We start from the raw sequence: 57671 nt of genomic DNA on the forward strand, positions 1-57671 counted from the left end.
CATGTCAATTACCCCAACCCTTTCCGCTAAAGATAATGCGTTGGTGCGTCAATGCTCCGTTGGCGTGGGTCGGCCTCCGCACGGTCCTCGATACATCCGCCACAGGCGGACACTCGGACTGACCCGCGCACGGACAGCGCACGGACAGCGCAGAACCGGTAGAGACGCGATGCATCGCGTCTTTATTGGTAACGGTATAGGCATTGGGCTTGGGGGGTGGTTGTTTGTTTTTCACGGAATGAACTGTTCGTCAATTCGCGTGATTGTTCCGTTTGATACATGAAGAAACAAAAGGGTTTCTGCATGGATATAACTTTCAATTCGGTTCACGTCAAGCGGCTTTGATTCAGGTAATCTTTGTGTGCCATTGTCGTCTATTATGTACTCAACGGATAAGTTTGACCCTAATATGAACGTCCTGAGTTTTGGATTCACATTTGATATGTAGTAACCATCAGTAATATTCGTTATCGTGTCATTGCCGTCTATAAAATAGGCTTGGTCTCGCCTTTCAGCCTCCATAGCTTCTTGACCAGATAAATAGTCAACATAATCGGCTTGGATATAAATATCCGAACCTACCAGTTCAAAGCTTTTTATATACGCGTATCTATTTTCGGTAATCGTGTCGATTGGCAATGGTTCATTCTGCTGTTTTAAAACTTCATCTTCACTATCGAGTTTTCCGGAATTGGATTCCGATTCTCGGCAAGCCATCAAGAAAACAATGGTAACCGTCATGTAATAAATTGCCAGTAAATGTCTCATTTCAATTACCCCAACCCTTTCCGCTAAAGATAATGCGTTTGAAGCTGCCGACCGTTACAAACTCTCCCCGTCACTTCTCCCTTCGCTCGAAGCGCCACCCCTCTCTTCGCGAAGAGAGGGGAAAGACTCCGATCAGGAGTCAGGGGTGAGTTGCAAGCACCGACAGCATAGAACCTGTAGAGACGCGATTCATCGCGACTTTATGGTGGATGGTGGGCGGGTAGCCATGCATGGTGGCTGCAGAAACCGCTTGAGCATCGGGGCAAGGACGAAGTGCTTGCCGCCCAGTTCCGTTCTTCAATTTCTCTATCGCCTCCTTCTCATAGGTGGTGTAATTGAATCTGTCTTTCTCTATTTCTTCCATTTTTCTGTGTCTATCTGGTTATCAAGTCTATCTATCTGAGAACTGACACAGTTTATTGAACAGACTCTGGTTCCGAACCTTCCTCAAATAAAGCAGGGTGCTGTCAGGAAACCGATTCCCGAATGGTCTTCAGTTCGGTGGCGGTGGAGGCCAAGGTGAGGATGCCCCCCACCACAAGGGTAAGGATGGCGGCCACTTGCCACGACTGCGAACGCAGGAAGTAGGCGCTGACGGCCACCAACAGGGAGGCGCCCGCCAGCATGGCAAAGCTGCCCGTCAGTTTCATGCGGAAGGTGCGGATGCCCACGGCCAACTGCAATAGGAATCCGATGGTCTGGGTGGTAAGGCAGGTGATGGCCGCCCCGTAAGCCCCATATTTCGGAATGAAGATGAGGTTGAACACCACACTTACAACCACCGTTACCAACGCAATGGTGTTGAGGTGTCTGAGGCTGCCATTGGCCGTAAGGAGCGTGCCCACCACATATACCCCCGCCATGGGAATGAGCGAGAACATGAGCGTGGCCAGCACGGTGGCAGCCTCCTCGGCATGTTCGTGGTACATCAGCCCCATCAGTTCGCGCCCATGGAACAGGCAGATGATGCCCAAGGTGAACGCGGGAATGAGGATGAGTTTCATGGAAACGCGTACCAGCGGCACCACGTCCTCTTTCAGCTTGATCATGCGCGAGAACATGGGCAGCAGCAGCCCCGCAAACAGGTAGGCCATCATGTTGCTGGCATCCAGCAGGCGGAAGGCCTGCGCGTAGATTCCCGACTGCGTTTTGCCATCGGGCAACAGGCGTTCTATCAGCACCGAATCGATGCGACCGTAAATGCTCATCAGCAGAATGAGCAATGCGAACGGCAGACTCTGCTTGAGGATGACCCGCAGGATGGAAAGGTTCCACCCGAAGGAAAAACCGTTTCCGTATTTGAGAATGACACCAAGCGCAGCCAGCGCGGTAATGGCGTACGAGGCGGTTTGCAGGTACACGAACCACTCTATCTGAAAGGGCTGCGTGCGGTTGCCGGCCCACAGTATCCATCCGCAGGAGACGATCATCAGCAGGCGGTCGAGGATGGAGATGGTGCTATCGATCTTGAACAGGTGCAAGCCCGAAATATTGGACCGCAGGAACAGGATGAACGAGAGCAGGAACTGGTTGAAGCAGAGCAGCCCCAGCATTTGCAGTTGCGCTTCGGAGTAGTGGAGAAACCAGGCAGCCAGCAGGCAGATGATGAAGTATGCGATGGCCAACAGCAGTCGCAGCGCCACAATGCGTGGGAAGTATTTGCCCAGCAAATGCTGATGCTGCGAAATGTTGCGGTTGTTGAAGTTGCTGATGCCCAGATCGAGCAGAATATTGAGGATGAGGGCGAAATTGAACAGCGCGAAGTACGAACCGTAGGCTTCGGCACCCACTTCGTTCTGCACCACACGGTCAATGCCGAAGATCCAGAACGGTTTCACCAGCAGGTTGAGAAACAGTAGGAACGCGAGGTTGGATAGGAATTTCCGCTGCATGGCCGTTGGCAAATGTAATACACCAAGACGGTGAAAGCCGATGTCTATTGTTTCCTGCCGGATGTAATCATCTGGAAAGCCGAGACGCTTCGTTCCTCAGCGAAACAGATAGAGGTTGCGACATTTTCCGCTTGTTTCCCTGACGAAGGAAGAGCCTTTTTGTCCTGCCCTGTTCGGTCAAGGTTTCTTGGGAGTGCACACATATTGCCAAGCAGGGGGTGAGTTGAAAGTGACAGACCACGGCAGTAGAGCTTTTATTACATTGCTGCCGTGCGAATTGCGGTCAATACACGGCTATTGCTGAAGGGAAAACTGGAGGGTCTGGGACGGTTTACGGCCGAAACCCTCCGCCACATGACCGCAGCGCATCCCGAGCACGAGTTCTTCTTCATATTCGATAGGGCGTATGACGAGGAGTTCGTATTCTCCAAGAACGTGACACCCGTGGTGGTGGCGCCACCCGCGCGCCATCCCGTTCTCTGGCACGTGTGGTTCGAGCTCTCCCTGCCCAAGGTGCTCAAAAGATTAAAACCCGACCTGTTCCTTTCGCCCGATGGGTTTCTCTCCCTGCGGTCGGATGTGGTGAGCCTGCCCGTCATCCACGACCTCAATTTCGTGCACAACCCGCAGGACCTTGCCCGATCGCATGCGTGGTTCTACAACCGTTATTTCTGGCAGTATGCGCAGAAGGCCAAGCGCATCGCCACGGTTTCGGAGTTCTCCAAGCACGATATTGCCAAGCAGTACAATATTCCGTTGGAGAAGATAGATGTGGTTTACAACGGGGTTTCGGAACGGTTCAGTCCCATCAACGAGGAACAGAAACGTGCCGTGAGGAACACGTGGACAGCAGGAACGCCTTATTTCATCTACGTGGGTTCCATCCACCAGCGCAAGAACATCGAGCGCATGTTGGCCGCCTACGACCAATTCAGAAAGGAGCAGGAAACACCGTTCAAGTTCGTATTGGTGGGCAACCGCAAGTGGTGGACCGATTCCATGCAGCATGCGCTGGACGCGATGGAGCATAAGGACGAGGTGATATTCGCGGGCCGCGTGTCCGATGAAGACCTCAACGGATTGCTGTCGGCAGCCGTGGCCAATGTGTATGTGAGCACCTTCGAAGGGTTCGGCATTCCGATCATCGAGGCGTTTCAGGCCGAAGTACCCGTGATCACTGCCAACACCACCAGCATGCCCGAGATAGCGGGCGATGCCGCCTTGGTGGTCGATCCGTATGATGTGGCGGCCATCACCAATGCCATGCTGGAAGTTTCCAATTCAGAAGCGTTGCGAAAACAGCTGATAGCAAGCGGGAAGGAACGCGCCAAGCTCTTCACGTGGCAGCGCACGGCCAATTTGCTTTGGGAAAGTATTGAGGCGACCGTGGCCAGCTGATCTGTCATGCTGTCCGCTTGAGGTGGATCAGCATTTGAACCCAAATAGACCCTGAAACAAGTTCAGGGTGACGGTGATAAAGACGCGAGCATCAGAACAGGCCGAGCCCACCCATCATACCTCCGGCCATGCCGCGCATCTCGCTTTCGAAAACACCTTCGGCATTCGCCAGCGCCTGATTGGTGGCCATCAGTACAAGTTCCGCAATTTCCTCGTTGTCGGCATTCTCGTAGATCTCCTTCGGAATGATCACTTCCTTGATCTTGCGGTTACCGCTCGAGATCACGGTCACGCCTTGGCATTCGCCTTTCACCGAAATGTTGTCCATGCGCTCTTTGGCAGCATCCATCTGCTCCTTCATCTGCTGGAGCTGTTTCATTTTATCAAACATGGGAAACTATTCCTTGTCGGGGTCGGATTTGACCTTCGAGTTCTTGGTTAAGAGTTTGATCCTGTGGTCAATGAGGCGGCTCATATCATCTTCCTGATCGGCAATGGAAGGGTAGATGCTGGTAGAGATGATCTCTGGACAGAGTTCCTTGATGGAACGGTTGAGGTCTTCAACCTCTTCCATGATCTCTTTGAGAAGGCTTTCCTTTTCCACGGACCCAAAAGTATCTGTGCCACAGGTGGATGCCAAGGAAAAACGGGAAAAGATCTCAACGATCGATCAACCGATTCTTCACTCATCTGCCCATGGCATGCCACGCATAAAGCGGTCTTTCCATGGGTAGAGTGGTTGGCCGTTGTCATCGGTCAGGTCGCGCACGTCCGCTATCCATTTGGCTGGGCTGCCGAACAATTGCGAGGAGTCGTCAAAACTCTCCAGCACCAGCGAATGCGCCCCGATGAGGCAGTTCTCACCGATGGTCACATTTCCCACAATGGATGATTGAATACCCACTTGCGTGTAGCTGTGGATGGTCGGTCCTTTCACCATTTCGGTTGGTGGATGGGTGTCGTTGGCAAGCACCACGTTCGGGTAGATGAACACGAAATCGCGCAGCGTGGAATACTGGCACAGATGAACATTGCTGTGCAGGTGGCAATGGTTGCCCATTTCCAAGAAGCCCTGAAGGTCAGAACCCGTTCCAATACGGCAATGGTTGCCGATCACCGATGCTTCGCGAATGGTGACGCGATGGCCCGTTTCGAAATCTGAGCCGATGCTCACACCTGCGTAAATGATGCTGTGGCTGCGGATCAACGAATCGGGGCCGATCTCGGTGGTCGGGTTCTCGTATTCCTCCGTTCGGTAGTAGTCCGATGTCGGTTCTCCTATTACGCAGTTGTTGGCAATGGTGGTGTTGTCGCCTATCACCACATGGTCGTAAATGACGGTATCATCTCCGATGCGGACATTCTTGCCCAATTTCGCCAGCGGACTTATCCGCACGTTGATGCCGTTGAACTTCAATGGATGCGTTTATAGGTCTTCTTCAGTCTCGTCCTTAAAGGCACTCGACCTCTTTCTGTCCTTGATCTCAAACGCCTGTCCTTCCCAATAGCAGGTGTAGCAGCGGTACCGCTTCACAGGCAGAATACCGAATGTGAGGGTTTTCAACAGGCGGTCGCCAGCTGTGCGCTGCGCCCGTTTCAGTTCACCCGAACAGTTCGGGCATTTCTTGATCTTGTAATAGTTGGAAAATCGCAGAAGGAAAATGAAGATGATGTAGATGACGAAAATGATGGCAAACCAACGCAGCAGAAGCAGGGCAAAGGCCACATAATCTATCTCATCGGGTCTCATAATGGCTGGCTAAGTTAGAATCTCTGAGGGTTTCAACTTCATCCGATTCCAATGCTTCCTGTAAATCCTCATATTTGACGTGAAATCTACCGCAATGAAGAAGCTATCCTATCTCATTCTTAGCGCAGCACTTGTTGCTGGATGCAAGCAAGCGCCAAAGCAGGAACAACCGCAGGAAGAGAAACCCACCACTCCAGACTATTCGAACGTGTACACCGAATTCACACTTACCACCGATGTTTCGCAGCTTACCGAAGATGAGAAGGCGGTGATCCCGATCCTGATCGAGGCTGCCAAGATCATGGACGGCCTTTTCTGGCAGGAAGCCTACGGAGACAAGGATGCACTGCTTTCGAGTATTGCCGATGCGCAACTTCGTAGCTATGCCGAGATCAACTACGGTCCGTGGGACCGATTGGATGGCGACAAACCTTTCATTGACGGGGTGGGCGAGAAGCCGCTCGGTTCGGGATTCTACCCGACCGATATGACCAAAGAGGAGTTTGAGTCGTGGGACAACGCTGACAAGACCTCGCTTTACACCTTCGTGAAGCGCGATGCGGAAGGAAAACTCCAGACCGAATGGTACCATGAGCGTTTTGCCGAGCAGGTGAACCGCGCAGCCGATCTGCTCGATAGCGCAGCCACCATCACCAAAGAGAAAGAATTCAGGAAATATCTGACCGAGCGTGCCAAGGCGTTGCGTTCGGATGAATACTACACCAGCGACATTGCATGGATGGATATGACGCAGAACGGATTGGATTGCATCATCGGACCCATTGAAAATTACGAGGACAAGCTTTACAACTACAAGGCTGCGCACGAGGCGTATGTGCTTGTAAAGGACAAGGAATGGACGAAGCGATTGGCGAAATACGCTGCATTGCTGCCCAAATTGCAGGAAGGGCTTCCCGTGCCATTGGAATACAAGACCGAGAAACCAGGCCGCGATTCGCAGCTGGGTGCGTATGACGTGGTCTATTATGCGGGCGATTGCAACGCAGGGAGTAAGACCATAGCCGTGAATCTTCCGAACGATGAGAACGTGCAATTGGAGAAGGGAACGCGCAGGTTGCAACTGAAGAATGCCATGCGCGCCAAGTACGATAAGATCCTGGTGGACATTGCCAAGGAGTTGATCGTGGAAGACCAGTTGAAGCACATCACGTTCGAAGCGTTCTTCGGAAATACCATGTTCCACGAAGTGGCGCACGGACTGGGCATCAAGAACACGCTCAGCGGTAAGGGAACGGTTCGGGAAGCACTACAGGAAGAGTTCTCAGCCTTGGAAGAAGGCAAGGCCGATATTCTGGGGCTCTACATGGTAACGGAGCTTTACGAGATGGGCGAGATCACCGAAGGAACCGTGATGGACAATTACGTGACCTTCCTCGCAGGCATTTTCCGAAGCGTGCGTTTCGGGGCCAGCAGCGCGCATGGACGGGCAAATATGGTCCGGTTCAACTACTTTAAGGAGCATGGTGCGTTTACGAAGGAACACGGTAAGTACCGCGTCAATTTCGAACGCATGCAGGAGGCCATGAACTCGCTGAGCGAACTCATCCTGAAGCTTCAGGGAGATGGCGACAAGGAAGGTGTCATCAATCTGATGGATGTGATGGGCAACGTTCCGCAAGACCTGCAGGCCGACCTCGACCGACTGAAGGAAGCGAACATCCCGGTAGATGTGGTGTTCAATCAGGGAACACAGGTCCTCGGACTTTAGTCCATCATTTCTAATTCATAATTCATCATTACTAATTGAATGATCACCGTTATATCACCCGCCAAAAAACTCGACTACGCATCTGAAACCTGTACCGAAGAATTCACCATTCCCGAAGGATTGGACCGCTCGGCACAGCTTATCAATAAGCTCCAAAAGACATCGAAGAAGCAGATAGGGGAGTTGATGGACCTGAGTACCAATCTGGTGAATCTGAACGCGGAACGCTATGCCAATTGGACGCCCGATTTCACGGAAGGGGAGACGCGTCAGGCCATCCTTGCTTTCAAAGGCGATGTGTATCAGGGAATGAAGAATGAAGAACTCACGCCTACCGATCTGAAATACGCGCAGGACCATCTGCGTATTCTCAGCGGGCTACACGGGCTGCTGCGCCCGTTGGATCTGATAAAACCTTACCGTTTGGAGATGGGAACGAAGCTTTCCGTTCGTGGCAAGAAAGACCTCTATGGGTTTTGGGGAGATGAGATCACAAACCGCTTGAACGCGGCCTTGGAAGCCTCAGGGAACGACACGCTTTGCAACCTCGCCAGTGGCGAATATTTCAAGGCAGTGAATACCAAGAAGCTGAAAGGCAAGGTCATTACACCTGTGTTCAAAGACCTGAAGAACGGGCAATTGAAGGTGATCTTCCTCTACGCCAAGCAGGCGCGCGGCATGATGACGGGCTACATTCTCCGCAACCGCATCAACAAGGCTGAAGACCTGAAGAACTTCTCAGATGGTGGTTACTGTTTTGACGAGAACCTTTCGGACGGAGAGACGTGGGTGTTTACGAGGTAATTAGGGGCGAAGTAAGTTCATTGGTAATTTTCAGTTAAAAAAAGACCGTCAAACCAAAGTTTGACGGTCTTCAAATTCGAAACAAGGGTTACTTCGAGTGGGCACTTAGGAATTGGTCCACGGCTTCGCTCCACCTGTTCAGGTATTTCGCACGTTTTTCATTTAATGCCTGATTGTCCTCATTGTACGACTTTATGGCTGCATTGAACTCTTCCGCAGCTTTGTTGTACTTATCAATATCGGCTTTTGTACGTTCCGACTCACGCATCCCTTCAATAGCGGCTCGCAGCTTATCAAACTCATCACGTTTCAAATGAAAGTCTGCCACTTTTGGAAAGTCTTTCTCAGCCTCGGTCTGATAAAAATCCAGAATATGTTTGACGGCCACCTTTAAAGACGCATCGCCCTTGTAGATGTCCAGTCCATCAATTTTCGCCAGACCTTCTTCCGCATCTACCTTTAAACCATTGACGGTTTGTTGAAAACTACCCATGTCTTCCCGCTGCTGCGCATCCAGCACATAGGCCTCTTGCTTGTAGGGTTTGAAAAAGATGAGATAAACTGCATTGTAGTATTTCAATGCTTCGCTTGCGCTTTTTATCTTTTTGGTCAGTTCATCATCTTCAGATTCCAAAAGGGTGATGTTGTGGGCTCCGGCAAAAACGTTTTGCGCAGCGTTCAACTTGTCCGAGGCTTCATCTAACTTGTCGTTAGCAAGTTCTTTGGCCATCATGTAAGCTTCCATTGCGTCATATGATTGTTCTGCAATGGCTTCCATGTCAACAATTTTGGCGTAATCTTCTTTCAGGACAGTTGTGGTCAGCTGCATATAGTCGCTTGCGGCATCTTTGAGTGATGCATCTCCCTCAAAGGCAGATATCTTTTTTAGGTCTTTGCTCACAGTTTCAAGTTGTTCTATCAGCTTTTTACGGGTCTTTTCAACTTTCCGTGCGCTTTTTCCTTGGGTTACAGATTTCAAGTATTGCCACAATTCCTTCTTGAAAGAGCCGAATGGTGTGGTTATTTGGGTCATATGTTCTACGGCTGAGCCTGAAGATTGGGCAACCGCAACCTCGGTTGAAACCAAGGATAAGACAAGCATGATGCTCAGTAGTCGAGATGTTTTCATTTACAATTATTTAGTTGATGATAGATTAATGATGTCTGTAATGATGTTGTAAGCTTCGGATATGTAAATATCTTCTGATATCCACTGACGAATCTCTTCGTCCATCTTTTGGGAAAGGCTTTCGGTTTCCAGTTTTAGGTCTCGATATGATGGAATGACCACATCGTACCTATCACTCGCTTTGAATTCTGTGTCTGCAGTTGCCTGACCACGCTTCTTCAATTTTTCAAAATAGTATCGAAAACCATCTACATCCAAAGGAATTGTGTTGAGGGAATCTTTCTTCTGTTCCGAATTCACGATGGCGATGAACGCTGAATCGGTTGATACACGTTCGTCACTGAGTTTTTGGAGTTCTACAACGGAAGCGGAGGTTTTCCATGGTGTGTAATACGTTTTTTTGTCTACTGTACCTGCTGGAAGACATGAAGGGTAGAAGCGTTCTCCTATCTCTTTGTCGCTGTATGCGCTCGGTAGGGCTATATCGGGAATAACCCCAACTTGCTGAATACTTTCGCCTGTTATGCGATAAAACTGCCCAATGGTGAGTTTTACGAATTCCCCTCCTTTTTCGGTCGCCTTAAGTGGAACCACCTGCTGAATGGTCGATTTGCCAAATGTTTTGGACCCAACTATTACCCCACGCTTATGATCCTGAATACAGGCAGAGAAAAGTTCAGAGGCAGATGCGCTAAATTCATTTACCAGTACCAGGAGCGGACCGGTATAGGCCATTCCCCTGCTCATATCCTTCATGGTCTCTGGCTCCAAATTCTTGTATTTGGCAACGGACAGGGCACCGAAATCAATGAAAATTCCAGCTAAGCGCAGAGCTTCAAGCATTGACCCGCCTCCATTGTCTCGCAGATCCAAGATGAGGCCATCGATTTTCTCCTTTTCCAATCGTATGAGTTCCTTTCCGATATCGTTGGCACAGCCGTTTGGCAGCCAACCTGCGCCATCTTTGCCTTCGTAGAACGTAGGTAGGTACATATACCCGATTCTTCGTTTCCCGCTGAGAATATGACTTTGAATGGAATTCTTGAAAAGGGTTACCAATTCCTTTTTAAGTGTAACGGTCCGGTATTCTCCCCCTACTTTTTTAATTCTGAAAGTTGCGCTTGTCAGATCTGCTTGGAGCAAGTAGCCGGTAGCTTCCTCTAAGCTGATGCAATTGAGGTCCAGTGGTTTTCTTCCATTACCTTGAACGCTAAGAATGATGTCTCCTTCATTCAGTTCGTTCGAATTCCATGCAGGGCCACCCGGCAAAATCGTTATGATCTCTATCTCACCATCCTTATTTTTTTCAGCCTCAAATCCGAAAGAAGGAGCTTCTTTGGAAATGAGTGTTTGGAACTTGGCCTCATCGTTGGAATTGAAATAATTGGTGTGCGGGTCAAAGGCACTTGAAATGGATTGCAAATAAGAGTCAAATACGTAATCCTCCATGCTGGCACCAGCCTCATGAATTGTTTTAAAATGACATTGCTCCCGTTGAATAATCTGTTGTGCTACATGCTCCAATGAGTCTGTTGATAACGCATCAAGACCTCTTTCTGCCCCGTTCATGTAAGCAACTTCCCACAGTATTTGCAGTTTTATCCATTGTATCCATTTTCGTTTGCGTTCATTTTCTGTAACGGGTCTGTGTTTATCGGATAGTTGTAAGGAGTCTTTCTCAATCAAATTGATGGGAGTTGACTCAAGACCTGCAATCAAGGTCTCCGTTTCATTGAGTTTATTAACATAAAGCGCTTGAAGCTGCTCAATGAAAACGGTTGAATGTCCATCGAGGTCATCATCGATCTTATTTCGGAAGGCTTGAAGTTTCTCCACATCCTCTTTACTGAATATGAGCGACTGTGGGTCAAGAGTTTCCATCAGGTCATCGAAAACAAGTGCTGAAAATGCATCATTGACCGGCCGAGGCGAGAAATGGAATTCAGAAATGGTGTTGAGCAATCGGTCAGTACGTTCAACCTGAGACTGGCCCTTGCTTTTTGAAATGGTGGTTACAACTATGAGAAGCAGAGCTGGAGGGAAAAACAGTAAACGGTTGCTACAGTGCCGTCTACAAAACCCAAAAGATACCATACAGCTCCAAAAGCGAGTGGAAGATTCTCTCAAAACAGCTTTTAAATAAAGGCGATTGAATGATCGCCCGAAAGGTACTGTTATATTTTGTACCTCAAATCAAACATTGCGCTCAATGTATCGGATAATGCTACCAGCGATGTTCTTTCCGGTGGCGTTCTCTATGCCTTCGAGGCCAGGTGAAGAGTTCACTTCCATGATCATCGGTCCTGATTTCGATTGAAGCATGTCCACGCCTGCCACGCCAAGCCCCATCACGCGGGCGGCTTTCAGCGCAGTATTCTCCTCATCATCTGTCAGTTCGTAGACGGAGGCGGTTCCACCACGGTGCAGGTTCGAACGGAATTCGCCTTCCTTGCCCTGTCGTTTCATGGCACCTACGACCACACCATCAACCACGAATGCACGGATATCAGCGCCTCCGGCCTCCTTCACAAACTGTTGCACGATAACGCGCGCCTGCAGTCCATTGAATGCTTCCAGGACCGATTCGGCCGCACTCTGCGTTTCGGCCAATACCACACCAACGCCTTGCGTGCCTTCCAGCAATTTGATGACGCAGGGCGCACCACCTACTTGGTTGATCACCTCAGAAACGTTCTTGGAGTAATTGGTAAAGGCTGTTTTGGGAAGACCCAATCCGGCACGCGAAAGGATCTGTAGACTGCGCAACTTATCGCGCGAGCGAACCAAAGCCTGCGATTCAACAGCTGAGAACACCTTCATCATCTCAAACTGTCGCACCACGGCTGTTCCGTAAAATGTGATGGACGCACCGATACGAGGAATGACAGCGTCAATTCCGGTCAATTCTTCGCCCTGATATATGATGTGCGGGCGTTTCTTCTCGATGATGATGTCGCACTTGGCGTGATCCACCACCAGCATTTCATGTCCGCGTTTTCCACCTGCTTCCACCAATCGTTTGGTAGAGTAGAGCTTTGGGTTTCGCGACAGGACAGCAATTTTCATCTAAATGGATTTCAAGGGGGCAACGTTAATTAAAATATGTTTCGATTCGATATTTCATAACTTGTTGATTCACAATAATTAAGCGAAAGATAACATTCTTGGTACAGAGTGTGTGGTCACGTAGCAGACCAACGGACCAAGTGGTATGTCAACGGATGGTCATCACACTACTGATCGATCATTACATTTGATCATCCAACTGTAACCCCATTCATTGCAATGAAAAAGAACATTTACCTTCTCTTCATCCTTTTTACCGGATTCCAGTCGCTGGCACAGAATCTGGTGGTGAACCCGAGTTTTGAGAACACTTCAAGCAACTGTGCAAACACAGGAGGAGAAGGATTCTTCACAGATCTGGTAGGAACGTGGGACAATGCGAGCAACAACCCCCAAGGCGATAGTTGCTCCTCTCCGGACCTTTTTTCTGCGTGCAATGTTCTTTTTGGCAACCCAACTGTTACCAATATGCCGCATTCCATGCTCGGATATCAGTATTCGCATACGGGCACTCACCACGCTGGTATCATTACTCACGAATCGCTGGATGAATACCGCGAGTACATTCAGGGACACACCTCTTCGCCACTTGTGGCCGGGCAGAGTTACTGCGTGAGCATGTACGTGAGTTTGGCAAACAGCGTCATGTATGCCTCTGATAACTTGGGGATCTATTTCGGAAATACGCCCTACATGCGGAATCCTTGTCCGGGACAAAGCAATTCGGCCATTTATGTTACTCCGCAATTGAATTACGACTGTGGCGCTATCACAGATACGGCAAATTGGGTGCGTTTGCAGTGGAACTACGTAGCCACCGGTGGTGAACAATACTTCATGATCGGGAACTTCTTCAATAATGCCAATACCACGATTGTCAACAATCCGGGTGGTACGTTCATCAATCCGTATGCCTACTACTACATAGACGATGTAAGCATTGAGGCTACCAGCAGCTGCTGCCATGCAGATATCAGTCCTGTAGAAGTGTTGTGTGCAGCAGATGCACCTATTACATTGGAAGCAGTTGGAGGGGTAGGTTCCAGTTGTTCCAGCGCCACAACAGGTACATGGTCTGGTACCGGAATTACGGATGCCAACGCAGGAACCTTTGATCCGTCTGTAGCAGGAGCCGGAACGCATACTGTCACATACACTCTAAGCTGTGGCTATAGTGCAACGGTAGATGTGGATGTGAATGCTTGCGCCACACTTTCTGTCTGTGCAGAGGCAAATGGAGATTTCACCGTATCAGGCGGAACGGGACCATATACATGGAGTGAACAGGATTCCGTACAGGATTGCAGCGCTTGTCAGGATATTTTTCCGATCCCTCCATGTTCTTTCCCGCCAGGATGTTCGGTGATGGTACTTGGGTGGACTGATTTTGCAACAGGCACAACAGTGACTCCTTCAGGTAACTGGCCTATTCGAGTGGTGGACAGTGAAGGAGGTGTGATTGAAATTGCAAGTGCCAATGATGTGCAACTCTGTTCACAGGCCACATGTCAATTGGAATTGAGTCTTGTCACAATGCAGGGAGATTGTGCAGGCGTTTCGGGTGGTTCCATCACCGTGGCTGCAACAGGCAACATAGGCACCGTTTCTTACGAATGGGATACGAATCCTGTTCAGACAGGAGCGACAGTAAGTGGACTTACTCCCGGAAGCTACACGGTAACGGCTACCGATCAGCAGAATTGCCAGGCCACATTGACGCAGGTGATAGAGAACGGCTCAGCTGCCGCAGATGCAGGTCCGGATCAGGATGTCTGTAAGGGAAATCAAGTGACACTCAGCGCAACAGGAGGTACTTCTTATGTTTGGGACAACGGTTTAGGATCTACTGCTACCGGACAGACCATCACATTCACCGCAGGTTCCACTACTACTTACACAGTTACAGTTACAGACGCGAGTGGCTGCACAGGTACAGATGATGTTACCGTAACCGTACACGAATCACCAGTTGCAGTTCTCACCTCACCCGTAACTCAATTATGCGATGATGACAGTCCGATTCAATTGACCGGAAATCCATCTGGAGGAACCTTCAGCGGTCCGGGTATGAACGGTGATATGTTCGACCCCGCTGCGGCAGGGGTTGGAGCCCAGACGATCACGTACACGTATTATGATGTGCCTGAATGTCCGGGTACGGATGAGGTGACAATTACCGTAGAATCGTGCACCACCAGCACAGGAATTGTTGATGCCAAGGCATTGGAAGGGCTTCTGGTACACCCGAACCCTACCAGCGGTACAATTGTACTTGAGAATGTGGGGCCATTGAGTGGTAAGGCAACAGTTTCCGTAGCAGATCTTTTAGGACGCACCGTTGTGGAACCAATGCAGGTAAACCTGAAAGGAATGCGTCTGCCTATCGAACTTTCTTCAGTTGCTTCTGGTCAGTACCTGATTCAGTTACTACAGGGAAAAGACCGGATCGCGACCATCCGCATCACCAAGAAGTGATTTGAAAGTAGCTTTTTAAAGAGGGCGATACGCTGTGTATCGCCCTTTTCTTTTGTCCGCATGTAGATGACTGCGTGAATTAATGCTATTCAATTAGATTTGGACTCCATTTCAAATTTCAGAAGATGACCGAATTCATAGAAAGACCGATGTTCAATGAGGAACACAATATGTTCCGCCAATCCGTGCGTGATTTTGTAGCCCAGGAGATCGTACCGTACAATGCCGAATGGGAAAAGAAGAAAATGGTAACCCGCGAAAGCTGGGAGAAACTGGGTGCCAACGGATTTCTGTGCATGCAGGTGCCAGAGCAATATGGCGGCCTTGGAATTGAAGACTTCCGCTACAACATGATCTTTGCCGAGGAACTTAGCCGCGCAGGTGTTGCCGGTCCTGCGGTGGGGTATCCGTTGCACAGCGATATCGTGCTGCCATATATCCTCGATTTCGGTTCGGAGGAAATGAAAAAGAAGTGGGCTCCGAAGATGATCAGCGGAGAGGCCATCGGTGCCATTGCCATGACCGAACCAGCCGCAGGAAGCGACCTTCAGGGCATGAAGTGCACCGCAGAGGACAAGGGCGATCACTACCTGGTGAACGGTTCCAAGACCTTCATTACCAACGGATACTTGTGTGATATTGCCGTAACTGCCGTGAAAACCGACCCTGCGTTGGGTGCCAAAGGAATCAGTATGCTATTGATGGAGGCAGATATGGAAGGCTTTACCAAAGGTGAACCGTTCCACAAGATAGGATTGCATGCACAGGACACCTGCGAACTCTTCTTCGATAACGTGAAAGTACCGAAGGAAAATCTGATCGGTAAGGAAGGCGAGGGGTTCAAGTATTTGATGACCGAGCTTGCGCAGGAACGTTTGGTTGTAGGAATCGGTGCCATCGCTGCTGCCGAAGGAATTTTCTGGAAGACCGTACAGTACGTGAATGAGCGTAATGCGTTCGGTCAGGCGGTATCCCGTTTTCAGAACACGCGTTTCAAAATGGCAGAAATGGCCACGGAGATCACCAAGGCACGCGCCTTCCTTGATCAATGTGTGGTGCTGCATAACGAAGGAAAACTCGATGCAGCCATGGCCAGCATGGTGAAGTTGACCTGCACCGAAGTTCAATGCCAAGTGGCAGATGAGTGTCTGCAATTGCATGGCGGCTACGGCTACATTTGGGAATATGATGTGGCACGTGCTTGGGCCGATGCCCGTGTGCAGCGCATCTATGCAGGTACCAACGAGATCATGAAAGAACTCATTGCCCGTAAAGTGCTGGGCAAGTAAACCCACGGAAAACATGTAAGCAGAATCTCCGCAGGAACGACCGTTCCTGCGGAGATTCTGTTATTCTCATTGGCACGAGGCTATAACTTCGGTTCCAGCTTTGCAATGGTGTATTTGTCATCGGTCAGAAAGCAACTCAGTAGCTGTCCTGACCTCAAGCTATAGGTGGTTGCCACATCCAGCGGATTGTCTCCCAACTGCTTACTGGTCATCAGTTGCTGTCGTTTCCCGTTTTTAAACGAGGTGGCATCCTTGTACATGGGAACCAGACTTATAGGGTTCGGTGCCGTAAAGAACGGGTGTACCTCTTCGCGCGGATCGAACTTGCTGCTAAGATTCCGTCTATTGTCATTGAATACATAATAGATGGCATCATGGGTTGCGAGCGATTCGATGCCCAGATACGCGTAGTTGTTGAGATGTTCTCCCTGCGCATAGGCAAATCCACCCAGATAGGAGAGGTTCTCATCTTCGCTGAGATAGTAGGAGAGAAGGGCGGGATATCCTCCTCCTGAAAAGGCCCCTGCGGAAAAGTTGTAACGGCCGTGGATGGCCTGATAGACATTGATGTACACCTCATCGGTACCCGGAACATGTCGGATGCCACAATCGAACGGTTGTACCATGATGCTTTTGCCTTCGCGTTCCTTGGCCTTTATCTTATTGTACTGCGATCTGCTGGCGGCCACCACCACCTCATCAATGGAGAACAGGTGCTCATAGAAGTTCTCTGGCCGATACTGTTCTGACCATTGGGCATAGTGAAAGCCATCTGCCGCATCTTGGGTGGAGGCCACCATGAAGGCAAAGCCGCCACGGCCCTCATCGGCAAAGTACTCTACCAATGTGGCTTTCCGGTTGCTGATGTGCATTACAGGGTCGAAACTTCGGGTGGCCTGGGTACCGCTTCCACGATCCATGTGTATGTGGTCGGTGGTTGTGCCGTTCACCTTGCTCCAAAAGGTCTGAAAACGGTGATATTTCCCTTGGTCACGTCCAAAATCGACACGGCTCCAGAAGAATACGTTTCCGAAATTGTCCAGCCCAATGGCGGTATGGTTGGCTCCCTGACCACTCACCACGGCCACGCCATAGTGTGCATCAGCCATGAACCAGTCGGCATCTCCGATACGGAGAATACCTTCCTCGATCTTAGTGGGCACATCCTTGCGCCAAAGCTGGTTCAATTGGTCATCATACACGGAGAAACGGAAAAGTTTGCCACCTTCTTCAGGCTCTGGTAGTTTGTAGTAGACCAGCAGCTTCCGTCCATCGGGCGATACTTTGGTAGCTGCAAAGCTGTTGTCGAAATTCTGGTAGAAATCCTTGCCTTCCAGGCAGTCAACGGCCAATGGGTCGTTTATTGGCTGCATGGTCTGCACGTCCAGTTCCTGTATGTAGAGGCAGTTGGTCTTGTCTTCCTTTGATGAGACGAAATACGGAAGCAGTAGGCGGTCGCCTACCATTATGAAATGATGTTGGTCTTTACTCTGCTTCATTTCCAAGGTGCCCAACTTCTTGGCCGTCATGCTGGCAAGGTCCAGTTCGAAGGAGCGATAGAGGTCCTTGCCCTTATGGAAGATGGCAATGCAGCGTTGATCGGGTGTTTCTATGAACTGTGAGAATTTGTAACCATCTCCCACTTTTATGGCCTGACTGTAACTCACGTTGAGGTCTGTAGGAGGGGCGTTGCGCTGCGCCATACCTACGGATGGGCCAAAGCAAAGAACACTTACAAACAGGGAATACAGGTATCTTATCATAAGAACGGTAAATGAATGCGATTACAATAATACATCTACTTTGTGAGTATAAACCAAAAGAGACGCTGAATGTGTTCATGTGCTACCATGTTGGAATTTCTCTATCAGGTGTGGTATAGCACAAACCACAATATTGTTAACTTGAACACTTGAACACTTGAACACTTGAACACTTGAACACTTGAACACATCAGCTGATGATCTCTGATAACGACCTGCGAATTGATTTCTCTTTCGATTGCAAGGAAGGGAAGCGGTCATTCATCCATATTGGGAAGGATGATTACTGTAAGCGTTGTGCCTGTATGGTGCGGGATGTGCGCAATATGTCGCGGCAAGAGATTCAACAACTGTTGGATGCCAACCACGGAGAGCTCTGCGCACAGTTCTATCTCGATCAAGTGGACACCACCTCAGGCCACCGTCCAACAGTAAGCCTCTCCATGGTGGCGGCAGGGCTTACCACGCTGCTCACCTTGGCATCCTCGCAACAGGCCATGGCGCAGGCCGCCCCGCCCGGTATGGAGCGACATTATGAGGCAGAAAAGCCCCGAACCAACCCAACTGAGAGGCCACAGACAGCGGAACAGTCCCAGAAGCCATCGGAACCTAAAAGAGAGTCGAAAAAGCCAAAAACATGTACCGCAGCGGTGGAGACCAAAGAGGAGAAGGAGGTGTATAGAAGTCGGAGGCTGTTCAAACTGGGTCGTCTGCATGTGTTCAGTACCGAGAAATTTCCATTCATCAGACCTCGTATCCGTAGTAGAAGAAGAGGAAAGGTGCTTTATGTCAGATAGTTACGATGCTGATGTGGTTTGCTTTATGGTGGGTGAGAACGTGAGGTTAAAATTCAAAAAGCCTGAATCGAGGTAGATGGAATGAATGTCCTGTTTTTCATATCCAAACTGATGGTCAATGCTTACTTGTTGGCAAGCATTCTCAATGCGGTGCTGACCAAGAGGTTCCTGAACTATGAACGCCTACAGAATTCGATCGGTATTATTTTCGTCCTTGGGAATGTGCTGTTTTCGGCCACAATTCTATTCACCCTGTTCAAAACGTGGTATTCTGGCGTTGCAAATGAGGAATTCGTATATGAGGGGATCTCTCCCGGACAGGCTCTTTCCAGACGCGGTCTGCTGGCGGTCTGGTGGGTCATTGCCACCGCACTCAATGCATTCAGATCTCTGAGAACAAAGCGGTTGACAGTGTTTCTCACTTTTCTCTGTTTCTTGCCCTATTTCATTGAGTTTTTCGTGGTTTACACTGTGTCTGACGTAACGCTGAAGACAATCAATCGAGTATATCTCGTACCATTGGCGGAAATGTTCGTGGCCGGTCCAATTCTATATGGTTCTCTCGTTTGTTGGGAAACAGGAATTTTGTTTCGAAAGAGTAAAGACCGGTGAGTATAAAGGCTATGGCCAGCATGGTGAAGTTGACCTGCACCGAAGTGCAATGCCAAGTGGCAGATGAGTGTCTGCAACTGCATGGTGGCTACGGCTACATTTGGGAATATGATGTGGCACGTGCTTGGGCCGATGCCCGTGTGCAGCGCATCTATGCTGGTACCAACGAGATCATGAAAGAACTCATTGCCCGTAAGGTGCTGGGCAAATAATTCTGAATTATTGAGAAACGGTGCGGAAGGTCTCTATGCGATTTTCCGCTCCGATAACCTGTATCAGGTAAACAGATCGGCTGGTAAGATCTGGAATCTGAGTTCGGGTTGCGTTCACCTTTTCGGAAGAAATCAGTCTGCCATCAATCGCATACACATTCACCAAAGCGGGTAGAAGTGTGGCATCTATTTGCAGTTGATTCCCAAATAGTTTGACCAGTTTTTCTTGCACCGTTTCTACAGGAACATCTGTGATGACCTCTTCGCAGGTTACGGGTTCGTTATTGTTGAAACGGGTTTCTGCCGGAATCAATTTCTGATTGATTGCCAACGGGTAACCGACCATCGGAAGCGTTTCTGAACTCAGGAAATCGGGCAGGCCGTTCTCATCCAAATACAACGAATTGAATGTCATGTTGGATGTATTGGATGGTGTGACGGTTTCATTGACGTTGTTCCCAAACTGATAGTGGCCGTTGCCGTTCACCAGAAACAGCCCGAACGGAAACCCAGAATTGGTGATCTCGTTGCCAACCACATTCATTGAATCGGTCGGGGTGTTTCCATCCGAGAAGAAGCCGTACAGTTCAGCCCTGTTTCTGAAAAAGGTGTTGAACGGCCCATTGCTTTCATGCGAAGCATCTACAACGATGTTCTGTATCGTGTTTCCTTCAAACAGGTTCAGGTAGGTGTAATTCCCGTGCAGCACCGCATCGCCAGCAGAGTTGGAAGGCAATGTGGATTCTTCCCAGAAAGGGTCGTGCGAATAGTTGTAGCCGAAAACATTGCCATTGGCACCTGCCTGCAAAAGCATGGAGTGACGCAAATGGTTGAAAACATTGTTCTGCGCTTTGCAGAAACTGCTGGCAAACTGGAAATTGACGCCATAACCCTGCCCACCGCCACCGTAGGCGAACGCATGATGGAAATAGCAACCCTCCACTTGAATGTGAGCCGAACCATTGGTCTCAAGATGGGCGAAGTTGCAGTTCTCGCTTTCCACGTTTCGGATCACGCAATTAAAAGCATTGTTGACGTAGATGTTGCTCGTTTGTCCGCTTGAAGCATCTATTCTTTCAATTTTCAGGCATTCAATTCCAACTGCTCTGCGTGGTGTCAATTGCTTGATGTAAGGAGTGCGGGAAAGTGGATAGTGATGATTCAGCGGATCGGCCAACGCAAGCGTATTTCCATTGATGGCTTCAATTTCCACAACCTGACCTAACGCACCATACGCCCATGACGAGAACATGTAATCCTCATCGAACTGATAGAGTCGGATGATGTCGCCAACGTTCAACGAACTCGCATCAGACAGTTCGATCTCATAAGAACCTTTTACACCATCGGAAGAAAGTGAAAGCTGAGTTGAACTGATACTGCCATTGATGACAATGGCGTTTCCCGTTCCACCAAGGTCGAATTTCAAGGTTGTTCCGCTTGATTCTCCTTTCAGGAAAACGCTGTCAGGCAATGAAATGCCCGAAGTGAACAAATAATCCCCTTGCGGGAAATAGACGGTTCCGGCCGCTCCGCTCAGGCTTGCCAGCGCTGCGCTGAAAGCGGAGTTGCAACTGTTGCTTCCAGTATTGTCCGCTCCAAAATCCAAAACCGAAACTTGGTTGCTGGGAGCTTGTATTGTCGTGGTGTTGCCTGCGTTTTCCCACGTGGTGACGCGTTCCGGTTCAAAAACCTGCGCGACCGAATCTGCAAAAGAGAACAAGACCAGACCGAGTGCAAGAAAAATTCTAAAGTTGGCGAGTATGCCTTTTTTCATGTTAAAACCATTGGCTGAACAAACCTGTCATCGCATCTCCTGCGCGGATGGAGAACATGACCAGTACGGCAATGCAGTAAATAAGTTTTATGGAAGTTCCCACAATGAACCCGATAAGCGAGCCGAGTCCGCTGTTGAGCGCTTTGGTGAAGGTGCCACCAGCGATCAGGTCGCCAACAATGGTTCCGACCAATGGGCCGAGAATGATGCCGATGGGAGGGAAGAAGAACAATCCGACCACAATGCCGATCATGCCTCCCCAAACGCCTTCTTTGGACGAACCGAATTTTTTGGCACCCATCACAGGAACGATGTAATCCAATGCTGTGACCAAAGCCATTACCAAACCCGAAACGAGTAGCGTGGTAGTGGAAAATTCTTTTTCAGGTAGAAGGAAGAACAAAAGCAGCGATAGCCAACTGATGAATGGCCCTGGCAATGCAGGGACAACGCAACCGAGAATACCCAACCCATTCAGCAACAGCCCAATGACGAGTATCGCAAATTCGGTCATTTCAGTATGCTTTCGGCATCACCAAAGCCAAGATCAGATAGAGCAGAACACCTCCGCCCATAAAGAATACCATTAGCACAAACGCCAATCGAATAACGGTAGGATCCAGATCCATGTAATCTCCTATTCCGGCACATACGCCAAGGAGTTTACCAGGCTTCCGTTCAAGTTTTTTTGGGTTCATAACGCTTTATCAAAATGGAAGATCGTCCTCGCCAATATCATCAATACTCGTGGCCGGAGCAGTAGCGGAGGCCGAGGGCATTTCTGCCATTGGGTCGAGTGGCGGAGGGATTGGTGCACCGGCATTCTGGTCGGCCTCTACGCGCCAAGCTTGCAGGTTTACATAGTATTTACCATTGTATTCGTTGCCCCGAACATTGAAACTGACCTTCAACGTATCGCCTTCCTTGTAGCTGTCTATAACCGAAGTTTTTTCCTTGATGAGTTCGAACTTGATATCCTGAGGATATTGCTCATCGGTGGTCACTACAAATTCTCTCTTCGTAAAACCGCTGCTGAACGTTTGCGTTTCCATCACGGTTTTCAATTTTCCTGTCAGTTCAAATGATGCCATCTTTTAATTGTTTGGAACAAAAATAACCCCGCTGTTGCGGGGTCAAAAATTCTAAGGGATAAGTTGTTCACTATTTCTCCACCGTAGCGTGGATGGTCTGCGTTGGGAAAGCAAAGTCAAGTCCCGCTGCGTTGAAACGTTCCAGAATTTCCAAGTTGATGGAAGAGTTGGTCTGGAAAACGTCCTCGCCCTTTTTGATGTAATAGACGAATTTCACATTGAGCGAGAAATCTCCGAACGAATCGAACAGCTCGAGGTGTTTTTCTTCCAATTGAGAAGCAAATTTGGTGTGAATATCGCCCAATATCTTCAACGCTTCTTTAATGCGGTTGTGATCGGTATCGTAGGTCAACCCCAGCATCAGAATAACTCTTCGGCTTGGTTCCACCGAAACATTCTCAATGGCCGATTCTGCAAAAACCTTGTTCGGAATGGTGATCAGTCGGCCAGGAAACGTGCGGATGCGCGTACTGCGAATGCCCACTTCCTCCACAATTCCTTCGTGGCCGTTGATGATGATCCAATCGTTGACCGTAAAAGGTTTATCCACAAAAATGGTGATGCCACCAAAGAAGTTGGCCACCGTATCCTGTGCAGCCAACGCAAATGCCAATCCACCGATGCCGAGACCAGCGATCAGCGCGCCTACATCGTAACCCGCATTGTTCAAACCGACAATGGTGGCCATGATCCAAACGGCTGCATGCAATCCCTTTCTTAGTATAGGCAACAATTGGTCATCCAGGTCGCTTTCCGATTTTTCAATGATCGGAACGAGATATTCCTGAATAATGGCATCAAGCACGCGGTTTATCAGCCACGCGACATTGAAAATGATGAGCAGATAGTAGATGCGGTTGATCCACACATGCGCCACATCGGGAAGATGCAGCATGTCCAGTCCGTACCAGATGCCGAGAATGGCCGCAGCGAACGAGATCGGCTCCTCCACCATATCGATGATGATGTCATCGAGGTTGGTCTCGGTCTTTGCGGTGAGTTTCTTTACAACATTGGAGAAGACCCAGAACAACAGACGGCCAAAGGCAACGCTGGCAATAATGATCGCCAACGATAGAAACCATTCACCAACCGTGTTCCAATAGAATTCTTTGTGAAGAAACTCGCTGATCGTGTCCATATCAGTTCAGTTTGGAAAGGGCTTCCAAAGCTCTGTCGTATTCAGGTTCGTACGTAATATCTTCTACGAGTTCGATGTACTTGATGCGATTTTCCTTGTCAAGCACAAAAACGGCACGCGCCAACAGCATTTTCAGCGGGCTGTTCACCATTTCCAGATTGTATTCATTTCCAAAATCACCGTAGCGGAAATCCGAAACAGCCTTCACGTTCTCGATTCCTTCGGCACCGCAGAAACGCTTCAAGGCAAATGGAAGGTCTTTCGTAACGGCCAAGCAGACCACATTGTCCAATTTGGAAATGGCCTCATTGAATTTCTTGGTTTCCATGGCGCAGATGCCTGTATCTATGCTCGGCATAGACAGAATGACCTTGTTCAGTCCCTCAAAATCGTACAGACTTTTTTCGTTCATATCCGACATCACAAAAGTGAAATCGGGCGCGATCTCTCCCACTTCAGGTATGTAGCCTTTCAACAATACAGGACTTCCTTTCAGCTTTACGTTTTCTTTTCCTTCTGACATGATATTGATTTGGTGAGGCGCGAATTTAGAAAATTGGGTTGAAGCCATTCAAAATTCCCTTTTGGAGATTTACTTGACGCTTTCATTGATCCTCAACAGACCGTTAGCCGTATATTCGTGCAACCAACCAGGAAACCATGAAATTTTTTAAAAGTCTTTTGATCGTCCTTTTGCTGATGGTCTGCGGCCTCGTGCTTATCGGGGTGTTTGTGCCCGAAGTGGACGATCAATTCGAAACGCATATCGACAAACCCATCGTTCAGGTGTTTGCGGGTTTTCTTGATGTTCAATCCTCACCGAAATGGGTAGGTGGTTTGGACCACGTGGAACGCAAAAGTGGTTTTCTGGCCATGCCCGGTAGCGAATTCACGCTGCATTACTCAGGAACGGAGACAGATGTTGTCTACACACTTGAGGTTGTGGAGGTCGTTCCGATGGAGTCTGTCCGATTCAATCTGTATAATGATAAGATCGAATTTGATGTGAACGTCAAGTTCAAAGCAGATGGACTTTCAACGGATGTCGACACGTACGTTCAGATAAAGGGACGCGATTTCCTTTCGAGGGCATTCATTCCGTTGATGAAAAGTTCCATTATGGATGTGGGTAAAGACAATCTGAATTCGTTCAAACAATACGAGGAAGAGTAAGTGAACGTTCTCTACATCGGTTCAGGTGCGGTCAATCTCAGTTTGGCAGGATGGATGCATTCGGGGACAACGCAAACCTCCTTTTTGGTTCGGACCTCAGACAATGAATTGATCCGCACGCAGGCGTTTCAATGCCGTTTGCCAGGCGATAAGAACATGCGCGTGTACAAGTGCAAGGCATTCTCATCTTTGGATGGTGTGGAACGGCCCGATCTTGTCGTGTTCGGGGTGAAAAGTTATTCGCTTGATGAAGCGGTAGATAAAGTTCTGGATGCTTTCGGAGCCGATGTTCCTGTAATGTCGGTGCTTAATGGAGTACGGCACGTGGAGGTGCTTCAGTCCAAGTTCAAGACGACCATGTTCGCAACCATTGCATTCAATGCACACAGAACATCTCAGATAGCTGCGGTGGCAGAAGGCGGGACTGTTGCACTTTCTTCAACTGACCTCAAGAATCCCACGGTCCAATCGGTGCATTACATACTTAAGCGCAAAATAAGTGTAACGCTTGTGGATAGGCCATTGGACGCAGCCCGCTGCAAGCTCGTCATCAACCTCGGAAACGCGCTTCTGACAATTGTGGCGCATCATAAGAACCGTGGCCGCCAATTGGATGTGCTTCAGGAAATTTCCTCCCATTTGTTGTGGGAAGGCGTTCAGACCATTAAAAAAGCAGGAACCAAAGAGGTGAGAATTCCAGGCATGCCGCCATGGATGCTTCTTCGCTTGAGTTTGATGCTGCCCAAGTTCGTCATTCTACCCATTTTTGAGAAGAAGATCAGATCCACCAACATTAACAGCATGGCGCAGGATATGGAAGCTGGAAACGATTCTACCGAACTGGAAGACATCAATGGGTATCTTATAGATCTTGCTGAGAAAGTGGGCGTGCAGGTTCCATACAATCGCGCACTTTATCACATCTTCAAAGAGTGGGCTGCAGCTGGCGGTCAGCCAATTACGCCTTCGGAACTGCTTTCGCGCATCAACTCATTCTCCAAGCGGTAGCGCAGGTGGTCGGTCAGCACGGCCAATCCTTTGGTGTATGAAATATTATTGGTGATGATGATGTGCGAATCATCACGGTACGGTTTGAGAAATTTCTTGAAAGAAGGCATCACATGGTTTTCCCACTGGTAACGGACAACCGCTTCTGGATAGCCGCGCTCGTCCCGGTCGCGTTTTATTCTTCGCTGCAGTTTGATCTCTTCACGCACATCCAAATAAACACGCAGGTCGAGGAGCTCACTGATCTCTGTGTAATGGAATACGAAAAGTCCTTCAACTACCAGGATCAGAGCAGGTTCTATCACATGTGTTTCAGGTTCGCGTCCCAGATTGTTGAACGTGTATTCTTTGAACTGGACCGGCTTCCCGTCAAGCAGTACATTAATGTCGCGGAAGAAGGCATGCCTGTCAATGGATGAAGGCAGGTCGTAGTTCACCTCACCATTCTCATCGCGCTGCTGTTCTTCTTTCGGTCGGTAGTAATTGTCCTGCGAAATGATACTGACGGTACCTTCTGGAAGACTTTCTTTCAACTGCCGCAAGAAGGACGTTTTGCCAGAGGCGCTGCCGCCTGCAATTCCAACAACATAATGGTTTGCCATGTCGCAAATATATTCTTTGGCTACCGTGGTTACACAGCATTGGGTTCCTCACCGTATCTTGCCAAACCACTAACTCGTTATGGCAAGTTATTTCAAGGCCGATTTTCTGTTGGAAGTGAACGATATTTCCGGACTCGGAACCTATCTTTCTGAGCGCGGTCGCTTGGCAGAAGGCGAGAAGCTCACACACATTGGTCTGGCCGGAGAAGGGAACATGAATGTCGTGTTGCGGGTCTTTACGGATCAACGGTCATTCATTCTAAAGCAATCGCGGCCTTGGGTCAATAAATATCCGTCCGTGGCTGCGCCTTCCGATCGTATTCTTACCGAGTATCATTTCTACGAGGTTGTGCGCAAAAATGAGGTGATCCGTGAATACACACCCGAAATATTTTGGTTCGATGAGAAGAATTTCATTCTCTGTATGGAGGATTTCGGACCGTCCAACGATTTCACTTCCATTTACAGAAAAGACACGGATCTTCAGAAAAGTGAGATGGCAGACATTGCCCGTGTGGTTTCCGAGCTTCATTTCAATTTTAAGGACCTTCAGGAAAGCGAGCGCATCACCAATCGGAAGTTACGGGTACTCAATCATCAGCACATTTTTGAACTTCCGTTGCAGGCAAAAAATGGATTTGACCTTGATGGTGTTGTGCTGGGGCTGCAGTCGGCCACCGCCAAATTCAGGAATGACGAGAAATTGAAGAAATATGCTGCTGAGCTTGGTGGTATTTATTTGGCAGATGACGGAACACGACTGCTGCATGGTGACTATTATCCTGGCAGTTGGTTAAAAACGGACAATGGATTCAGAATGATCGATCCGGAGTTCTGTTTTACAGGTCCTGCCGAGTTTGAATTGGGCGTATGCGTGGCACATCTCAAAATGGCGCAGCAGTCAGATAGCCTCATCAAAGACCTATTTGTCTATTACCATTTCGATAGTCGTTTTGATGGTTCGCTTTTCTCGAAATTCAGCGGCATGGAGATCATGCGCAGGTTGATCGGGTTGGCGCAGTTGCCACTCGAACTGAATCTGAAAGAACGACTTTCGTTGCTGGACGAAGCCTACGAACTGGTAGTGAACGGATGAGAGGGCTGAGCATTTTTCTTTTCATGCTTCTTCCTTTTTCGCTCGTTGCCCAGCAGCGGGTTTGGATCGATACCGACATCATGATCGGAAAGTTCAAACATGACGTGGATGATGGTCTGGCGCTGATCATGATGCTGGGCGATACAACTCTCCAAATAGAGGGGATCAGCTTTGTGCATGGCGTGGATTATGCCGATAAAGTGACTTCCAAATTGCTGGGCTGGTACGCGGCAGACCGACAGATTCCCACCTACAAAGGTTCGGATGATAGCACGGGTTTCGGGAAGCAGACGGATGCAGTGAATGCAATGATCGCAGCGTTGGAAAAAGGACCGATGGCGATCATGGCGCTCGGACCAATGACAAATGTCGGAACGGTGCTGAAACTCCGTCCAGATCTGCATCGAAACATCACCGCAATAACCTATTGCGCAGGCAGGCGACCAGGCATGCTTTTCAACCCAGGTTCGGGAAAAGTAAAGTTTGCAGATTATAATTTCGATCTCGACCCGAGATCATCTTCCGTTCTGCTGGAAACCGAAATTCCTGTGCTGCTCTCTGGCTACGATTGCTCTGACAGTCTTTTTCTGAGCTTGGACGACTTCAAACATCTTAAAAAGAGCGCGAACAAGGGCGACCACTGGTTGTACAGGCAACTGAAAAGTTGGCATAGCCTGTGGCGTACATTCATCGGTTCCAAAAAAGGCTTCATCCCATTCGACTGTTCCACGGTAGGTGCGCTACTTTATCCGCAGGAATTCGAGATCATCCCCAAAATTCCGTCTTACATCGAGATTGGCCCAAATGACACCAAGAACACGGTTTCATCGGCCGAAAAGCCGTATTTGCTCGTAGATGAAAATGGAAAAGGAACCGTTGTTTCGTATTGCGAGTACACGAAGGCTGTGTTCAAAAATCGGCTACTTCGAACATTGAATCATCCAGATTTTCAATAGTCAAGATTATCTTTAGCGGACTTGAACCTATCCAAATTCATATTCGCTCTTGTCGTTTGCTGGATCTCGGCATTCAGTGCCGTGGCTGGTTCTGTGGATGGAAAAGTGGTGGATGAGGACGGCAATCCCGTTCCGTTCGTTTCGGTTTACATAGAAGGAACAACTAACGGAACAACCACCAATTCTGAGGGTAATTATCACCTCGAATTGAAAGACGGTTACTACACGGTGGTTTTCCGCTATGTGGGTTACAAAACGGAGGTTCGACCCGTAACGGTTTCGGGCAAAACCCAAGTGGATGTGGTTATTAAACACGTGGTTTTTCAGTTGGGGGAGGCAACTGTTGACGGCAACGAGGATCCTGCATATCGAATTATGCGCTTGGCGCGATCGCGGAGAAAATTCTATCAGGATCAGGTGCGCGAATATTCATGCAAGGTGTATGTGAAGGGACTGAACTACGTGGAAAATCTTCCCAAACGCATCTTGGGACAATCGTTGGATGTGAGTGGATTGGACGAGAACCGCAGCGGCATCATTTATCTGTCAGAAAGTCTGAGCGAGTTCCATTTCAAAGCGCCAGATAAGACCAAGGAACGTGTCATTGCGTCCAAGGTCAGTGGTAATTCGCAGGGCTTTACATGGAACAACGCAACCAGTCTCAACTTCAATTTCTATGACCGAACCTACAATTTGGAAGGGTTGAGCGACCGCGATCTGGTTTCGCCACTTTCACCTTCGGCAAACCTTTATTATAGATACATCTATCGCGGTTTTTACATTGAAGATTCGATCATTGTCAATCGCATTGAGCTGATTCCGCGCGTAACAGGCGTGCCGCTTTTTCAAGGGCATATTTTCATTCAGGAGAACACGTGGCGCATCCATGGGGCGGATCTGTTCATGACCTCCGAAGCAGGCATCGATTTCGTAGATACGGTCCGTATGAAAGTGGATTTCATTCCGCTCACACCCGACCTGTGGATGAAGAGCAACCTCAGCTTCGATTTTGCTTTCAACGTCAAACTCTTCAAGGTAAAAGGTTGGGGAACTTTCTCGTCCGTATTCAGCGATTACAGCGTACGTCAGTATGTACGAGACACCACACTCATAGATCGTTACGCAGAAGTGGAAGAACCGACCGATGAAGAAGAAAGCGACAAGAAAGTGGAAAAGGTGGATGACGCACTGGTTTCGAGTGTGGGAGATACATCCACCGTGTTCGATTTTAAGAGTTGGGACAAAGGCCCTGTGCTGAAAGTGGAGTCGGAGGCCAACGAGAAAGGAGAGGAGTTCTGGCAGCAGATACGCACGGTGCCGCTCACCGAAATGGAACGCAAGGATTATCAGCGCAAAGACAGCATTGAGGTGGTGAAGGAATCGAAGGTTTACAAGGATTCCATTGACAGGAAGAACAACAAGTTTGCGCTGCGAAACCTGCTTTACGGGTACAAATACCAGAACAGCACCAAGGAATATTCGCTGGATTTTCAGTCACCGCTCACGGCCGTGCAGTACAATACGGTCGAAGGTTATCTCATCGATTACAAATTGGAATTCGCCAAGCGAAACACAGATAAAGGTTCTTACTGGAATCTGTCGTGGAACAACCGCTACGGATTCTATTCGAACAAGTATTACAGCAAGGCGCGGTTCTTCTATCGGTTCAATCGTAAAAACCGCATGTCGCTGCGCTTGGAAGGCGGGCATTACGTTTCGCAGTTCAATGAGAATGCCATCGGTCAGGTCTTGAATTCGCTTTACAGCATTCTGCTGGAAGAGAACTACATGAAATTGCAGCAGCATTCGTATGGCGAAGCGGGTTGGGGCGCAGAGCTTTTCAACGGTTTCCGACTCAACACATCCGTCTATTTCGGTCAGCGCAAAACGTTGCAGAATGCGAACAACCTTGCTGGCACATACGTGGATTACAAGACCAAGTATTTCTCGTTGAACGAGCCTGGGAATGAGTCGCTGAGATACAACGCACCTGAATATGGAAACGTGTTGGCGTTGGTATGGAAGCTCGGAATCAACTTCCGGCCGGGATTGAAGTACATGGAACGCCCGAACGGTAAGATCAACCTTGGCAGCAAGTGGCCCACTTTCAATTTCACGTATACAAAAGGCATTGGAGGTTTCGGGCAGCTGAACTCCGATTTCGACCAGTTGGAACTACAGGTTTCAGACGATCATTCCTTCGGGTTGGTGGGAAGGTTCGAATGGGTGACGAGCGCTGGTTGGTTTCCGAACAACAACTTTGTTCCATTCATGGATTGGAAGAATTTCAACACTTCGCGTGTTCATGTGATGTCGAGCAGTTCCAACAGTTTTATGGCGTTGCCATATTACGCGGCAAGTTCAAATAGTTACTATGTGCAAGCGCACGTTGAGCACCATTTCAATGGATTCATTCTGAACAAGATCCCGCTCATCAAAAAACTGAAATGGCAGGTAGTGGGAGGAATGCATTACCTCTACGAACCGACCTATGGCAATTATTGGGAAGTAACAGCTGGCATCGAGAATATCTTCAAGATCATCCGTGTCGATTTCGTTGCTCCGTTCCGAGAAAGGAACGTTCAGAACTTCACATTCCGTTTCCAACTCGGATTTTAGCATCTGAAAGACAACGCGCAAGGTTTGGTCAGGTCATGTTTGACCTGAGAATTGATTAAAACCTATCTTAGCAAGCTGCATTGAAAACAACGATATGAAGAGATTATTAGGATTGGTTCTGGCCATTTTGGCTTTTGGAGGATTGAAAACGGGATATGCTCAATTGGTAGTTGACAATACCATGACACCGCAGCAGTTGGTGCAGGATGTATTGCTCGGACAGGGAGTTGTTGTGTCGAACATTACCTACACAGGAGCGGCCGTACAGAGCGGATATTTCGATGGTTCCAATTCAAATGTAGGTATTTCCGAAGGGGTCATTCTTTCCAGCGGAGACGTTGCTGATGCCATTGGCCCAAACAACAGCGGAAGTTCTGGAACCGGTGTCGGCAATAATTCGGATGCTGACCTTGAAACGCTTAGTGGTGTGCAATCGTTTGATGCGGTTGTACTCGAATTCGACTTTGTTCCAACGGGTGATTCGATCAAATTCAATTATGTTTTCGGGAGCGAGGAGTACAACGAGTATGTGTGTGCTGGTGTAAATGACGTGTTCGGGTTCTTTTTAAGTGGCCCAGGGTTCAATGGTCCGTTTACAAACAACGCGGTAAACATTGCATTGATACCAGGTACAAGCACGCCAGTATCCATCAATACGGTGAACAACGGAACATCAGGCATAAACGGAACTGCCGCCAACTGTGCTGCCTTGGACCCCAACTGGGCGAGCTATAACATTTACTATACTGATAATGCCGGTGGTGCTTCTGTTCAATACGATGGTCTGACCGTTCCGTTGCGCGCTGAGGCTCAAGTTCAGTGCGGTGAGACCTATCATATCAAAATGGCGCTTTCAGATGGTGGCGATGGCGTATTCGATTCAGGTGTTTTCATCGAGGCCCGCAGTTTTCAATCCAATGCTATCAATGTGAACATTCAAACGGCTTCAGGCTCCGTAGAAGATGGCGGTGGTTGGATCGTGGAGGGATGCACACCTGCCGACATCACGTTTGAGCGACCCATTGCAGATGTTGACTCGTTCCTTTCTGTACCTGTGTATGTTTCTGGCTCAGCCATCAATGGTGTTGATTATACAGGCGTTCCAGATACTGTTCATTTCGTTCCTGGAGATACGTCATTGACATTCACCATTGAAGCAATTGATGACCTACTGACCGAACCGAATGACAGTATCGTTATTACGGTGTATTCGCTCAATCTGTGCGGAGATACGACCGTATCTACAGGAACCATTCACATCTACGACATCGGCTTTTACAATTATGTGGCCGGGGCAAGTGCTCCATCCAACGTTCAATGTGCTGGCGATTCGGTGCTCGTAACCGCTACCGCAAGCATGGGCAATCCGGAATACACCTTCAGTTGGAGCAATGGTTTGGTGGGCGACAGCATTTGGATTCACCCAACGGGCGACACGCTCATTTATGTGAACACCACCGATGCCTGCGGCACACAGGCCAACCAAGATTCTGTCTTCATTGAATATCTGGTGAACCCCGATCCGATGGTACACATCACAGGGCCCGCCACATTCAATTGTGTGCCTCAACCGGCAACACTCAACGCTTCCGGTAGTTTGGGAAATTCACCGTACGTCTATCTATGGAGTACCGGAGCAGGCGGAAGTTCCATTAATGTTTCGCTAATTTCTGACACGCTTTTCTATGTGACCGCATTCGATCAATGTGGTGTGGCCTCAGAGCCAGATACGCTTGTCATTACGCAGAACCCGGTTGCCATACCGAACCTTCAGACAAGTGCAGATGTGGTGCTTGACTGTCCGGGCGAAACCGCCACGCTCACAGCCATTGCTTCTGGAGGAGTTCAACCTTACACATACACTTGGAGCAGTAACCAGAGTACAAGTACCATAACGGTTCAACCTACGCAGACCACCGATTACATCATTACAATAACGGATGATTGTTACGTTGGCGAAGTAAAAGATACGATAACGGTAACTGTAGAACCTTACACCGAACCAACGGTTTCCATTTCTGACACTACGGTTCAATGCCCCGGTGATCTGGTTGTGTATTTGGCCAATGTTCAGGGTGGCAACGATCCGTTCCAGTATTCTTGGTCAACGGGTTCAACAGATGATAATACGAGCCTTAATCCGACTGAGACGGTTGATGTTACCGTGACAGTGGTTGATGATTGCCAGATGAGTACTTCAAGCACGGCTACCGTAACAGTTCCTGTTTTTGATACCTTGAAGGTGAGTATCCTGAATGCCGATCTGTTGAATGGCGATACGGTTGTGGTTTGCGAACTGTGGTCCGATACGCTCGCATCAAGCGTTTCCGGAGGTTTGGCTCCTTACGCATATTCTTGGAATGGTACGCTTATTGAAGGAGCGTGGATCACTAACGATTCAGCCAAGGTGACCGTCCCATTCGAACTTCCTCCAGATTCTTCCGTAGTCGGCCTCTACAGTCTAACAGTTACAGATGAGTGCATGGATCAGGCAACGGCCGAAGTGGTGGTTGCTGCCATAAGCTGTGATGTTGTTGCCCCGAACGTCATCAACCCGAATTCGCAGTTCATGGGCGGTACCGACATCTGTGGGCATACGCCACAGAATAACGTTTTCAACCTCCCATGTTTGGAATTGTATCCTGGAAATACCTTGACCATTTGGGACCGTTGGGGAAGAAAGGTCTATAAGACCGATGATTATCAGTTGCATCCTTGGGATGGAGGCAATCATTCTACCGGAACTTTCTATTACGTTTGCGAACTGCCCAATGGCAAAGACCCGGTAAAGGGATATTTTCAAGTGGTCAGATAATTTGAATGAAGATGAAAAAGGCGTTTGTTCCATTTGCATTGATCCTCTCGCTCGTTGGGCTCAGTACATTGCCATCATGCGATACAGTTTCGGGTATCGTAGACAGCCTTCTTTCTGATGGAGATGCCACCGAAGCACTGAAAGAGGCGTTGCGTGTAGGTTCTGACACAGCTGTTTCTAATGGAAGTGCGGTGGATGGTTACTTCGGCAATGAGGCCATTAAGATTCTGTTGCCGCCAGAGGCCAATGTTATTGTGGACAATATCTCTTCCATCCCTGGAGTTGGACAGCCACTTGTCGATCAGGTGGTGCTGAAATTGAACCGAGCAGCGGAAAATGCGGCTCCGCAGGCCAAGGATATTCTGATCAATGCGATATTGAACATGACCATTACAGATGCCATCAATATTGTAAACGGTGCAGACGATGCAGCCACGCAGTATTTGCGTACGAACACGCAGGACAGCATCAAGGTGCTTTTTCTGCCGCATATCGAAAATTCATTGCAGACAGTCGGTGCGCAGACAGCTTGGGGAACCTTGACATCAAACTACAATACCGTTGCACCATTCTTGGGACAACCTACCGTAAATACCGACCTGGCAGATTACACAACAAACAAAGCTTTGGATGGACTGTTTCATCTGGTAGCAGAAGAGGAGGGCAAGATTCGCCAAGATCCTGTTCACCAAGTAAGCGAAATCCTCCAGCAGGTATTCGGAGGTAATTAATCAGTAATAAATCAAGCAAAAACAATAATGAAAAACCTAATTGCAGTTTGTATGGCCGTGGCCATTGCGCTACCAACATTTGCGCAGAAAAAATTTGAAGGAACCGTAGTTTACGGTCTTGAATATCAGGATCTTCCACCCGAAATGGCAGCAATGTCGGCCATGCTTCCAGATGAAATGACCACCATGATCAAAGGAGAGAAGAGCCGAGTTGAGCAGTCTTTGGGAATGGGCATGAGCCAAGTGACCATCACAGATTCTAAGAAAGAGAACGGAACACTTCTGATGGATATGATGGGCAAGAAGATGGCCGTTGAGATGTCGAAGAAGGAATTGGAGGATCTGAACAAAAAAGGCGGAAAGGACAAAAAGCCAGAGTTCAAGTATTTGGATGAGACCAAGGAAATTGCCGGTTACAAGTGCAAGAAGGCCATTGCCGTTATCGAAGGTGCTGGCGAAATGGTGGTGTACTACACAGAGGAACTTCCTGCAGGAGTGAGCAAGCACTACGAAGGTCTGAACGGTTTCCCATTGGAATACACCATTGATGCAGGACAGTTCAAAATGAAAGTGACTGCCAAGTCGGTGAAAAAGGAATCTTTGGGTGCAGATCTTTTCGTGATTCCTGATGGATACGAGAAAATGACGCTTGCTGATTTCCAGAAGATGATGGGAGGAATGGGCGGATAGTCCTCGGTCATTCGAAATGAACAGAAAAGCACTCTTCGGGGTGCTTTTTTGTTTCCTTAAGATCAAGTTTACAATGCGTACGAATTAAACTGCACCTTTGTATCCAATGAAATTCTCAGAACTGAATCTGCATCCAAGCCTAATGGAAGGGTTGGATGCCATGGGGTTCGAACAGACAACCCCCATTCAAGCACAATCCATTCCCGAACTCATTAAAGGCCGCGACCTTATAGGCTGCGCGCAGACAGGAACCGGTAAGACAGCTGCCTTTCTCATTCCAGTTATTCAACGCGTGGTTGAAAGCACCAATGACGGTGTAAAGGCGTTGGTCATAGCACCAACACGCGAACTGGCCATTCAGATCGATCAGCAGTTGCAGGGACTGGGCTATTTCGCGGGCGTTTCGTCCATTGCCATTTATGGCGGAAAAGATGGCACTTCGTGGGATTTTGAGAAGCAATCGCTGATGGGCGGTGCTGATGTCATCATCTGTACGCCTGGTCGCGTGATTGCCCACATGGGATTTGAGTATGTGAATTTCGACAAACTCGAATGCCTGATATTGGACGAGGCAGACCGCATGCTGGACATGGGTTTCCATGACGACATTATGAAGATCGTGGAACTCACGCCCAAAAGTCGGCAGACCATGTTGTTCTCTGCCACGATGCCGCCCAAGATCCGCAAGCTGGCGCAAAGCCTGCTCAAAGATCCTTTAAGTGTTGAAATTGCCATTTCCAAGCCCTCTGAGAATATTAGCCAAGTAGCATACATGGTTCATGATGGCAGTAAGGAACGTTTACTTGAGCTGCTGATGGCAGAACGCGAGGTGAACAGCTGCATTATTTTTTGCTCCACCAAGGACAGCGTAAAGTCGGTGAACAAACGTCTTCAACGCAAAGGCTGGAAAGCTGCCGCCATCTCAAGTGATCTGGAGCAGGCCGAACGGGAAGAAGTGCTGAACGCCTTCCGTAATCGTAAGTTAAATTTTCTGGTCGCCACGGATGTGCTTTCACGTGGAATCGATATTGACAACATCGAAATTGTGGTGAACTATGAAGTGCCGCGCGATGCGGAAGATTACGTGCACCGCATCGGTAGAACGGCCCGTGCAGGTGCCAGCGGACAGGCCATCACGTTCATTAATGAGGATGATGTTTACCGCTTTGCTGACATCGAACGGTTGATCGAACGCACCATCGAAAAACCGAAACTTCCAGATGAGTTAGGCGAAGGCCCCGAGTACAATCCTTCGGAACGAAGAAATGGAGGTGGTCGCAATCGTAACCGCAATAGAAAAGGCGGTTCGCACAAACCTTCGGGTCATTCGGGTGGTGATGGCAAAAAGAAACGTTTCAATCCGAAATGGAAGAAACGTAAGAAGAAAGGTGGAGGCAATTCCGATAATTCGCAGAGCCAAAGCTCTTGACGTGTAAAATATAATTGTCATTAATGCCTTAATTGGTTAATTTTGACAATTATAATTTACAATGGGCTGGCAATTTCAATTGGAAGATGATCTGCTTGCAGAACTTGGCAAACGCATAAGTCAGTTTCGCAAGAACGCGGGAATGAGTCAGCAGGACCTTGCCGACCGCGTTGGGGTAAGTCGTGTGAACATCAGCGAGATCGAACGCGGAGCAAATACAACGGTCAGCACGCTTCTGCGCATTCTCAAGGTTTTTAACCGTTTGGATGCTTTGGAAGAAGTGTTACGGGTTCCGACCATTTCTCCCAAACAACTTTTTGAGCAAGAGAACAAAAAGCGTGGCAAGTGAGCAACGTGAAGGTGAAAATATGGTCGGATACGGTAGGTTATCTCACGTGGGATGCAAACAGCAACACCTCCATCTTCGAACTTGATAATGCTTATCGCGAGGCAGATTACAACCTATCGCCTCTGTTGCTTGACAAGCGGCAGCGTTTGCACTATGGAGGTGCTTACAATGAACTTTTCGTGGGGTTGCCCCCGATGATCGCAGACAGCCTTCCGGATGCTTTCGGGAATCGAGTGTTCCAAGAATGGCTGATACAGAACAATTATCATCTACAGGATCTGAATCCGGTTGACCGATTGATGTATGTGGCCAATCGAGGAGTTGGAGCCTTGGAATATGAACCGGGAAAGGAGGTGATGGGTGCTGTCAGTGAAGTGGATTTCACTGAGCTTGCCAACGTATCGAAGAAGATCATTGAGAATAAATATGCGTTTTCGGATTTTGTGAGTGAACGTGAAGCGTTGCAGCACATTCTCAGCATTGGCTCGTCTGTTGGCGGTGCACAGGCCAAGGTGCTTGTAGCTGTCAATTCTGCTACAGGCGAGATTCGCGCAGGCGATGTTTGCCATGCAGATACCGCGTTCACATACCATATCGTCAAACTTGCTTACGATACGGACACACCTTGGGGCAAGGAAAAGACGTCCGTGGAATATGTTTATTGGCAGATGGCCCAACAGGCCGGACTTGGTATGATGCCAAGCGAACTGCTTGAAGTGGACGGTTCTTTTCATTTCAAAACGCAGCGATATGATCGGGTGAACGGAAAGAAGGTCCATACGCAGACGTTGGCCGGTCTGACGGGATATTCTGACCGAACAGTTCCTTTCAGTTACGAACAGCTTTTCGGGATCATGGAGCGGTTGCAGGTTTCGCACCGCGATAAGGAACGTTTGTTCAAGCAGATGGTGTTCAACGTGGCTGCTTGCAATATGGATGACCACTTGAAGAACTTCAGTTTTGTGATGGAATCCAATGGCGGTTGGCGGCTTTCACCAGCTTACGATATCACCTATCCCTTCGATCCTTACAAACCAAGCATGAAGTTTCATAAGCTGACCATCAACGGAAAATCCAAAGAGATCGGTAGGGGAGATGTGCTGGCTGTTGCCAAGAAGGTCGGGATTCGGAATGCAAAGAATGTGGTGGATGGAATCTGTGTCGCGGTGAGCGGTTTTGCTCAATTCGCCAAGGAAACTGCCATTGGCCCAAAGACCATCCACCTGATAGAGAAGGATATCGAACAGCGCATCGCGTTGCTTCAAAACTGAGCGTCACTTCAACCGCAAGCGCATTGAACTGATGGTTTTTCCATCAAACTGAACGATGGAAACCTTGATTTGCCGACCACCCAGATTGGCGTTGGGCGAACCCGTGTAAACGAATGAGGAACCTGTCTTCCCAAGGTCTTTTTTGTTGTATGTAACTGACTTGAGGTCTTCAATGTGCTGCTTCACCATTTTGTGATCCATGCCGAGTGTAAAACCGAATGGCCACGCTTGTTTATAGCCGCCTTTGTCTGTGAACGCGGTCAGTTCCACCATCATCACTTCATATTTCGGTAGTGCAAACTTGTCTGAAGCGCGGTTGATGAATGTGATCTCGATTCCTTTCTCCTCGTTGCGCCACTTCTTGTCTGTGCCATCCTCAGAAATGGTTTCTTCAAACGGCCCGCAGTTCTCTCTGAAATCTGTGAGTGTTCTGTAGATGTCGCGCTGTCCGATAAGCGCCAAAAGGTCTTGGCATCCATTCTGTGCCAACAGGGATGACGTTGTAAGAAGAAATGGGATCAGGAGTTTCATTTCTCTACTCCGCCATGGTGTTCAGCATACATCCGTTGGCCACGGTCGGATAGATCTCATCATACCTCAGTACTCTGTTCATGCTTACTCTTCGCTTCACATGTGTGCGATTCAGTTGGCTGTAATGCGTACTTCCTGTTGCTGCCACCAGCTCTAAAAAGCTCTGAACCGTCTTTTTGTGATACGAGGCTACGCGCTTGGCCTTGTCTTCCACCACCAGCCCGCGCATCAGGCTTTTGTTCTGCGTTGCCACACCCGTTGGGCAGGTGTTCACATGGCATTCCAACGACTGAATACAACCAATGGCCAACATCATCGCACGGGCACTATTGCACATATCGGCACCCAAAGCAACCGCGCGCGCCATATGAAAACCACTGATGATCTTGCCCGATGCGATGACCCGGATGTCCTTCTTGAGGTTGAAGCCAGTGAGCGTATCGACCACAAAGGCCAACCCATCCCGTAGCGGCATTCCCAACGAATTGGAGAATTCCACCGGGGCGGCACCCGTTCCGCCTTCGCCTCCATCTACGGTAATGAAATCGGGGAGAATACCTGTGGAGAGCATGGCCTTGCAGATGTCCACAAATTCTTCAGTTCTGCCTACGCACAGCTTAAAACCGGTAGGCTTTCCGCTTGAGAGTTCGCGGAGCTGTTTCACGAATTCCATCAGACTTTCTGCATCCGAAAAGGCCGTGTGATGCGGTGGCGAGAAAACCGTGGTGTGCGGCTCCACGTGGCGGATGGCTGCAATTTCCTCGGTGTTTTTGATGGCGGGAAGAATACCGCCATGTCCGGGTTTGGCGCCCTGAGAGATCTTGATCTCTATCATCTTCACACTTTCATGCGCAGCTTTCTCTTGAAACAGTTCCGGGGAAAACTTCCCATCCTTTGTTCTACAGCCGAAATATCCTGTTCCGATCTGCCAGATGATGTCACCGCCAGGCTGCAAATGGTGAGGACTCAGGCCGCCTTCGCCCGTGTTGTGCGCAAAGTTGCCGAGTTTGGCACCCGTGTTCAACGCCAGTATCGCGTTCTTGCTCAGCGAACCGAAGCTCATGGCCGAGATATTAAGCACACTGGCAGAGTAAGGTCTGCTGCATTGCTGACCTCCAACCGTTACGCGGGGCACATCATCCATTTCATCTGGGTTTTTAGCGTAGATGGAATGCTCCATCCACTCGTAGCCTTCGCTGTAAACATCCTCTTGGGTTCCGAACGGAGCGGTATCGTTCACGCCTTTTGCACGTTCGTAAACCAACGAGCGTTCAATACGGTCTATCGGCCTTCCCTGCGTATCCGTTTCCACAAAATACTGCATGATCTCTGGACGGAAATCTTCAAGCAGATACCGCAAATGCCCTACCACAGGGTAGTTGCGCAGAATGCTGTGCTGCGTCTGAAAAATATCATAGACACCAAGAACCACGAGCGGTAAAACAACGATAAGGAACCAGACCACAGGAGGCCAGATGGTATAGATCGCTGCAATGGCAGCAAGGCTTGCAACAGATAGAAAAATAAACAGCTCACGTACTTTCATTACCAATATGTTTGAGTTCCGTGACGCACCATTGCATCACGTTATATGATCAATCTTACACCGCCCAACTGTTCTACTTTGAACGGGAAATGGTCGCCTGGCGAACCGATGAACATGAAGTTGACGGGGATGTTCCATTGCTTCGAAAGCTTCTCGATCAGCTTCGGACCGAAGGCTTCTTCCAATACAATGAAATCGATTTTGATGTGCGGATATTCGCGGTCCAGCACATCAATGTCGTTGAGGAACTGGGCTGAGGGTGTCTGTCCTTTCTTCACAGCAGTTACAACCTTCAGTTTCTTGGTATGCTCGTTCCGTTGAATGTACTGCATCACCTTGTTCAGCGTGGCCACGTCATCATCCTTGGTAAAATACACGAACTCCTGCGAGTTGATCTCATCGATAAGATTGGTGAGGTTGGTGTTGGAGCGGATAAAGAAGTTCTGAACGGGCGTGAACATGTATTTGAGAATACTGAGAAGCAAACGCAACAGCAGCGTTCGGTTCAGCATAATGGTCACCAACAGCAATGTGGGAATGAAATATTGGAAGAACACGATGAGGTATGGTGGGTTGAGAACCGCATTTCCGATAATGGCCGTTAACACCGCAATTATGGCTATCATCAGGGAGATCCAACCAGAGCGTTCTGGGCGCGGGAGGTTTCTGCGTCTGACTTTCAGAAGCACATTTCCCAGACCGAAAAGTACCATCACCGATAGGAAGGCAATGGTGTAAACACCAGCCAAGGCTCCGAGTTTTCCGCCAGTAATGAGCAGGATGGAAACGCAGAGAAAGAAGAACAACAACGAAATACGGTAGGCACTTCCGCGACTGTTCCGCTTGAGTAGGAAAGGAGGGAGGATGCGGTCCAAGGTGATGCGCTCCACCAGTCCGCTTACTCCCACATACGAAGTAAGCACTGCACCGCTCAGCACCAGCGCAGCATCTACCGAAATAAGCACCGATAGCCATTTGCCGCCCGTTACATCTCCCATGTAAGAGAGTAACGCTTCCTGATTGCCTTCTACCGCTTCGATCGGGATGATGGCCAAGGCAAGGAATGCCATCAATGGGTTGAATACCGTGACCACGATCCACATGTTGCGCAGCGTTTTGCGGAACACTCCTTCCTGCTGTTCTTCCACAAAATTGGCCGAACTCTCGAACCCGCTGATGCCCAACATGGCTGCGGCAAATCCGAAGAAGAGTGCTCGCAGAATTCCACCTTCCACAGGCAGATGGAAGTTGGCAAGGAACACATCGAATCCGTTGACAATAATGTGCCATCCGCAGAAACCCGAAAGCAGTACCAACGATGTAAGATGGAAAATGAAGATGCCGATGGCCACTTTGGACGATTCCCCAATGCCGATGATGTTCAGTCCCATGAACATGGCCAGCAGTACAATGGTGGCAATGATGATGGGCAACTGGTGGAACAGGCTGTGCAGATAATGTATGGCCTCGTTGGCCGAGATGACGGCCGTGGCCATGTACGATAGCAGCGTAAGCGTGGCCGCCAACGATGCCATCGACTTGCTGGTGGTGTTGAGCAGGGCGTTGTACGCGCCTCCGTTAAGCGGCAGCGCACCCACCACTTCGCCATAGATCTTGCGGAAGAGGAAGAGCACCGCACCCACCATTAGCAGCGAGATCCAGGCATATTGGCCTGCATACATAATGGCCAATGCCGAAACATAAAGACAGGACGAACTGATGTCGTTACCCGAAATGGCCGTGGCGGCCAGCTCATTCAACTTCTTTGGAACTACCTTTTTCATTGCGATTCGTTCGTTTGCATAAAGCAAGCGTTAAAATAGCAGGTACGCTTGAATGTGTGGCAAGCTAACCAAAAGGTTGTGCACGAAGTGTTAAAAAGCGTTATTGCTGAGTTCGATCTGTTCTCGAACAAACGTGTTTCAATTGTTCATGTTGCTGTCCGATTCGCTGGCCGAACCCTGTGGGTCAAGGATCTCACCATTCTCATCAAGGTAAACATCCGTAAACTCGTTGCCTTTTCCTGTCTGGTATCGGATCATGTAGTGATGGGCGCTACCTGGCGTGCGCTTCCCAACCTTGTAGACCTTATCCACTTTCCAGCTCGAATACTTGTCGGTTTCCACAGCTTTCATCACGGCCATTGGAAGGTCTTTGTACTGCATTTCAGCGGCTTCTACCGCAGGCGAAAGCGTAGACGATTTTGCGTTCTTCGTAGACGCGCTCTGACCAAAGAGATCCATGGAAAAAGTCAGCAAAATACTGATCGTTAGAATGGAGATAAATGCTTGAGCTTTCATGATGTATGGTGTTTTTGATGAAAAGATTCAACTTCGAAACCCAAACGCCTGTAGTTCTACAAACAGTTGGTAAAAACTACCAAACGTTCAACAAACCAACGGTGGACGGTTTGGAATTGTTCACTGCGTGATGATATAAGTTGTGATGGTTTTAATACGCAGTTTATCTTCGTGCTGATGAAGCTTCTTTTTCCGTTTGTGGTTTTAGCGGTTTCTGCTTTTGGGCAGGAGAGGTTTGAAGCGGATACGGTCGTTAAAGGTTATGTATGTGACTTTAAGACTAAGAAATTGGTCAACGGGGAAATTACTGGGGTTGGAGTTGATGGTACCACGTTTGAGATTTTATTTGAGGATGGGGTCTTCTGGCTTGCGAACAATCTGATTATGCCAGATATGTCGTACGTTCTGACTATTTCTGACCCGAAAGAGAAATCAAAGAGGCGGTTTCTAAACAGAACCTTCAAAGTTTCGACAGTTGGAATTAAGGAAGATGACCTGCCCCTGATCAACGATAAGGAGGTGGACTATCCTACTGGTTGTGGCAGAACACCTAATGTGTTTTTCGCCAAGAACTCTTCGCAGCTTGACATTCTGGCCATTGAGACCTTAACTGAATTAGCATCGACATTGAAGGAGAATCCAACAGTTGTGATGGAGATTATCGGAAGAGCTGGATTTTATGAAGATGGGGTTGCCCAACTTTCGCTCAGGCGATCTGAAATCATTGTTGATTTTTTAATGGGAAAGGGTATAGTTGCTGATAGACTAATTACTTCGATTCAATCAGCCGATTCAGCTCCTTATATCATGGATTTGTATGTTCCGCCAATACAAAGAGGAACCGTGTTAGATAAGAATTATGTTGACAGTTTAGTAGGTTTTGAGCTGAAAGAGTTAGCACGAAAGTATAATTCTGCTGCCCAATTCAAAGTGATACGAAACGATTACGTGCCGAAGAAGTAATCACTCCAACTCACTCAATTCCAACCAGCGCATTTCCTTTCTATCAATTTATTGACCAGTACCGATTTCCAATTCGCGATTCGCGAATTGAAACTTATATCAGCAAGAAATCCGTGAGAATCAGCGCGATCCGCGTCATCCGCGTTCCATCAACCCTCCAACTCACTCAACTCCAACCACCGCATTTCCTTTTCTTCCAGTTCGTCTGAAACACGTTGAAATTCCTCTGATACTTTCACGAGCTTTTCGTGGTCATCGACAATGCTTTCGAGTTCAGCAGTTAAGGCAGCTTTCTTCTTTTCCAGTTTGGGGATCTCTACTTCCAGCAGACCGAACTCACGTTTTTCGTTGAAGCCCATTTTGCCTTTCGAAGCTTGCGTCTCCGTTTGCTTTTCTGCCTTTTTGATGGAAGCAGCCTTGCGTTTCTCGGCCTCTTTCTCTTCTTCACGGGCGAAACGATACTGGTCATAATTGCCCACAAAGCCGCGCACATTTCCGTTTCCTTCAAAGATGAAAAGCTGGTCCACGAGCTTATTCATGAAGTGGCGGTCGTGTGTCACGATAAGGATGCAACCTTCGAAATCCATCAGGAAATCCTCCAACACGTTCAGCGTTAGCAGGTCGAGGTCGTTGGTCGGCTCATCCAGAATAAGGAAGTTCGGGTTCGACATCAGCACCGTGAGGAGGTAAAGGCGTTTCTTCTCGCCACCGCTCAGTTTCTCCACCACTTGGTAGTGCATGTGGCGCGGAAACAGGAAGCGTTCCAACAGTTGCGCGGCCGAAATGGACTTGCCCTTTTTGAGCGGAATGTGGTCGGCAATGTCGGTTATCACCTCGATCATTCGTTTGCCTTCCTTCAGTTCCAATCCATCCTGACCGTAGTATCCGATCTTCACCGTTTCTCCGATCACAATCTTGCCGCCATCGGGCTCTATCTGGCCCAATATCATCTTCAGCAGCGTGGATTTCCCGCTACCGTTGGCGCCTACAATCCCGATGCGTTCACCTCGCCTGAACTTATAATCGAACCCATCGAGCAACACGTTATCGCCATAAGCTTTACGGATGCGATGCAGCTCCAGGATCTTGCTGCCCATACGCTGCATGTTCACGTCCACCTTCAGTTCGTCCTGCTTCAGGTTCGTCTTGGCCACCTTTTCGGTCTCGTAAAACGCATCCTCACGCGATTTCGATTTGGTGGTGCGCGCCTTCGGCTGCCTACGCATCCATTCCAACTCTTTTCGGTAGAGGTTCTGCGCCTTGTCCACATTCGCGGCTTCCACTTCCTGCCGCAGCGCGCGGTTGTTCAGGTAGGTCGAATAGTTGCCGCGATGCTTATACAGTTGGCCGTTTTCCAGTTCAATGATCGTGTCGCACACTTGGTCCAAGAACACGCGGTCGTGCGTCACCATCAGGATGGTCTTTTCGGGCTTCGAGAGGAAACCTTCCAGCCATTCGATCATCTCAATGTCGAGGTGGTTGGTGGGCTCGTCCAATATCATCAGGTCGGGCTGCTCGATGAGCATTTTGGCCATCGCCACGCGCTTCACCTGTCCGCCCGAAAGCGTTCCAACTTTCTGCTCAAACTCCGTGATGTTGAGCGAAGTGAGAATTTCCTTTGCCTGTGCTTCAATGTCCCACGCGTTGAGGCGTTCCATCTCATCAAAACTTCGCTGAAGAACTTCTGGGTTGGCATGATGCGCCACCGCCTCCTCGTACCTGCGCACGGCTTGCATCAGTTCGTTCGTAGGGTCGAACACCGCATCCATCACGGTGTGCTCAGGGTTCAGTTCGGGTTCCTGTTTCAGATAACCCACGGTGATGCCGTTTCTGTACACCACTTTTCCATCGCCTTCTGATGGTTCCAGCCCTGCCAGAATACGCAGGAGCGAGGTTTTGCCAGTACCATTCTTGGCCACCAGCGCCATCTTCTGCCCACGGTCAATGCCGAAGGTTACTTCATCAAACAGCACGCGCTCACCATACGAGCGACTGAGATTTTCAGCTGATAGGTAGTTCAAGGGTTAATGTTCAAGATTTAATGTAGGGATGTATCGTGATACGCCCTTACGGGCCGCGAAGGTCGGGAAATGATGATTAGATGCTGAAATAAATTCAGCATGACGGCAGAGGTTTGAGGCCAACTTTCGGAAACCGTCACCCTGAACTTGTTTCAGGGTCTATTCATAAATCGACAATCGTCTATTGTCAATCGCAAATCAAGCTTTAGCCGTCTTCAAAACCTTCTCCGCAATACTCTTACCCGTATAAGATTGATCGCATTTGGCGAGGTCTTCGGGCGTGTCTTCAAAAACAATGGTTCCTCCATTCTTGCCGCCTTCAGAGCCAAGGTCGATTACGTGGTCGGCACATTTGATCACATCAGGGTGGTGCTCCACCAGAATGATGGAATGTTCAAGCATACATATCAGATGAACAAGAGTAAGCAATACGCTCATTACTTAAACGAGAGTAATTATTGGTTAATTTTACCCCTCGTAAATAGAACGAGTGTCATCATTACTCTTATGTCATGGCTGAATTCGATAGAAAGACACCTTACAACGACCTGCCTTTACTTCCGCCCAACTGCGCGCTGGAAACAACCAAAGTGTTACGCAAGACAATTACCGCAAGTCGTGCCTTGGCACAACTCAACGGAGCCATTGTCAATCTGCCCAATCCACAATTGTTTCTGGATACGGTTCACTTGCAAGAAGCGAAAAGCAGTTCGGAAATTGAGAACATCATTACCACGAACGATGACCTTTACAAGGCGTTGGTCGCTGACAGGAAATTTGCAGACCCGGCATCCAAGGAAGTGCTCAATTACAAGGAAGCACTTTGGGTCGGTCTGGAACGCATGGAAACTCGCCCGTTCATCACAACCAATCTTTGTATTGAATTGATGCAATGCATCAAACAGAATTCATCGGAAATCCGTGCAGTATCGGGTACTGCATTGGTCGATGCCAAGGGCGAGACCGTATATACTCCGCCATCCGGCAAAGATGTGATCAGTTCCAAAATGAGCAATCTGGAAAAATTCATAAATGAAGACGAAACCTTCGACCCGTTAGTGAAAATGGCATTGATGCATTATCAGTTCGAGGCCATTCACCCATTTGCAGATGGAAACGGAAGAACAGGTAGAATTCTACTTCTGCTGTATCTTAAACTGAGCGGACTGCTTAGCGTTCCGGCCATTTATCTGAGCGAGTACATTATTCAGAACAAGGCTGCGTATTATATAAACCTACGTGGAGTAACCGAAAAGCAGGATTGGGAGAACTGGATACTCTATATCTTGGACATGGTGGAGGTTACTTCATTCAAAGGCTTGAAGAGATTGGAAAAGATAAACCAAATGATGACGGCCATGACCGAAGAAGTAAAGGCTACTTTACCTGTGGTCTATAGCAAGGAATTGATCGAGGTACTTTTCCGCCTACCTTATACCAAGCGACAGCACCTCATTGACGCTGGTTTGGGAACACCAAAAACAGTTGGCAACTACCTGATCCAATTGGAAAAAACGGGCTTTCTCCGGTCGGAAAAAGTGGGCAAGGAAAAACTATATCTGAACTTCAGGTTAATGGATGTTCTGACCAATGATTGAGCGGAAAAGGAAGGTTCAGATCAAGCCTTTTCCCTCTTCAAAACCTTCTCCGCAATACTCTTGGCCGTGTAAGACTGTTCGCATTTGGCGAGGTCTTCGGGAGTGCCTTCAAACACAATGGTTCCGCCATTCTTGCCGCCTTCGGGGCCAAGGTCAATTACGTGGTCGGCACATTTGATCACATCGGGGTGGTGTTCCACCAGAATGATGGAATGGCCGTTGTCCAATAGCGCGTTGAAGGCTTTCAGCAGTTTGTGAATGTCGTGGAAGTGCAGCCCTGTGGTCGGCTCATCGAAGATGAAAAGTGTGTTGCCTGCGTTCTTTCCTTTGGTAAGGAACGAGGCCAGTTTGATGCGTTGGGCTTCACCGCCCGAAAGCGTGCTGCTACTCTGTCCAAGTTGCACATAACCCAATCCGACTTCCTGCAATGGAGCAATTTTGCGCGCCACTTTCGGGTCGTGCTCGCTGAAGAATTCCATGGCCTCATCTACGGTCATGCTCAGCACATCGTGGATGGTCTTGTCCTTGAATTTGATCTCCAGCACCTCCTGCTTGAACCGCTGTCCTTGGCAGCTTTCGCACTTCATCACAATATCGGCCATGAACTGCATCTCGATCTTAACCGTGCCTTCACCTTCGCACACTTCGCAGCGGCCACCTGCCACGTTAAAGGAGAAATGCTTGGGCTTGTAACCGCGCAATTGCGCTGCTTTTTGGTCGGAGAACAGCGAGCGGATTTCGTCATACGCCTTGATGTATGTGACAGGGTTGGAACGTGACGAACGTCCGATCGGGTCTTGATCCACGAACTCCACATCCGCAATCTTATCGATGTTGCCATCCAAGCGTTCGAACTGACCCGTTTTGCCCGCGAACCCACCGAAACGCTTTTTCAAAGAAGGGTAAAGGATGCTTTTCATCAGCGTACTCTTTCCCGAACCGCTCACGCCCGTAATGACGGTAAGGCATCCTAACGGGAACGAAACACTGACGTTCTTTAGATTGTGTTGCCGCGCTCCAACGATATGTAGTTTGCCTTTTGCCTTTCTACGCTTTTCAGGAACAGGAATTTCCAGCTTGCCGCTGAGATAACCTGTGGTCAGCGTGTCGGCACCTTTCATCATGTCATCCAACGTGCCTTGAAAAACCACTTCGCCACCGTGCGTTCCCGCTTCGGGTCCGATGTCCACGATCATATCCGCAGCGAGCATAATGTCTTCATCGTGTTCAACTACAATTACCGTATTGCCGATGTCGCGCAAGCGTTGCAGAATGGAAATGAGCCTTTCGGTGTCTTTCGGATGCAATCCAATACTCGGCTCATCCAGAATGTACATGGAACCGACCAGCGAACTTCCCAACGAACTCGCCAGACTGATTCGCTGACTTTCACCACCCGAAAGGGTATTCGATTGGCGGTTGAGCGTGAGATAACCCAATCCGACATCCTTCATAAAACCCAACCGTGTGGTGACTTCCTTCAGAATGCGTTTGGAAATTTCATGTTCGGTATCGGTAAGCTCCACTTTATCGAAGAAATCTGCCAACTCTGAAATTGGAAGCAAGACAAGGTCCGACAAACTCTTTCCACCGATCTTGACGTAGTTCGCATCCTTGCGGAGTTTGGTTCCGCGGCATTCGGGGCAATCGGTCTTTCCGCGATAGCGCGAAAGCATAACGCGGTATTGAATTTTATAACTGTTCTCTTCCAGCATTCGGAAGAACGCGTGTAGTCCTTCAAAGTATTGGTTGCCGTCCCAAAGCAGTTGAATTTGCTCTTCGGTGAGTTCGTAAATCGGTCGATGTATCGGGAAATCGAATTTATTGGCCGAGCGGATGAGCTGGTCTTTGAACTTGCTCATGCTTTCACCACGCCAGCAGACCACACCATCTTCGTAAATGCTCAGACTGCGGTCGGGCATCACCAGGTCTTCGTCAATCCCGATGATGTTACCAAAACCTTCGCAACGCTTACACGCTCCGTACGGATTATTGAAGCTGAAAAAGTGAACCGATGGTTCTTCGAAACGCATGCCATCCGCTTCAAACTCAGCGCTGAAATGCGTTTCATCCGACTTTCCATCCAATTCAGAAATGACGAAACAGCGGTTGTTGCCTTCAGCTAAGGCCGTACGAACGGCTTCCGCTACACGCGTATTTTCCTTTGAACCATCCGCCACAAATCGGTCGATGAGAACGGAAAGTTCATTGTCTTCCTTTTTGACGATTCCGTCAGGAATCTTATCCAAACGAACCACCTCGCCATTCAACTGAACTCGTGTGTAACCTTGATGCTGTAGAATGTCGATGCGCTTTTCCAATGCCTTTTCGGGCATTGTCCCAAACGGGGCGAAGACCATCACCTTGGTTCCTTCCTTCAATTTCAGGATGGCTTCGGTAATAGAGTCAATCGTATGTCGCTTCACTTCCTTTCCTGAAACAGGGGAGAAGGTGCGGCCAATGCGAGCGTAAAGCAGTTTGAGGTAATCGTAGATTTCCGTGTTGGTACCAACCGTTGAGCGCGGGTTGCTTGATTTCACCTGCTGATTGATGGCAATCGCTGGAGAAACGCCCAGAATGCTATCTACTTCGGGTTTATCGATCTTACCTAAGAACTGACGCGCGTAAGCAGAAAGGCTTTCAATGTAGCGTCTCTGTCCTTCAGCATAAAGTGTGTCGAATGCTAACGTAGATTTTCCCGAACCTGAAAGTCCTGTGATGACGATCAATTTCTTGTGCGGCAACACAAGATCGATGTTCTTCAAGTTGTGCAGCCGCGCCCCTTTTATAATGATGTTGTGCTTGGGATTCGGGGCTTCAGTTCGGGACATCGTTGCAAAAAGTGTTAAAAGGGTTGCAAATTTATCATACCTCAATCCGTGTTCGGATGAAAGTTTTAATATTTGTTTAGCGCAACAGCACAAAAAAAATTTTGTTGTTGCACAATAAATAGAAAATGGCGCGTTAACGTACTAACGCCCAGCAGGCATTAACCAATAATTATAAGCGCATAGGAATCACTTTACTCTAATAAGATTTAACCTAAGTCTAACCTAAAGAGTGAAGCTATGCGATTATCTGCCCTAAGTGATCAGGAGTTGATCCGCCTGTATGTTCAAGGAGAAGAGATCTGTTTTGAGGAGTTGGTGAACCGTCACAAAGACAGGTTGTTCACGTACTTGGTTCTATTGTTAAAAGACCGCAATCTTGCTGAAGATTTCTTCCAGGATACTTTGGTGAAGGTGATCCACACCTTGAAGTCAGGAAGATATTTGGAAGAAGGCAAGTTCCGCCCATGGGTTTTGCGTATTGCGCACAACTTGGTGATAGACCACTTCCGCAAACTGAAGAAGATGCGCATGCAGCACTCAACCGATGAGTTCGATGTGTTTGAGGTGATCAGTTGCGAAGACCTTAACCGTGAGGAGGTTTTTGTTCAAGATCAGATTCACTCGGATCTACGGAAATTGGTGACCATGCTGCCCGAAGACCAGAAAGAAGTGCTGCTGATGCGCGTTTACGCTAAGATGCCTTTCAAGGAAATTGCTTGGGTAACGGAAGTAAGCATCAACACGGCTTTGGGAAGAATGCGCTATGCACTGATCAACCTTCGCCAGTTGATGGAAGACCATAATGTAAGGCTGGTAGCCTGACCATTTTGAAATGAATACAGCGATGGAGCGTCCCGAGAGATCGGGGCGCTTTTTTAATCCGAAAATTTGTAATACATTTGTATTACATGAATTTTTAAGATGCTAAATGTCCGTTTGAATAAAGAAATTGAGAAAAAGTTGGAGAGTTACAGCCAACGGATGAATCTTTCCAAATCCTCGGTGGTCAAAGAAGCCTTGATTGCTTATTTGAGTCAATCAGATATTGATCATACACCATTTGAATTAGGCGAAGATCTTTTTGGAGCCGATGCAAGCGGCAATACAGATTCGTCTACTACTTACAGATCCAAACTGAAAGACAAGCTTCGTGAAAAGCATTCTCATTGATGCAGGTCCGTTGATTGCCCTTTTTGACAGGAGCGATAAGTACCATTTGAAAGCTCTTCAGTTCATAAAGGATTTTGAAGGAGAACTTTGGACAACCTGGCCTGTGATCACGGAAGCAAGTTACATGCTTGATTTCAGCACTAAGGCTCAACTGAGTTTGCTTTCTTGGATTGAGCGGGGTGGATTGCATCTTGTGGATCTTAATGAATCGCAGGTTTTTCGATTTACAGAATTGATGGACAAGTTTGATGATGTGCCAATGGATCTGGCAGATGCCTCATTGATCGTTGCTTCCGAATTGAAGAATTATAAGGAGGTGGCGAGCATTGATTCGGATTTCTACATTTATCGAGATGTACGGAATCAATACCTAACAAATGTCTTTGAGGTCTGAGAATTTGGAAACGGTTTTCAATCGTCCCGACAGGGAAATTATCATAGTCTTCTGGAAGTGGGTGACGATTGTACTTTCCATATTTCTCGTCACATATCTCACGGCAAACTCCTTGGCTTCCCAAAATCCGCATCGGTACGAGATGTATTCGACCTGGGAATTGAATGTTCCTTTGGTTCCTTGGATGATCGTGGTTTACCTTTCGTATGTTGGTGTGTTCCTGCTTCTGCCTATGCTGATGAAAACGGGCAGGTCCATTCAAAGCTTGGCCTACGCATTTCTGACCTCGATCGGAGTTTCAACTGTAATATTCGTTCTATTTCCAGGAGAGTTGGGCTATCATCGTCCCGAACATGTGGCGGGGTTCAATTATCTGTTTCAGGCGCTGTACGATGTGGATAAACCACATAATCTGTTCCCATCATTGCATGTCACTTTTTCCAGTATGACCGCATTGGCCATTGCGCACCAGTCAGATGTTCGCTGGTTCCGTTGGGTCATTGCAGGTTGGGCATTGCTTATTGCACTATCGGTTGTTCTTGTACATCAGCATCATGTGTTCGACATAGTTACTGGGTTGATGTTGGGTTTTTGCTGCTTCCGATTTGTATATCTCCGCTACGTTTAAAGCGTCTTTCAAAAAAACTTTCAAGCGGCTGCAATAAATCTGTTTCAGTTGCGTAATAGCAGAGAATCAAACAAGCAGATATGTCAAAAACATTTACTCTACCGAAAAATCTTGAATCTGAAATGGCCGCTCTCACAGAGCACGAGCCAAGCGAACTGCTGTATCAGTCTCAACTAATGAACTTTCTGACCGAAGAGTTGGAAGGAGTTTCATTCTCTCCAAGTCAAACCGCGATTGACAAGATCCTTGCCTACAGCAAAGCTGTTGAGGTGAAAAAATCAGAGACCGTGATGGAGAATCATGTGATCATGATGAACTGACCTCAAGCACGAAATCCTAAAACATCAAGTCCGAAACTTCAGCAACTGAGGTTTCGGATTTTTTTGATTTCGAGTTTCGAATTTGACGATCAATTGTCCGTATACACGCGGCCTTGCCGCCACATGTCAACTGCGTTGTACCAGTTGCTTTTGTAAAGAGGCGATCGGTCCAATCGGAAATCATTGTCGCTGAACGGGGTTTCTGTTTTGAAGAAGGTCATTCCAAGTGACGAAGGATTGTCTTCCTCGCCATAGATCCAATGTTCGGAATTGGTGTTTTTGTAAATGATATTGGGCGGCCCGAAGATCAGGTAGATCAATCCGCGGTCGGATTTCCAACCTTCCACGTATGAAGTAAAGAACGTGTTCGAATCTTCAACACGCGAATAGTATTTCTGAATAAGCAGCTTGGCGCGATCGGGATTTCCCGCAAGATTGAGCCAAAAGTGATCCACTTCCACTTTCTGGTTGTCCGATTCTGTGATCTTCTTGAATTCCGAATTGCTGTTCAAGAAACGTAGCGGGGCAACAAGATCGGCCACGTCTTTCACCTCGGGGAACGTTTCCTTGAAGCGCAAAACCGTGAAACCATCTTTCGTACTATCCGAAACCTGAACATGGTACATGCCTTTCTTAGGAAAGGAGACGGCCGTTCCCAACTGAATCTCGAAAATGCTATCGGCCTGAAAGTCGAAAACCTTCGGTGTTTCCACCGAGAAAGGTGGTTTGGGCAGCGGAATGTCGCGTTCGTAATACCGCACCTTCGCGTTGGTTTTTCCACTTACGTGATGAATGACCACTTGCTCATCTTTTCGGATGTAATTGCGTGATAGCGGATAATTTTCACCCAGCAGATTCATGGTGAAGAACTGACGGCAGTTCGGGTTGCTTCGATCTATTTGGAAATAGCGAAGCACGTGCGAGTTCCTGCGCAGGTCGGTAAGATCCACTTTCAGCAGTGCCTGTTTCACCTTGCTTGGTTTCAATTGCAGAATGCCGCTGATGGTCTTTCCGTTCATGACGAGTGAACTATCAGCAAACACCACCACCGAACTGTCGATGAGCAGTTTGCTTTCCAGTTGCGTGTAAACCTCGTAGCGGATGCGGAAGTATGATGAATAGAAGCCGCTGGCCGAATTGTAGAGATACAGCAGTTCGTTGGAGTTGATGCGGAAGTGGAGTTCGGTTACGCTGTCGTTCCTGTGCAGTACGTTGAATTCAGGATGAAGGAACGAAGCATCCTTGTCGTACAGGTACGATAGGTTCTGATTGGAAATGCGCTCGGTGTAGCAGCCCGAGGCGAAAACAACCGCTCCGACAAGAAGAAATAGCAGCTTACTGATCTTCATCCTCCAAACCTAAGATTTCGTTGGGAAGTTGCTTGTTCGCTCTTGCACCCATTTTTTTCAATTCTTCCGCTCTACGCACAAGATTGCCAGAACCCTCTGACAACTTTTTCATGCCTTCGTCATACACTTTTTGGGTTGATTGCAAGCGATCCCCGATCTTCTGCATGTCTTCAATAAACCCGACAAACTTATCGTACAACCTACCGCTTTTCTCGGCAATGTCAAGCGCATTCTTGGTCTGTCGGTCCTGTTTCCAAATGGATGCAACCGTGCGCAGCGTGGCGAGCAGAGTAGAAGGACTCACGATCACAATGCGTTTGTCCCAAGCAAAATTGAACAGCTCATCATCCGCCCTGATAGACGCGCTGAAACTGCTTTCAATGGGCATGAACATCAGCACGAATTCAGGGCTGTTCAATCCCTTTCCCGTGTGGTAGTTCTTCTCGAAAAGTTCGTTGATGTGCCGTTTTACCGATGTGACGTGTTCCTTCAAATGCCGCTCCTGATCTTCGGGTTCATCCGCATTCACAAACCGCTCATATGCAACAAGTGAAACCTTGCTGTCAATGATGATCTGTTTGTCGTCTGGCAATTGAATGATGACATCAGGTTGAATGCGGCTTCCCACATCATTCAGTGTGGATTGCTGTGTGAAGTATTCCTCGCCTTTGATCAGTCCAGAATTTTCAAGGATTCGTTCCAAGATCAATTCGCCCCAGTTTCCTTGCTTTTTGCTGTCGCCTTTCAGTGCGGTGGTAAGGTTGTGCGCTTCTTCGCTGATCTTCTTGTTCAGTTCGTGAAGCACTTTTATCTCACCTTTTAGCGAAGCACGTTCCTTCTGTTCGTTATCGTATTTCTCTTCAACTTTCTTCTCAAACTTCTCAATGTTCTCGCGAAGCGGTTTCAGAATGGTTTCGAGATTTTCCTTGTTCTGATCGGTGAATTTCTTCGATTTCTCATCCAAGATCTTGTTGGCCAGATTCTCGAATTCCGTGTTGAAGCGTTTGTTCAGTTCCTCAAACTCTTTCCGTTGCTCGGCCTGTCGTTGTTCCTGATCTTTGAAATGTGTGCGGGCGGAAGCAAGGTTCTTCTCGGCATCAAATAACCGCTCGCGTGTTTCATTCAGGTCGGCTTTCAGAACATCCCTTTCTTCCGATATGCGCCTTTCCGCTTCGGCCAATGCCGCCTTTTCAAGCTTCACTTTCTCCAACTCACCGTTGTCTGCAACAGCCGTTGTTCCCCGCTTTCCAAGCAAAAAACCAATGGCGGCACCGACCAACAATCCAACTATTAAAAAAGCAAATTCCATCGGGCGATGAAGTTAGGGAATCGCGATGGAGCAGAGAAAGTAGATCAGAAATAACTCACAATTCCGAAGTGGATTTTCCAGCGTGGAAATCGACTCGGGATCGGTTACCTTTGATACTTACCTGAAGATTTTTAGAAATGAGTTTAGAAACGATCAAAATCAATCTTACCAAGCAGTTGCTCGCTGTTGAGGAGGAGTCGGTACTGATGGAGATCAAGTCAATTCTGGATCGTGAGGTGATCGCTGCTTATACGATTGATGGGAAACCGATGAGTGTTGAAGAATACAACAGTTCGTTGAAAAGTGCGGAAGAAGACCTTTCTGAAGGTCGTGTTACCGATTCGTCTGACCTCAAGGAAGAAATGAAGTCATGGCGCAGGTCCTAAGGGTCGAGTGGACCGATACTGCCAAACATGCCCTTCGAAATATCTATGAATTTCATGCCGAACACGCTGAGGAATCGGCTTTCAGGATCGTGACGGAGATCGTTGAAAAGGCTGATTCCATCATTTACATGAAGCAGTTTCAAGTGGATGATATCAACCCAGATTATCGAAGGATAGTGGTCGGATATTACAAGGTGCTTTACAGGGTGCAAGATTCGGTAGTAAAGGTGATGAATGTGTTTCCCACAAGATCGGATTCTCGAAAGCTGGAACGGCTATGACTTTCTGCGATCACCTCAGAAATAACTCACAATTCCGAAGTGGATCTTTCCAGCGCGGAAATCGATCGGGTTTTTGAACTGTTTCCCTAAAGCATAATTGAGCGAGAACACACCGATCTTGGTAAAGAACGAGATGCCCAAACCGAAACCGAACGGGCGGTCCGTAATACGTTTGTTGGTCGCGCGGTTCTCATAATACGCGCCATCAAAAAAGGCAAACAGGTAGCTGTTCTGATCCAGAAGAAAACGGTATTCGATGGTTCCGATGCTGAACATGGTGGCGTAGATTGCTTCCTCATCAAAACCACGTAGCGTTTTAAGACCACCAATTCGGAACGCCTCACTTTCAAACAGATTCTGGCTTCGCATGTAACCACCGTTCACCTTTATCATGATTGTGCTCCGATTGGGAATGGGAACAAAATAAGACGCTTGCAGAACCGCGCTCAGCTGGAATGAACTCAGCTTCAATCCATCGTACCGACTGATCTCTACCGTAGCATCAGGAATGATCTTCTTCGCGCCCGCGCTGGCCTCGGCATATAGGTCGAAACCTTTCCGCGGATTGAGTCGGTAATCCAATCGCTGCATCTTGTAACCGAAACCGTAGAGTTGGGTTTTCGAATCCACGTTATCTGGGTTCAGCGTGGTGGTGGAGGTAAGCGTGGAAGGAGCCAACACGTTTGTGGAACGGATGTCGGCAAACACCTTAATGTAATCGTTGCCGATGAGATGGTATTGCAATCCTGCAACACCTTGCAGGTTGAGGTAAAGCGAATCACGTTTGTAGAGCTGAAACGTGCCATCCACACCAAAACCCGTGTTGAACAGGAACGGGTAAGCAAGATGGATATTCAAGTTCTGGGTCCGTGGTTGTGTTTTCTTCCACGAGAGGTCGATGAGTTCGCCACGTTTAAAAGCGCTTAGCAGTTTGATGGTGAGTTGCCCTGTAATAAGCACGCTTCCAGGCTTTTCGCTGCTGGGAAGCACACCCAGAATCCCATCAAATTGGCTCGCGCGTTTCTTGTCGAGGTACATATAGATGTCCGCTTTCCCATTCTTAAAAACCACTTCGGGCGATTTGGTCTCGTTCACGAAAGCGATCTCTTTTACACGGGTGGAGATTGGTCTGATTCTACTTTCATTGTAAACCGATTTGGGTCTGATTCCCAGATAGTTCTGCAGATATTTGGGAACAACGCGTGCCGTACCTTTAATAATGATGCTATCAATAATGAATTGCTGATGCTTGTCCATGTTCAGCTTGGCCGAGAGCTGATTTCCTTGCAACGTAATGCTGTCCAGTTCTACATGCGTGAACGGATAACCACGGTTTTCATAAAAGCGAATGATACGTTTCTTGAGGCCGTTCAATCGCTTACCGCTCATGCTCGCGTCCTCAAATTGGTTGTCTCTGAATCCGACCTTTCGCAGCACATCTTCAGGTACATTTCCGTGGTCGATAGTGCCGAAACTGTATGGTTTTCCAATGTGCAGTTTGGCGATCACCGTGTCTTTTTTCCACGTCTGTTCATCCACGCCAGCTTCCGAATATCCATTCTCGTGCAGCGCGGTCATCAAACCTTGAAGCGCTGTCAGCGCGGTCATCGAA

General features: G+C 48.3%; 55 protein-coding genes and 1 pseudogene (1 of these 56 running past the window's edge). 28 read left to right on the plus strand and 28 right to left on the minus strand.

Annotated elements, in window-relative coordinates; genetic code table 11:
* Positions 1-231: 231 nt before the first annotated feature.
* From GC178_15910 to GC178_15920, 3 genes are all read right to left on the minus strand, one after another.
* Positions 232-741: a hypothetical protein gene (locus GC178_15910; protein ID MBI1289052.1), complete on the minus strand. Its 510-nt coding sequence runs from the start codon at positions 739-741 to the stop codon at positions 232-234.
* A 166-nt stretch (positions 742-907) separates the two neighbouring features.
* Complete coding sequence (locus tag GC178_15915; GenBank protein ID MBI1289053.1) at positions 908-1132, minus strand: hypothetical protein; 225 nt, start codon at positions 1130-1132, stop codon at positions 908-910.
* Between the two features lie 103 nt (positions 1133-1235).
* Positions 1236-2660 carry an oligosaccharide flippase family protein gene (locus GC178_15920; GenBank protein ID MBI1289054.1) on the minus strand — a complete coding sequence of 475 codons (1425 nt, stop codon included), beginning with the start codon at positions 2658-2660 and terminating at the stop codon, positions 1236-1238.
* Between the two features lie 270 nt (positions 2661-2930).
* Here GC178_15920 and GC178_15925 point away from each other — a divergent pair, with 270 nt between their 5' ends.
* Positions 2931-4058, plus strand: coding sequence for a glycosyltransferase (locus GC178_15925; GenBank protein MBI1289055.1), 1128 nt, complete (start codon positions 2931-2933; stop codon positions 4056-4058).
* Between the two features lie 91 nt (positions 4059-4149).
* Here the strand turns inward: GC178_15925 and GC178_15930 are convergent, their stop codons facing one another.
* From GC178_15930 to GC178_15945, 4 genes are all read right to left on the minus strand, one after another.
* Positions 4150-4449 carry a YbaB/EbfC family nucleoid-associated protein gene (locus GC178_15930; protein ID MBI1289056.1) on the minus strand — a complete coding sequence of 100 codons (300 nt, stop codon included), beginning with the start codon at positions 4447-4449 and terminating at the stop codon, positions 4150-4152.
* A 6-nt stretch (positions 4450-4455) separates the two neighbouring features.
* Positions 4456-4662: a hypothetical protein gene (locus GC178_15935; GenBank protein ID MBI1289057.1), complete on the minus strand. Its 207-nt coding sequence runs from the start codon at positions 4660-4662 to the stop codon at positions 4456-4458.
* Between the two features lie 78 nt (positions 4663-4740).
* Positions 4741-5475, minus strand: a complete 735-nt coding sequence (locus GC178_15940) for an N-acetyltransferase (GenBank protein ID MBI1289058.1) — start codon at positions 5473-5475, stop codon at positions 4741-4743.
* Positions 5476-5484: 9 nt separating this feature from the next.
* On the minus strand, positions 5485-5808 hold the full coding sequence (locus GC178_15945) for a hypothetical protein (GenBank protein ID MBI1289059.1): 324 nt from the start codon (positions 5806-5808) through the stop codon (positions 5485-5487).
* A gap of 94 nt (positions 5809-5902) precedes the next feature.
* Between GC178_15945 and GC178_15950 the strand changes: the two genes are divergently transcribed.
* Both GC178_15950 and yaaA read left to right on the plus strand, forming a co-directional pair.
* Positions 5903-7537, plus strand: coding sequence for a Zn-dependent hydrolase (locus GC178_15950; protein ID MBI1289060.1), 1635 nt, complete (start codon positions 5903-5905; stop codon positions 7535-7537).
* A gap of 39 nt (positions 7538-7576) precedes the next feature.
* The gene (yaaA, locus tag GC178_15955) at positions 7577-8341 is read left to right on the plus strand and encodes a peroxide stress protein YaaA (GenBank protein ID MBI1289061.1); all 765 of its coding nucleotides are present in this window, start codon (positions 7577-7579) and stop codon (positions 8339-8341) included.
* Positions 8342-8429: 88 nt separating this feature from the next.
* Here yaaA and GC178_15960 read toward each other — a convergent pair whose 3' ends face one another.
* The 3 genes from GC178_15960 to rimK form a co-directional block, all read right to left on the minus strand.
* Positions 8430-9470, minus strand: coding sequence for a hypothetical protein (locus GC178_15960; GenBank protein MBI1289062.1), 1041 nt, complete (start codon positions 9468-9470; stop codon positions 8430-8432).
* Positions 9471-9476: 6 nt separating this feature from the next.
* A complete protein-coding gene (locus tag GC178_15965) occupies positions 9477-11564 on the minus strand; it encodes a hypothetical protein (GenBank protein MBI1289063.1) in 2088 nt (695 codons plus the stop codon).
* Between the two features lie 99 nt (positions 11565-11663).
* Complete coding sequence (rimK, locus tag GC178_15970; GenBank protein MBI1289064.1) at positions 11664-12536, minus strand: 30S ribosomal protein S6--L-glutamate ligase; 873 nt, start codon at positions 12534-12536, stop codon at positions 11664-11666.
* 219 nt (positions 12537-12755) lie between these two features.
* Between rimK and GC178_15975 the strand changes: the two genes are divergently transcribed.
* Both GC178_15975 and GC178_15980 read left to right on the plus strand, forming a co-directional pair.
* Entirely contained in the window at positions 12756-15011 is a 2256-nt protein-coding gene (locus tag GC178_15975; GenBank protein ID MBI1289065.1) for a T9SS type A sorting domain-containing protein, read from the plus strand.
* 125 nt (positions 15012-15136) lie between these two features.
* Complete coding sequence (locus tag GC178_15980) at positions 15137-16300, plus strand: acyl-CoA dehydrogenase (protein ID MBI1289066.1); 1164 nt, start codon at positions 15137-15139, stop codon at positions 16298-16300.
* 80 nt (positions 16301-16380) lie between these two features.
* Here GC178_15980 and GC178_15985 read toward each other — a convergent pair whose 3' ends face one another.
* A complete protein-coding gene (locus tag GC178_15985; protein ID MBI1289067.1) occupies positions 16381-18063 on the minus strand; it encodes a hypothetical protein in 1683 nt (560 codons plus the stop codon).
* 197 nt (positions 18064-18260) lie between these two features.
* Here GC178_15985 and GC178_15990 point away from each other — a divergent pair, with 197 nt between their 5' ends.
* From GC178_15990 to GC178_16000, 3 genes and pseudogenes are all read left to right on the plus strand, one after another.
* Positions 18261-18860 (plus strand): hypothetical protein, encoded by a 600-nt coding sequence (locus tag GC178_15990; GenBank protein ID MBI1289068.1) that lies wholly within the window; start codon positions 18261-18263, stop codon positions 18858-18860.
* A gap of 81 nt (positions 18861-18941) precedes the next feature.
* Complete coding sequence (locus GC178_15995; GenBank protein ID MBI1289069.1) at positions 18942-19472, plus strand: hypothetical protein; 531 nt, start codon at positions 18942-18944, stop codon at positions 19470-19472.
* Between the two features lie 38 nt (positions 19473-19510).
* Positions 19511-19684, plus strand: a pseudogene (locus GC178_16000) (acyl-CoA dehydrogenase).
* 7 nt (positions 19685-19691) lie between these two features.
* On the opposite strand, the gene GC178_16005 reads toward GC178_16000, so the two are convergent.
* The 6 genes from GC178_16005 to GC178_16030 all read right to left on the minus strand — a co-directional run bounded on the left by GC178_16005 (position 19692) and on the right by GC178_16030 (position 24216).
* The gene (locus GC178_16005) at positions 19692-21461 is read right to left on the minus strand and encodes a hypothetical protein (protein MBI1289070.1); all 1770 of its coding nucleotides are present in this window, start codon (positions 21459-21461) and stop codon (positions 19692-19694) included.
* Position 21462: 1 nt separating this feature from the next.
* Positions 21463-21975 carry a DUF456 family protein gene (locus tag GC178_16010; GenBank protein MBI1289071.1) on the minus strand — a complete coding sequence of 171 codons (513 nt, stop codon included), beginning with the start codon at positions 21973-21975 and terminating at the stop codon, positions 21463-21465.
* Between the two features lies 1 nt (position 21976).
* Positions 21977-22159, minus strand: coding sequence for a PspC domain-containing protein (locus GC178_16015; GenBank protein MBI1289072.1), 183 nt, complete (start codon positions 22157-22159; stop codon positions 21977-21979).
* Between the two features lie 9 nt (positions 22160-22168).
* A complete protein-coding gene (locus tag GC178_16020; protein MBI1289073.1) occupies positions 22169-22552 on the minus strand; it encodes a DUF3127 domain-containing protein in 384 nt (127 codons plus the stop codon).
* A gap of 70 nt (positions 22553-22622) precedes the next feature.
* Entirely contained in the window at positions 22623-23693 is a 1071-nt protein-coding gene (locus GC178_16025) for a mechanosensitive ion channel (GenBank protein MBI1289074.1), read from the minus strand.
* A gap of 1 nt (position 23694) precedes the next feature.
* Entirely contained in the window at positions 23695-24216 is a 522-nt protein-coding gene (locus tag GC178_16030; GenBank protein ID MBI1289075.1) for a thiol peroxidase, read from the minus strand.
* Positions 24217-24353: 137 nt separating this feature from the next.
* On the opposite strand from GC178_16030, the gene GC178_16035 reads away from it, so the two are divergent.
* Positions 24354-24866, plus strand: a complete 513-nt coding sequence (locus GC178_16035; protein ID MBI1289076.1) for a hypothetical protein — start codon at positions 24354-24356, stop codon at positions 24864-24866.
* The gene (locus GC178_16040) at positions 24867-25874 is read left to right on the plus strand and encodes a hypothetical protein (protein ID MBI1289077.1); all 1008 of its coding nucleotides are present in this window, start codon (positions 24867-24869) and stop codon (positions 25872-25874) included.
* Here GC178_16040 and GC178_16045 read toward each other — a convergent pair.
* Positions 25817-26476, minus strand: coding sequence for a uridine kinase (locus GC178_16045; GenBank protein MBI1289078.1), 660 nt, complete (start codon positions 26474-26476; stop codon positions 25817-25819). The two genes, GC178_16040 and GC178_16045, sit on opposite strands and share 58 nt — an antisense overlap.
* Before the next feature lie 79 nt (positions 26477-26555).
* On the opposite strand from GC178_16045, the gene GC178_16050 reads away from it, so the two are divergent.
* The 9 genes from GC178_16050 (at position 26556) to GC178_16090 (ending at position 38432) form a co-directional block, all read left to right on the plus strand.
* The gene (locus tag GC178_16050) at positions 26556-27572 is read left to right on the plus strand and encodes a phosphotransferase (protein ID MBI1289079.1); all 1017 of its coding nucleotides are present in this window, start codon (positions 26556-26558) and stop codon (positions 27570-27572) included.
* Positions 27569-28528: a nucleoside hydrolase gene (locus GC178_16055; protein ID MBI1289080.1), complete on the plus strand. Its 960-nt coding sequence runs from the start codon at positions 27569-27571 to the stop codon at positions 28526-28528. The genes GC178_16050 and GC178_16055 overlap by 4 nt, the downstream gene beginning before the upstream one ends.
* Positions 28529-28549: 21 nt before the next feature.
* Positions 28550-31147: a hypothetical protein gene (locus tag GC178_16060; protein MBI1289081.1), complete on the plus strand. Its 2598-nt coding sequence runs from the start codon at positions 28550-28552 to the stop codon at positions 31145-31147.
* A gap of 94 nt (positions 31148-31241) precedes the next feature.
* Positions 31242-33962, plus strand: coding sequence for a hypothetical protein (locus GC178_16065; protein ID MBI1289082.1), 2721 nt, complete (start codon positions 31242-31244; stop codon positions 33960-33962).
* Between the two features lie 5 nt (positions 33963-33967).
* The gene (locus GC178_16070; GenBank protein MBI1289083.1) at positions 33968-34693 is read left to right on the plus strand and encodes a DUF4197 family protein; all 726 of its coding nucleotides are present in this window, start codon (positions 33968-33970) and stop codon (positions 34691-34693) included.
* Positions 34694-34720: 27 nt separating this feature from the next.
* Positions 34721-35383 carry a DUF4412 domain-containing protein gene (locus GC178_16075; protein ID MBI1289084.1) on the plus strand — a complete coding sequence of 221 codons (663 nt, stop codon included), beginning with the start codon at positions 34721-34723 and terminating at the stop codon, positions 35381-35383.
* Positions 35384-35489: 106 nt separating this feature from the next.
* A complete protein-coding gene (locus GC178_16080; protein ID MBI1289085.1) occupies positions 35490-36812 on the plus strand; it encodes a DEAD/DEAH box helicase in 1323 nt (440 codons plus the stop codon).
* A 61-nt stretch (positions 36813-36873) separates the two neighbouring features.
* Positions 36874-37161, plus strand: a complete 288-nt coding sequence (locus GC178_16085; GenBank protein MBI1289086.1) for a helix-turn-helix domain-containing protein — start codon at positions 36874-36876, stop codon at positions 37159-37161.
* Positions 37158-38432 carry a hypothetical protein gene (locus tag GC178_16090; GenBank protein ID MBI1289087.1) on the plus strand — a complete coding sequence of 425 codons (1275 nt, stop codon included), beginning with the start codon at positions 37158-37160 and terminating at the stop codon, positions 38430-38432. Before GC178_16085 ends, GC178_16090 begins: the two co-directional genes overlap by 4 nt.
* A 3-nt stretch (positions 38433-38435) precedes the next feature.
* Here the strand turns inward: GC178_16090 and GC178_16095 are convergent, their stop codons facing one another.
* From GC178_16095 to GC178_16110, 4 genes are all read right to left on the minus strand, one after another.
* On the minus strand, positions 38436-38963 hold the full coding sequence (locus GC178_16095) for a hypothetical protein (GenBank protein MBI1289088.1): 528 nt from the start codon (positions 38961-38963) through the stop codon (positions 38436-38438).
* 4 nt (positions 38964-38967) lie between these two features.
* Complete coding sequence (locus GC178_16100; GenBank protein MBI1289089.1) at positions 38968-40509, minus strand: FMN-binding glutamate synthase family protein; 1542 nt, start codon at positions 40507-40509, stop codon at positions 38968-38970.
* Between the two features lie 41 nt (positions 40510-40550).
* A complete protein-coding gene (locus GC178_16105; GenBank protein ID MBI1289090.1) occupies positions 40551-42293 on the minus strand; it encodes an amino acid permease in 1743 nt (580 codons plus the stop codon).
* A 138-nt stretch (positions 42294-42431) separates the two neighbouring features.
* Entirely contained in the window at positions 42432-42809 is a 378-nt protein-coding gene (locus GC178_16110; protein ID MBI1289091.1) for a hypothetical protein, read from the minus strand.
* Between the two features lie 177 nt (positions 42810-42986).
* Between GC178_16110 and GC178_16115 the strand changes: the two genes are divergently transcribed.
* A complete protein-coding gene (locus GC178_16115) occupies positions 42987-43772 on the plus strand; it encodes an OmpA family protein (GenBank protein ID MBI1289092.1) in 786 nt (261 codons plus the stop codon).
* A 149-nt stretch (positions 43773-43921) separates the two neighbouring features.
* Here the strand turns inward: GC178_16115 and GC178_16120 are convergent, their stop codons facing one another.
* Together GC178_16120 and GC178_16125 are read right to left on the minus strand one after the other, a co-directional pair.
* The gene (locus tag GC178_16120; GenBank protein MBI1289093.1) at positions 43922-45793 is read right to left on the minus strand and encodes an ATP-binding cassette domain-containing protein; all 1872 of its coding nucleotides are present in this window, start codon (positions 45791-45793) and stop codon (positions 43922-43924) included.
* Between the two features lie 198 nt (positions 45794-45991).
* The gene (locus tag GC178_16125; protein MBI1289094.1) at positions 45992-46231 is read right to left on the minus strand and encodes a hypothetical protein; all 240 of its coding nucleotides are present in this window, start codon (positions 46229-46231) and stop codon (positions 45992-45994) included.
* A 74-nt stretch (positions 46232-46305) separates the two neighbouring features.
* On the opposite strand from GC178_16125, the gene GC178_16130 reads away from it, so the two are divergent.
* Positions 46306-47391 carry a Fic family protein gene (locus GC178_16130; protein ID MBI1289095.1) on the plus strand — a complete coding sequence of 362 codons (1086 nt, stop codon included), beginning with the start codon at positions 46306-46308 and terminating at the stop codon, positions 47389-47391.
* A 20-nt stretch (positions 47392-47411) separates the two neighbouring features.
* Here the strand turns inward: GC178_16130 and uvrA are convergent, their stop codons facing one another.
* Entirely contained in the window at positions 47412-50222 is a 2811-nt protein-coding gene (uvrA, locus tag GC178_16135; GenBank protein MBI1289096.1) for an excinuclease ABC subunit UvrA, read from the minus strand.
* A gap of 237 nt (positions 50223-50459) precedes the next feature.
* Between uvrA and GC178_16140 the strand changes: the two genes are divergently transcribed.
* The 5 genes from GC178_16140 (at position 50460) to GC178_16160 (ending at position 52734) form a co-directional block, all read left to right on the plus strand.
* Positions 50460-51044: a sigma-70 family RNA polymerase sigma factor gene (locus GC178_16140; protein MBI1289097.1), complete on the plus strand. Its 585-nt coding sequence runs from the start codon at positions 50460-50462 to the stop codon at positions 51042-51044.
* A gap of 114 nt (positions 51045-51158) precedes the next feature.
* Positions 51159-51392, plus strand: coding sequence for a CopG family transcriptional regulator (locus tag GC178_16145; protein ID MBI1289098.1), 234 nt, complete (start codon positions 51159-51161; stop codon positions 51390-51392).
* Positions 51373-51786, plus strand: coding sequence for a PIN domain-containing protein (locus GC178_16150; GenBank protein ID MBI1289099.1), 414 nt, complete (start codon positions 51373-51375; stop codon positions 51784-51786). Before GC178_16145 ends, GC178_16150 begins: the two co-directional genes overlap by 20 nt.
* The gene (locus tag GC178_16155) at positions 51770-52414 is read left to right on the plus strand and encodes a phosphatase PAP2 family protein (GenBank protein ID MBI1289100.1); all 645 of its coding nucleotides are present in this window, start codon (positions 51770-51772) and stop codon (positions 52412-52414) included. Before GC178_16150 ends, GC178_16155 begins: the two co-directional genes overlap by 17 nt.
* Positions 52415-52536: 122 nt before the next feature.
* Entirely contained in the window at positions 52537-52734 is a 198-nt protein-coding gene (locus tag GC178_16160) for a hypothetical protein (protein ID MBI1289101.1), read from the plus strand.
* Positions 52735-52823: 89 nt separating this feature from the next.
* On the opposite strand, the gene GC178_16165 is transcribed toward GC178_16160, so the two are convergent.
* Both GC178_16165 and rmuC read right to left on the minus strand, forming a co-directional pair.
* Positions 52824-54083: a GWxTD domain-containing protein gene (locus GC178_16165; GenBank protein ID MBI1289102.1), complete on the minus strand. Its 1260-nt coding sequence runs from the start codon at positions 54081-54083 to the stop codon at positions 52824-52826.
* On the minus strand, positions 54070-55392 hold the full coding sequence (rmuC, locus tag GC178_16170) for a DNA recombination protein RmuC (GenBank protein ID MBI1289103.1): 1323 nt from the start codon (positions 55390-55392) through the stop codon (positions 54070-54072). The genes GC178_16165 and rmuC overlap by 14 nt, the downstream gene beginning before the upstream one ends.
* A gap of 137 nt (positions 55393-55529) precedes the next feature.
* Here rmuC and GC178_16175 point away from each other — a divergent pair, with 137 nt between their 5' ends.
* Positions 55530-55778 carry a hypothetical protein gene (locus GC178_16175; protein MBI1289104.1) on the plus strand — a complete coding sequence of 83 codons (249 nt, stop codon included), beginning with the start codon at positions 55530-55532 and terminating at the stop codon, positions 55776-55778.
* Entirely contained in the window at positions 55763-56059 is a 297-nt protein-coding gene (locus GC178_16180; GenBank protein ID MBI1289105.1) for a hypothetical protein, read from the plus strand. The genes GC178_16175 and GC178_16180 overlap by 16 nt, the downstream gene beginning before the upstream one ends.
* A 15-nt stretch (positions 56060-56074) precedes the next feature.
* On the opposite strand, the gene GC178_16185 is transcribed toward GC178_16180, so the two are convergent.
* Positions 56075-57671, minus strand: partial view of a BamA/TamA family outer membrane protein gene (locus GC178_16185; GenBank protein ID MBI1289106.1) — the 3' portion only. The gene runs 161 nt beyond the window's last position; 1597 of the gene's 1758 nt are visible here — the last part of the coding sequence; its start codon lies beyond the right edge, outside the window; it ends in the stop codon at positions 56075-56077.

It is taken from the genome of Flavobacteriales bacterium (assembly GCA_016124845.1).
GTDB lineage: Bacteria > Bacteroidota > Bacteroidia > UBA10329 > UBA10329 > UBA10329.

Excerpts from the sequence above, each read along its gene's own strand:
- GC178_15910 (MBI1289052.1), bottom strand. The coding sequence starts at position 741 with ATGACGGTTACCATTGTTTTCTTGATGGCTTGCCGAGAATCGGAATCC.
- GC178_15915 (MBI1289053.1), bottom strand. The coding sequence starts at position 1,132 with ATGGAAGAAATAGAGAAAGACAGATTCAATTACACCACCTATGAGAAG.
- GC178_15920 (MBI1289054.1), bottom strand. The coding sequence starts at position 2,660 with ATGCAGCGGAAATTCCTATCCAACCTCGCGTTCCTACTGTTTCTCAAC.
- GC178_15930 (MBI1289056.1), bottom strand. The coding sequence starts at position 4,449 with ATGTTTGATAAAATGAAACAGCTCCAGCAGATGAAGGAGCAGATGGAT.
- GC178_15945 (MBI1289059.1), bottom strand. The coding sequence starts at position 5,808 with ATGAGACCCGATGAGATAGATTATGTGGCCTTTGCCCTGCTTCTGCTG.
- GC178_15950 (MBI1289060.1), top strand. The coding sequence starts at position 5,903 with ATGAAGAAGCTATCCTATCTCATTCTTAGCGCAGCACTTGTTGCTGGA.
- yaaA (MBI1289061.1), top strand. The coding sequence starts at position 7,577 with ATGATCACCGTTATATCACCCGCCAAAAAACTCGACTACGCATCTGAA.
- GC178_15960 (MBI1289062.1), bottom strand. The coding sequence starts at position 9,470 with ATGAAAACATCTCGACTACTGAGCATCATGCTTGTCTTATCCTTGGTT.
- GC178_15965 (MBI1289063.1), bottom strand. The coding sequence starts at position 11,564 with ATGGTATCTTTTGGGTTTTGTAGACGGCACTGTAGCAACCGTTTACTG.
- rimK (MBI1289064.1), bottom strand. The coding sequence starts at position 12,536 with ATGAAAATTGCTGTCCTGTCGCGAAACCCAAAGCTCTACTCTACCAAA.
- GC178_15975 (MBI1289065.1), top strand. The coding sequence starts at position 12,756 with ATGAAAAAGAACATTTACCTTCTCTTCATCCTTTTTACCGGATTCCAG.
- GC178_15980 (MBI1289066.1), top strand. The coding sequence starts at position 15,137 with ATGACCGAATTCATAGAAAGACCGATGTTCAATGAGGAACACAATATG.
- GC178_15985 (MBI1289067.1), bottom strand. The coding sequence starts at position 18,063 with ATGATAAGATACCTGTATTCCCTGTTTGTAAGTGTTCTTTGCTTTGGC.
- GC178_15990 (MBI1289068.1), top strand. The coding sequence starts at position 18,261 with ATGATCTCTGATAACGACCTGCGAATTGATTTCTCTTTCGATTGCAAG.
- GC178_15995 (MBI1289069.1), top strand. The coding sequence starts at position 18,942 with ATGAATGTCCTGTTTTTCATATCCAAACTGATGGTCAATGCTTACTTG.
- GC178_16005 (MBI1289070.1), bottom strand. The coding sequence starts at position 21,461 with ATGAAAAAAGGCATACTCGCCAACTTTAGAATTTTTCTTGCACTCGGT.
- GC178_16010 (MBI1289071.1), bottom strand. The coding sequence starts at position 21,975 with ATGACCGAATTTGCGATACTCGTCATTGGGCTGTTGCTGAATGGGTTG.
- GC178_16015 (MBI1289072.1), bottom strand. The coding sequence starts at position 22,159 with ATGAACCCAAAAAAACTTGAACGGAAGCCTGGTAAACTCCTTGGCGTA.
- GC178_16020 (MBI1289073.1), bottom strand. The coding sequence starts at position 22,552 with ATGGCATCATTTGAACTGACAGGAAAATTGAAAACCGTGATGGAAACG.
- GC178_16025 (MBI1289074.1), bottom strand. The coding sequence starts at position 23,693 with ATGGACACGATCAGCGAGTTTCTTCACAAAGAATTCTATTGGAACACG.
- GC178_16030 (MBI1289075.1), bottom strand. The coding sequence starts at position 24,216 with ATGTCAGAAGGAAAAGAAAACGTAAAGCTGAAAGGAAGTCCTGTATTG.
- GC178_16035 (MBI1289076.1), top strand. The coding sequence starts at position 24,354 with ATGAAATTTTTTAAAAGTCTTTTGATCGTCCTTTTGCTGATGGTCTGC.
- GC178_16045 (MBI1289078.1), bottom strand. The coding sequence starts at position 26,476 with ATGGCAAACCATTATGTTGTTGGAATTGCAGGCGGCAGCGCCTCTGGC.
- GC178_16050 (MBI1289079.1), top strand. The coding sequence starts at position 26,556 with ATGGCAAGTTATTTCAAGGCCGATTTTCTGTTGGAAGTGAACGATATT.
- GC178_16055 (MBI1289080.1), top strand. The coding sequence starts at position 27,569 with ATGAGAGGGCTGAGCATTTTTCTTTTCATGCTTCTTCCTTTTTCGCTC.
- GC178_16065 (MBI1289082.1), top strand. The coding sequence starts at position 31,242 with ATGAAGAGATTATTAGGATTGGTTCTGGCCATTTTGGCTTTTGGAGGA.
- GC178_16070 (MBI1289083.1), top strand. The coding sequence starts at position 33,968 with ATGAAGATGAAAAAGGCGTTTGTTCCATTTGCATTGATCCTCTCGCTC.
- GC178_16075 (MBI1289084.1), top strand. The coding sequence starts at position 34,721 with ATGAAAAACCTAATTGCAGTTTGTATGGCCGTGGCCATTGCGCTACCA.
- GC178_16080 (MBI1289085.1), top strand. The coding sequence starts at position 35,490 with ATGAAATTCTCAGAACTGAATCTGCATCCAAGCCTAATGGAAGGGTTG.
- GC178_16085 (MBI1289086.1), top strand. The coding sequence starts at position 36,874 with ATGGGCTGGCAATTTCAATTGGAAGATGATCTGCTTGCAGAACTTGGC.
- GC178_16095 (MBI1289088.1), bottom strand. The coding sequence starts at position 38,963 with ATGAAACTCCTGATCCCATTTCTTCTTACAACGTCATCCCTGTTGGCA.
- GC178_16100 (MBI1289089.1), bottom strand. The coding sequence starts at position 40,509 with ATGAAAGTACGTGAGCTGTTTATTTTTCTATCTGTTGCAAGCCTTGCT.
- GC178_16105 (MBI1289090.1), bottom strand. The coding sequence starts at position 42,293 with ATGAAAAAGGTAGTTCCAAAGAAGTTGAATGAGCTGGCCGCCACGGCC.
- GC178_16110 (MBI1289091.1), bottom strand. The coding sequence starts at position 42,809 with ATGAAAGCTCAAGCATTTATCTCCATTCTAACGATCAGTATTTTGCTG.
- GC178_16115 (MBI1289092.1), top strand. The coding sequence starts at position 42,987 with ATGAAGCTTCTTTTTCCGTTTGTGGTTTTAGCGGTTTCTGCTTTTGGG.
- GC178_16125 (MBI1289094.1), bottom strand. The coding sequence starts at position 46,231 with ATGAGCGTATTGCTTACTCTTGTTCATCTGATATGTATGCTTGAACAT.
- GC178_16130 (MBI1289095.1), top strand. The coding sequence starts at position 46,306 with ATGGCTGAATTCGATAGAAAGACACCTTACAACGACCTGCCTTTACTT.
- uvrA (MBI1289096.1), bottom strand. The coding sequence starts at position 50,222 with ATGTCCCGAACTGAAGCCCCGAATCCCAAGCACAACATCATTATAAAA.
- GC178_16140 (MBI1289097.1), top strand. The coding sequence starts at position 50,460 with ATGCGATTATCTGCCCTAAGTGATCAGGAGTTGATCCGCCTGTATGTT.
- GC178_16155 (MBI1289100.1), top strand. The coding sequence starts at position 51,770 with ATGTCTTTGAGGTCTGAGAATTTGGAAACGGTTTTCAATCGTCCCGAC.
- GC178_16160 (MBI1289101.1), top strand. The coding sequence starts at position 52,537 with ATGGCCGCTCTCACAGAGCACGAGCCAAGCGAACTGCTGTATCAGTCT.
- GC178_16165 (MBI1289102.1), bottom strand. The coding sequence starts at position 54,083 with ATGAAGATCAGTAAGCTGCTATTTCTTCTTGTCGGAGCGGTTGTTTTC.
- rmuC (MBI1289103.1), bottom strand. The coding sequence starts at position 55,392 with ATGGAATTTGCTTTTTTAATAGTTGGATTGTTGGTCGGTGCCGCCATT.
- GC178_16175 (MBI1289104.1), top strand. The coding sequence starts at position 55,530 with ATGAGTTTAGAAACGATCAAAATCAATCTTACCAAGCAGTTGCTCGCT.
- GC178_16180 (MBI1289105.1), top strand. The coding sequence starts at position 55,763 with ATGGCGCAGGTCCTAAGGGTCGAGTGGACCGATACTGCCAAACATGCC.